Origin of the sequence: Mariniradius saccharolyticus AK6 (assembly GCF_000330725.2) — a bacterium.
In the GTDB taxonomy this organism is placed as follows: domain Bacteria; phylum Bacteroidota; class Bacteroidia; order Cytophagales; family Cyclobacteriaceae; genus Mariniradius; species Mariniradius saccharolyticus.
Map to the genome: position 1 here is coordinate 57,672 of NZ_AMZY02000019.1, position 57,671 is coordinate 115,342.

53 protein-coding genes, 1 tRNA gene and 1 riboswitch (2 of these 55 cut by a window edge) are annotated in these 57,671 nt (G+C 47.0%); of the genes, 20 read left to right on the forward strand and 34 right to left on the reverse strand.

Annotated elements, in window-relative coordinates; genetic code table 11:
• A protein-coding gene (locus C943_RS17870) for a WD40/YVTN/BNR-like repeat-containing protein (protein WP_008630670.1) crosses the window boundary here: on the reverse strand, positions 1-365 show its start. The gene continues 2,719 nt to the left of window position 1, outside the view; 365 of the gene's 3,084 nt are visible here — the first part of the coding sequence; the start codon lies at positions 363-365; the stop codon falls past the left edge of the window.
• A 14-nt stretch (positions 366-379) separates the two neighbouring features.
• Entirely contained in the window at positions 380-1,123 is a 744-nt protein-coding gene (locus C943_RS17875; RefSeq protein ID WP_008630671.1) for a LolA-like protein, read from the reverse strand.
• A gap of 360 nt (positions 1,124-1,483) precedes the next feature.
• Between C943_RS17875 and C943_RS17880 the strand changes: the two genes are divergently transcribed.
• On the forward strand, positions 1,484-1,933 hold the full coding sequence (locus C943_RS17880) for a hypothetical protein (RefSeq protein ID WP_008630672.1): 450 nt from the start codon (positions 1,484-1,486) through the stop codon (positions 1,931-1,933).
• 57 nt (positions 1,934-1,990) lie between these two features.
• Here C943_RS17880 and dapA read toward each other — a convergent pair whose 3' ends face one another.
• The 3 genes from dapA to ligA are packed head-to-tail and all read right to left on the reverse strand — an operon-like array spanning position 1,991 to position 5,792.
• Positions 1,991-2,845, reverse strand: coding sequence for a 4-hydroxy-tetrahydrodipicolinate synthase (gene dapA, locus C943_RS17885; RefSeq protein WP_008630674.1), 855 nt, complete (start codon positions 2,843-2,845; stop codon positions 1,991-1,993).
• Positions 2,839-3,339 (reverse strand): DUF6913 domain-containing protein, encoded by a 501-nt coding sequence (locus tag C943_RS17890; protein ID WP_008630676.1) that lies wholly within the window; start codon positions 3,337-3,339, stop codon positions 2,839-2,841. Before C943_RS17890 ends, dapA begins: the two co-directional genes overlap by 7 nt.
• Before the next feature lie 2 nt (positions 3,340-3,341).
• On the reverse strand, positions 3,342-5,792 hold the full coding sequence (gene ligA / locus C943_RS17895; protein ID WP_008630679.1) for an NAD-dependent DNA ligase LigA: 2,451 nt from the start codon (positions 5,790-5,792) through the stop codon (positions 3,342-3,344).
• 157 nt (positions 5,793-5,949) lie between these two features.
• Between ligA and C943_RS17905 the strand changes: the two genes are divergently transcribed.
• Together C943_RS17905 and metG are read left to right on the forward strand one after the other, a co-directional pair.
• Entirely contained in the window at positions 5,950-6,582 is a 633-nt protein-coding gene (locus C943_RS17905; RefSeq protein ID WP_040481232.1) for a TetR/AcrR family transcriptional regulator, read from the forward strand.
• 46 nt (positions 6,583-6,628) lie between these two features.
• Entirely contained in the window at positions 6,629-8,689 is a 2,061-nt protein-coding gene (gene metG / locus C943_RS17910; protein ID WP_008630683.1) for a methionine--tRNA ligase, read from the forward strand.
• 68 nt (positions 8,690-8,757) lie between these two features.
• On the opposite strand, the gene C943_RS17915 is transcribed toward metG, so the two are convergent.
• A complete protein-coding gene (locus tag C943_RS17915; protein WP_008630684.1) occupies positions 8,758-9,681 on the reverse strand; it encodes a peptidase associated/transthyretin-like domain-containing protein in 924 nt (307 codons plus the stop codon).
• A 344-nt stretch (positions 9,682-10,025) separates the two neighbouring features.
• On the opposite strand from C943_RS17915, the gene C943_RS17920 reads away from it, so the two are divergent.
• The 7 genes from C943_RS17920 (at position 10,026) to C943_RS17950 (ending at position 16,440) form a co-directional block, all read left to right on the forward strand.
• Positions 10,026-11,456, forward strand: coding sequence for a circularly permuted type 2 ATP-grasp protein (locus tag C943_RS17920; RefSeq protein WP_008630686.1), 1,431 nt, complete (start codon positions 10,026-10,028; stop codon positions 11,454-11,456).
• 182 nt (positions 11,457-11,638) lie between these two features.
• Positions 11,639-12,619: an alpha-E domain-containing protein gene (locus C943_RS17925; protein WP_008630687.1), complete on the forward strand. Its 981-nt coding sequence runs from the start codon at positions 11,639-11,641 to the stop codon at positions 12,617-12,619.
• Positions 12,616-13,356, forward strand: coding sequence for a proteasome-type protease (locus tag C943_RS17930; RefSeq protein ID WP_008630688.1), 741 nt, complete (start codon positions 12,616-12,618; stop codon positions 13,354-13,356). Before C943_RS17925 ends, C943_RS17930 begins: the two co-directional genes overlap by 4 nt.
• Positions 13,353-14,192, forward strand: coding sequence for a transglutaminase family protein (locus C943_RS17935; protein ID WP_008630689.1), 840 nt, complete (start codon positions 13,353-13,355; stop codon positions 14,190-14,192). Before C943_RS17930 ends, C943_RS17935 begins: the two co-directional genes overlap by 4 nt.
• A 97-nt stretch (positions 14,193-14,289) precedes the next feature.
• Positions 14,290-15,558 (forward strand): metallophosphoesterase, encoded by a 1,269-nt coding sequence (locus tag C943_RS17940; RefSeq protein ID WP_008630690.1) that lies wholly within the window; start codon positions 14,290-14,292, stop codon positions 15,556-15,558.
• 167 nt (positions 15,559-15,725) lie between these two features.
• On the forward strand, positions 15,726-16,061 hold the full coding sequence (locus tag C943_RS21575) for a DUF4174 domain-containing protein (RefSeq protein WP_008630691.1): 336 nt from the start codon (positions 15,726-15,728) through the stop codon (positions 16,059-16,061).
• Positions 16,062-16,197: 136 nt separating this feature from the next.
• Entirely contained in the window at positions 16,198-16,440 is a 243-nt protein-coding gene (locus C943_RS17950; RefSeq protein WP_008630692.1) for a hypothetical protein, read from the forward strand.
• On the opposite strand, the gene C943_RS17955 is transcribed toward C943_RS17950, so the two are convergent.
• Positions 16,437-16,853 (reverse strand): CBS domain-containing protein, encoded by a 417-nt coding sequence (locus C943_RS17955; RefSeq protein WP_040481300.1) that lies wholly within the window; start codon positions 16,851-16,853, stop codon positions 16,437-16,439. The genes C943_RS17950 and C943_RS17955 overlap by 4 nt on opposite strands.
• Before the next feature lie 285 nt (positions 16,854-17,138).
• Between C943_RS17955 and C943_RS17960 the strand changes: the two genes are divergently transcribed.
• From C943_RS17960 to C943_RS17970, 3 genes are all read left to right on the forward strand, one after another.
• Positions 17,139-17,213 (forward strand) — tRNA-Pro (locus C943_RS17960).
• Positions 17,214-17,454: 241 nt separating this feature from the next.
• A complete protein-coding gene (locus tag C943_RS17965; protein ID WP_008630702.1) occupies positions 17,455-17,850 on the forward strand; it encodes a PAS domain-containing protein in 396 nt (131 codons plus the stop codon).
• Positions 17,847-18,683: an MBL fold metallo-hydrolase gene (locus C943_RS17970; protein ID WP_008630704.1), complete on the forward strand. Its 837-nt coding sequence runs from the start codon at positions 17,847-17,849 to the stop codon at positions 18,681-18,683. The genes C943_RS17965 and C943_RS17970 overlap by 4 nt, the downstream gene beginning before the upstream one ends.
• A gap of 133 nt (positions 18,684-18,816) precedes the next feature.
• On the opposite strand, the gene C943_RS17975 is transcribed toward C943_RS17970, so the two are convergent.
• The 15 genes from C943_RS17975 to C943_RS18045 form a co-directional block, all read right to left on the reverse strand.
• On the reverse strand, positions 18,817-19,992 hold the full coding sequence (locus tag C943_RS17975) for a TolC family protein (RefSeq protein WP_040481237.1): 1,176 nt from the start codon (positions 19,990-19,992) through the stop codon (positions 18,817-18,819).
• Positions 19,989-23,078 carry an efflux RND transporter permease subunit gene (locus C943_RS17980; RefSeq protein WP_008630714.1) on the reverse strand — a complete coding sequence of 1,030 codons (3,090 nt, stop codon included), beginning with the start codon at positions 23,076-23,078 and terminating at the stop codon, positions 19,989-19,991. Before C943_RS17980 ends, C943_RS17975 begins: the two co-directional genes overlap by 4 nt.
• 35 nt (positions 23,079-23,113) lie before the next feature.
• Positions 23,114-24,634, reverse strand: coding sequence for an efflux RND transporter periplasmic adaptor subunit (locus C943_RS17985; protein ID WP_040481240.1), 1,521 nt, complete (start codon positions 24,632-24,634; stop codon positions 23,114-23,116).
• Positions 24,635-24,847: 213 nt separating this feature from the next.
• Positions 24,848-25,249: a hypothetical protein gene (locus C943_RS17990; RefSeq protein ID WP_040481242.1), complete on the reverse strand. Its 402-nt coding sequence runs from the start codon at positions 25,247-25,249 to the stop codon at positions 24,848-24,850.
• A 90-nt stretch (positions 25,250-25,339) separates the two neighbouring features.
• Positions 25,340-25,765 (reverse strand): DUF1801 domain-containing protein, encoded by a 426-nt coding sequence (locus C943_RS17995; protein WP_008630733.1) that lies wholly within the window; start codon positions 25,763-25,765, stop codon positions 25,340-25,342.
• Positions 25,766-25,767: 2 nt separating this feature from the next.
• Positions 25,768-26,334: a YdeI/OmpD-associated family protein gene (locus C943_RS18000; RefSeq protein WP_040481302.1), complete on the reverse strand. Its 567-nt coding sequence runs from the start codon at positions 26,332-26,334 to the stop codon at positions 25,768-25,770.
• Positions 26,335-26,580: 246 nt separating this feature from the next.
• Entirely contained in the window at positions 26,581-27,216 is a 636-nt protein-coding gene (locus tag C943_RS18005) for a hypothetical protein (RefSeq protein ID WP_040481243.1), read from the reverse strand.
• Positions 27,217-27,229: 13 nt separating this feature from the next.
• Positions 27,230-28,477 (reverse strand): serpin family protein, encoded by a 1,248-nt coding sequence (locus C943_RS18010; protein ID WP_008630738.1) that lies wholly within the window; start codon positions 28,475-28,477, stop codon positions 27,230-27,232.
• A 73-nt stretch (positions 28,478-28,550) separates the two neighbouring features.
• On the reverse strand, positions 28,551-29,720 hold the full coding sequence (locus tag C943_RS18015) for a trans-sulfuration enzyme family protein (protein WP_008630741.1): 1,170 nt from the start codon (positions 29,718-29,720) through the stop codon (positions 28,551-28,553).
• Between the two features lie 183 nt (positions 29,721-29,903).
• Positions 29,904-30,006: riboswitch (SAM riboswitch) on the reverse strand.
• A gap of 347 nt (positions 30,007-30,353) precedes the next feature.
• Entirely contained in the window at positions 30,354-30,914 is a 561-nt protein-coding gene (gene pth / locus C943_RS18020) for an aminoacyl-tRNA hydrolase (protein ID WP_008630750.1), read from the reverse strand.
• An 84-nt stretch (positions 30,915-30,998) separates the two neighbouring features.
• Complete coding sequence (locus C943_RS18025; protein ID WP_008630752.1) at positions 30,999-31,568, reverse strand: 50S ribosomal protein L25/general stress protein Ctc; 570 nt, start codon at positions 31,566-31,568, stop codon at positions 30,999-31,001.
• Between the two features lie 36 nt (positions 31,569-31,604).
• Positions 31,605-32,531 (reverse strand): ribose-phosphate pyrophosphokinase, encoded by a 927-nt coding sequence (locus C943_RS18030; protein ID WP_008630754.1) that lies wholly within the window; start codon positions 32,529-32,531, stop codon positions 31,605-31,607.
• 104 nt (positions 32,532-32,635) lie between these two features.
• Positions 32,636-33,352: a 2-phosphosulfolactate phosphatase gene (locus tag C943_RS18035; RefSeq protein ID WP_008630756.1), complete on the reverse strand. Its 717-nt coding sequence runs from the start codon at positions 33,350-33,352 to the stop codon at positions 32,636-32,638.
• A gap of 32 nt (positions 33,353-33,384) precedes the next feature.
• A complete protein-coding gene (gcvT, locus tag C943_RS18040; protein WP_008630758.1) occupies positions 33,385-34,479 on the reverse strand; it encodes a glycine cleavage system aminomethyltransferase GcvT in 1,095 nt (364 codons plus the stop codon).
• A gap of 95 nt (positions 34,480-34,574) precedes the next feature.
• A complete protein-coding gene (locus C943_RS18045; RefSeq protein ID WP_008630760.1) occupies positions 34,575-34,901 on the reverse strand; it encodes a HesB/IscA family protein in 327 nt (108 codons plus the stop codon).
• 91 nt (positions 34,902-34,992) lie between these two features.
• On the opposite strand from C943_RS18045, the gene mce reads away from it, so the two are divergent.
• The 5 genes from mce (at position 34,993) to thiL (ending at position 39,859) form a co-directional block, all read left to right on the forward strand.
• The gene (gene mce / locus C943_RS18050) at positions 34,993-35,397 is read left to right on the forward strand and encodes a methylmalonyl-CoA epimerase (RefSeq protein WP_008630761.1); all 405 of its coding nucleotides are present in this window, start codon (positions 34,993-34,995) and stop codon (positions 35,395-35,397) included.
• A gap of 111 nt (positions 35,398-35,508) precedes the next feature.
• Positions 35,509-35,931 carry a hypothetical protein gene (locus C943_RS18055; protein ID WP_040481245.1) on the forward strand — a complete coding sequence of 141 codons (423 nt, stop codon included), beginning with the start codon at positions 35,509-35,511 and terminating at the stop codon, positions 35,929-35,931.
• A gap of 331 nt (positions 35,932-36,262) precedes the next feature.
• The gene (locus C943_RS18060; protein ID WP_040481247.1) at positions 36,263-36,715 is read left to right on the forward strand and encodes a hypothetical protein; all 453 of its coding nucleotides are present in this window, start codon (positions 36,263-36,265) and stop codon (positions 36,713-36,715) included.
• Between the two features lie 335 nt (positions 36,716-37,050).
• On the forward strand, positions 37,051-38,448 hold the full coding sequence (locus C943_RS21580; RefSeq protein ID WP_281166958.1) for an OmpH/Skp family outer membrane protein: 1,398 nt from the start codon (positions 37,051-37,053) through the stop codon (positions 38,446-38,448).
• Positions 38,449-38,830: 382 nt separating this feature from the next.
• A complete protein-coding gene (gene thiL, locus C943_RS18070; RefSeq protein ID WP_040481249.1) occupies positions 38,831-39,859 on the forward strand; it encodes a thiamine-phosphate kinase in 1,029 nt (342 codons plus the stop codon).
• 28 nt (positions 39,860-39,887) lie between these two features.
• Here thiL and C943_RS18075 read toward each other — a convergent pair whose 3' ends face one another.
• The 12 genes from C943_RS18075 to rlmD form a co-directional block, all read right to left on the reverse strand.
• Positions 39,888-40,967, reverse strand: coding sequence for a bile acid:sodium symporter family protein (locus C943_RS18075; RefSeq protein ID WP_008630767.1), 1,080 nt, complete (start codon positions 40,965-40,967; stop codon positions 39,888-39,890).
• 98 nt (positions 40,968-41,065) lie between these two features.
• Complete coding sequence (locus C943_RS18080) at positions 41,066-42,550, reverse strand: mandelate racemase/muconate lactonizing enzyme family protein (protein ID WP_008630770.1); 1,485 nt, start codon at positions 42,548-42,550, stop codon at positions 41,066-41,068.
• A gap of 57 nt (positions 42,551-42,607) precedes the next feature.
• Positions 42,608-43,543 (reverse strand): RraA family protein, encoded by a 936-nt coding sequence (locus C943_RS18085; RefSeq protein ID WP_008630773.1) that lies wholly within the window; start codon positions 43,541-43,543, stop codon positions 42,608-42,610.
• 71 nt (positions 43,544-43,614) lie between these two features.
• Positions 43,615-44,895: a mandelate racemase/muconate lactonizing enzyme family protein gene (locus C943_RS18090; RefSeq protein ID WP_008630776.1), complete on the reverse strand. Its 1,281-nt coding sequence runs from the start codon at positions 44,893-44,895 to the stop codon at positions 43,615-43,617.
• A 45-nt stretch (positions 44,896-44,940) separates the two neighbouring features.
• Complete coding sequence (locus C943_RS18095; protein ID WP_008630777.1) at positions 44,941-46,227, reverse strand: mandelate racemase/muconate lactonizing enzyme family protein; 1,287 nt, start codon at positions 46,225-46,227, stop codon at positions 44,941-44,943.
• 29 nt (positions 46,228-46,256) lie between these two features.
• Complete coding sequence (locus C943_RS18100; RefSeq protein WP_211208899.1) at positions 46,257-47,189, reverse strand: RraA family protein; 933 nt, start codon at positions 47,187-47,189, stop codon at positions 46,257-46,259.
• A gap of 93 nt (positions 47,190-47,282) precedes the next feature.
• Positions 47,283-48,803 carry a SusD/RagB family nutrient-binding outer membrane lipoprotein gene (locus tag C943_RS18105; protein WP_008630781.1) on the reverse strand — a complete coding sequence of 507 codons (1,521 nt, stop codon included), beginning with the start codon at positions 48,801-48,803 and terminating at the stop codon, positions 47,283-47,285.
• Between the two features lie 11 nt (positions 48,804-48,814).
• Positions 48,815-52,276 (reverse strand): SusC/RagA family TonB-linked outer membrane protein, encoded by a 3,462-nt coding sequence (locus tag C943_RS18110; protein WP_008630784.1) that lies wholly within the window; start codon positions 52,274-52,276, stop codon positions 48,815-48,817.
• 110 nt (positions 52,277-52,386) lie between these two features.
• On the reverse strand, positions 52,387-53,445 hold the full coding sequence (locus C943_RS18115) for a FecR family protein (protein WP_008630786.1): 1,059 nt from the start codon (positions 53,443-53,445) through the stop codon (positions 52,387-52,389).
• Between the two features lie 117 nt (positions 53,446-53,562).
• Positions 53,563-54,165, reverse strand: coding sequence for an RNA polymerase sigma factor (locus C943_RS18125; protein WP_008630787.1), 603 nt, complete (start codon positions 54,163-54,165; stop codon positions 53,563-53,565).
• 238 nt (positions 54,166-54,403) lie between these two features.
• Positions 54,404-54,781 (reverse strand): hypothetical protein, encoded by a 378-nt coding sequence (locus C943_RS18130; RefSeq protein ID WP_008630788.1) that lies wholly within the window; start codon positions 54,779-54,781, stop codon positions 54,404-54,406.
• Positions 54,778-56,184, reverse strand: a complete 1,407-nt coding sequence (rlmD, locus tag C943_RS18135; protein ID WP_040481259.1) for a 23S rRNA (uracil(1939)-C(5))-methyltransferase RlmD — start codon at positions 56,182-56,184, stop codon at positions 54,778-54,780. Before rlmD ends, C943_RS18130 begins: the two co-directional genes overlap by 4 nt.
• Positions 56,185-56,417: 233 nt before the next feature.
• On the opposite strand from rlmD, the gene C943_RS18140 reads away from it, so the two are divergent.
• Together C943_RS18140 and C943_RS18145 are read left to right on the forward strand one after the other, a co-directional pair.
• A complete protein-coding gene (locus C943_RS18140) occupies positions 56,418-57,230 on the forward strand; it encodes an SDR family oxidoreductase (protein WP_008630790.1) in 813 nt (270 codons plus the stop codon).
• Between the two features lie 9 nt (positions 57,231-57,239).
• Positions 57,240-57,671: the 5' portion of an AAA domain-containing protein gene (locus C943_RS18145; RefSeq protein ID WP_008630791.1), read on the forward strand. 3,510 nt of this gene lie beyond the right edge of the window; the window shows 432 of its 3,942 coding nt (coding positions 1-432); it begins with the start codon at positions 57,240-57,242; its stop codon lies beyond the right edge, outside the window.

Here is a 57,671-nt window from a genome sequence, read left to right on the forward strand (position 1 = left end):
ACGGAGTTGCGAACCCAGGTTTCTCCCGTTCCGACCCAGATGGTATTGTCGGGATCGTTGGGGTCGAGTTCAACCGCGCCGATTGACTGATTGTATTTGTCAAAAATGGGTTTGAAGGATGCACCCCCGTTTACTGATTTCCAAAGGCCTCCGCCTGCAGTTCCGGCATAGATGACTTTCCCGTCGCTTGGGTGTCCTGTCAAGTCAGTGATGCGGCCGCTCATTACGGCTGGACCGATTTGTCTGGCGGAAAGGGAACCGAAGAGTTCGTCGCCTTTCAGCGTGACAATATCCTGTCCCGTAGAGAAAAAGCTGATCTGCAACAGGCCCAGCAACAGGCCTGCGATTCTCGATGTTCGCTTCATATGTTAGGTTTTATTTAGTCCTTGAATTTGAAAGCAGCGTCGTCAACGCTAGGATTCAAGATCACTTTTGTGATATTGATTGCTTGGCTTTGGGGAGTTCCTTTCGCCTTCTCTGTAATGGAAAATGCGAAATACAAGCCATCGACTTCCTGGTAGTCGCTGAACATCGTTTGGCTGGTAACACCCTTAGCAGGGCCATACTTCACTTCTTGTTCAACCATGATGGGCACGAAGTTTTCGGTATCAAAAAAATAAAACACCAGGTTTTCCACTTCCTTGCCATCTACCATAAGTGGTTTTTTGGTCAGTTTTACCTTAAAGGTCTCGGTGCCGTCTACGGTTTCTTTTCCTATAAGCTCGGCCTTGAAGCCTTTCTCTTTATAGTTCAGAAATGGGTCTGGAAAATCACCGAGGTTTCGCTTCATGTTTTCGGTGGTCTCGCTGTCACTCTTCTCGGGCTTCATCGTCATGAAGTTCATGCCCCAAGCTTCGTTACCGTCGAAAGCCTGCTGCGTAATCTCCTGTCCCTGGAGGGAGAATTTCATGTACATCTTACCTTCTTTGGTTTGCACCATTTCGATGGGGAGGTCCATACCCTGTACGGCCACTTTACCTTCCATCTTGACGCCGCTGAGTTTCGCCCAATTGGCGGCGCCACCAGTGTTTTCCAAGTAATTGTTGATGATTTCATCTACCGTCTGGGCATTTGCTCCAAAGACAAACATTACGAATCCAAGAATAAACAATGTCTTTTTCATAGCTGATAAGTTTTTTTTAAATATCCCTAAAGGTATTTAAAAATTGTTGGCTTGTTTGGTCAAATAAAGAATTTCGAGTTTGAAAGCGGATTTTGTCCGTTTGTCTTTTGAAAAGGAATGACGGCCGCAGTATTCAAGCGGCAAGCTAACAAGGAAGTATCAGTGTATTTGGATTGTAAACACACATACAAACTGGGCATGTAGGAAGGTTTGATTCTTAATAACCCTTGCAGCTACAAAGGGAATCATAAGCTAAAACTGGCCTGGTGTTTGTTAAAGAGGGTAAAATCTAATCCGTTTGGATTTTGGCTTTATATTTTATCTTTGACCCGAAATTATTTAAACAAAACCTTAGTAGAAATGAAAAAATTCTTATTGGTGCCGTTTGTTTTTGCGGCAATGTTGTTTTGGAATACTGTTAGTGCGCAAGAAGTTGGTTTGAGGTTTGGGGACGTATTAGGCAATAACGTTGCGATTGACGGGGTTTTTGGTCTCGGTCAATTCAGCAGGATCCACGCTGACTTGTCTTTTGGAGACCGTGGCGTAGGTATCGAAGCGCTTTGGAACCCTTTGTATCGACCACTCGGTGACGAAGCTTTGCATTGGTATGTAGGTGTAGGTCCATCCCTATTGCTTGGCGATCCATTTATATTAGGGGTAAGCGGCGAGATCGGATTGGAATACAAGTTTAATTCCGTGCCGATCGTGTTGGGCTTGGACTGGAGGCCTAGGGTCGATATCGTCGAAGTGACTGACTTCAACGCAGGCGGATTTGGCTTTAACGTCCGTTACGTCTTTGGCTCGAATTGAGCAGTTCCCAAAACATTGAAACAAAAATCCCCAGCTGGTTAGAAGCTGGGGATTTTTTTATAACATCTTTTTCTGGATTCTTTTTTTGAGGTCTTCTGACGCGGGCAACAACGGAAGTCTGACCATATCGCCGCATAGACCCATCAGATTCAGCAGCGCCTTTACGCCTACAGGATTGGCCTCTTCGTACATGAGCGGATTGATGTCCAATATCTTGGAGGCTGCGGCTTCAGCTTCGTCCAAAGGACCATGGCTGATAGTCTTGAATAGCGTGGGGTAGGCATTGGCCAAGACGGAAATCACGCCCGCACCGCCCATCACCCGCATCGCCGGCGTGAGGATATCATCTCCTGAAATCAACAGAAACCCCTCGGGCATCTTGGATGCGATGCGCATGCACTGTGACATGTCACTACTGGCTTCCTTCATCCCGATGATATTGGGGTGTTCGGAAAGCGCTATCGTCGTCTGCCAAGTCATATTGCTCATGGTTCGCCCCGGCACATTGTAGAGAATTACCGGGACTGGACTATGGTCTGCAATCTTTTGGTAGTGTGCAATGATGCCTGCTTGGGATGGTTTGTTATAATAAGGGCTGACCGATAGGATTGCGGTCACCTTTGAAAGGTCTGTCGCCGCAATCTCGTCCAGGATGCCTTGGGTATTGTTGCCGCCGATACCGTAGACGATGGGAAGCCTGCCATGATTGTATTCCAATGCTGCCTTGAGAACCTGTTTTTTCTCTTCTTTGGTCAGTGTGGCGCTCTCGCCAGTCGTACCTGCTACGACCAAATAATCAACTGCTCCCTCCGTCACGTGGTCGATAAGCCTTTTGAAAGCAGGGAAATCGATCTGTCCATTTTGGTCAAAAGGTGTAATCAGTGCGACGCCTGTTCCGTGTAATTTCAGCATGTGGTTTTTATTTTTCCGAAGTACTTCAACAATTTTTCCAAGTTGGCCCGCAGGTCTTCCCCTTCTTTCTTGATCATCAAATCGAGGTAAGGGCCGTTTTCCTCCGAAAGGAAACCCATTTTGAAGCCGCTTGGGTTAAGGAGCAGCAAATAACGTAAATAGGGATTCAGGTTTAAAGACGGAACCAAAATAAAATCCAATTTTTCTTCCAACAGCGAATTGAAATAGTCAGACGGCAAACCCCAAATTGAGAATTTCTGGGGCGAGATGGACTCCACAGCATCGTGTGTATCGGCATAATATCCCCCTTCGATCCGAATCTGAAATCCCCACTTGTCCCGGATGAGCTTCTTGGCTTCTTCGAACTCCTCCTGGGTGGCTGCAAAAATCCCTGCGGTTTTAGGCTTTTGGGGCATGCCGATATCCCGTAAGCGTGGTTTTCGGAGTGCCTTTGTGAGCTGGTAAGCGATCAGCTTGTCCTTGATCCAATTCATGCTTATCCGTTGACGATTTTGAGAAACTCGGCTTCGGAGATCATTTTGATCCCCAGTTTTTCAGCTTTTTCTTTTTTGCTCGGTCCCATCTCCTCGCCCTCGATGATGAAATCCAGGGATTTGGAAACCGAACCCACGTAGGTTCCGCCATGTGACTCCACAAAGTCGATGATTTCGTCCCGCTTGAAATGGGTGAATCTTCCCGAGGCCAATATCTTCAATCCTGCCAGTTTGTTGCTTGCAAGCGAAACGGATTGTTCGGAAACCGAGAAATTGAGGCCCGCATCCTTGAGCTTTTCGATCAGTTGGAGGTTCTCCTTATCCTTGAAATACTCGTGCAGGCTATGGACGAGCGTTTCGCCGACACCGTTGATTTCCAGCAGTTGCTCCGTAGAAGCTTCCCGAAGTGCGTCGATATTTTTGAAATGCCTGGCCAAGAGTTGGGCTGTGTTTTCGCCAATATTTCTGATGCCTAGGGCAAAAAGGACTTTCTCAAAAGGTTGGTTTTTGGAGGCTTCGATCCCTTCCAACATATTGCCGATGACGCCTTCCTGGAAACTGTTGCCTTTCAGTTTTTTGATCCTTTCCTCCTGTCCATCTCCGAGCTTTACGTCCAGTTTGAGTAGGGTACCGTGTACTGTGTTTTGGTGGTAAGCTGCCTCTATGAGCTGACCGGTTGATGCCTTATTTCCGACCAAAAGACCCAAAACCACCGCCACCGGGACATAATCTTCCATCGGGGGCAGTGAAGAAACCAGCAGCGCATTCTCCAACAGTTGGACCATGCCCACATTTTGGGCTACTTTTTTCTTGCTGTTGCGGATATATCCCTGGAAAAGTTGCAGGACCTGCATCATGGGTTTTTCGATCTGTTCGGCGCAGAATTTTTCGATCGCCGAAAGTGAAATCAACTCTGTCAGCGCAAAAAGCGCCTTGGGAAGTCCAATGTACAGAATGCCGTCATCGGTTTTTTGGTACTGGTCCTGACCCATTTCGAGCCCCAGCAATTGATGTTGCTTTTCTTTCAAGCCGTAAAAATCCGCTGGGCTTTTGACGAATCCCTCGTCGATCAAAGTCCGTAAACGTTCCGTCCCGAGCGAATCGATGTCCATGGCCCGCTGGTGGACAAAGTGCTCCATCCTGCCAAGCAGCTGTGGCGGACAGGCTTTTGTATTGGGGCAAAAGTGCTTGGCCTCGCCTTCCTTCCGCACCAAATGGGTCCCGCATTCGGGACAATGGTCGATGTAGGTGATTGACTTGGCTCCAGGTTGACGTTTCTCCAAAACCACGCCCGTGATTTTTGGGATGATCTCGCCGCCTTTTTCGACGTGGACAAGGTCACCCTCGTGGAGGTCGAGGCGGATGATTTCGTTGGCATTGTGAAGGGAAGCCCGCTTCACCGTCGTTCCGGCGAGATGGACGGGTGCCAAGTTTGCGACAGGTGTGATTGCCCCTGTTCGCCCGACTTGGTAGGAAATTGACAAAAGGCGGGTCTGCGCACTTTCGGCTTGATATTTATAGGCAATGGCCCAACGGGGGATTTTGGCGGTGAATCCCAATTCTTCCCTTTGGTCGTAGTCGTTGATTTTGAGGACGACACCATCCGTATCGAGGGGTAAAGTGAACCTTTTTTCCCGCCAAGAGTCGATAAATCCCAGTGCTTCCTGAATGTTGTTGGCTTTGAAATGGGTAGGGGAGACGTTGAATCCCCAGGATTCGATCAGCGCGATGGCTTCATCGTGCTTGCTGACCCCAATGTCCTCACCTAGCAATTGGTAGAAATAGCAGTTCAACCGGCGCTTGGCAACCACGCCGCTGTCCTGCATTTTTAGCGTGCCGGAAGCTGCGTTGCGCGGATTGGCGAGTGGCGGTTCGCCGAGGATTTCACGTTCATTGTTGATTTTTTCAAACTCCTTGAGTGGAAGAAAAACCTCGCCACGCACTTCAAATTTATCTGGGACATTTTTTCCCTGCACCACCAAAGGAATATTGCGGATCGTCTTTACGTTTTCCGTCACCACGTCGCCGCGGGTTCCATCCCCACGTGTCACAGCACGCACCAAACGCCCGTTTTCGTAAACCAAACTGATCGCGACGCCATCGAATTTCAACTCGCAGAAATACGCATAATCCCGGTGACCGAGACCTTTGGCTACCCTTTCGTCAAACGCGACCAATTCCTCCGGGGAATATGTATTGCCCAAGGATAGCATCTTGTATTCGTGCTCGGCTGTTTCGAATTCCTTGGTGATCGTGCCTCCGACCCTTTGGCTTGGGCTGTCTGGATACAGGAATTGTGGGAATTCCTTTTCCAAGCGTATGAGTTCCTCAAGTAGCCTATCGAATTCAAAATCCGATATCTCTATCCTATCTTCCTGGTAGTAAAGGTGGTTGTGGTGGTTGATTTCTTTGCTCAGGGCCTCTATGCGGGCCTTGGCTTCGGCAGGGTTCATGGACATGGAATTGGCTATCGTCTATTTCGTCGCTTATCTTTCAAAATTAGAATTTGTCCAGGCAAACACAAAGGAATATTATTCTGTGGGACCTCTTGGAAAGGCCGGGGAACTGAATTCTCACAGATTGGCTATATTTGCGCGACTGCAGTAGAAGATGAGCAAAAAAAACAATATCGAACAACGAATCCTGGAAGTTGCCTACCGGTTTTTCATCCAGCATGGCTATAAAAACACCACCATGGATGACATTGCCACGGAGTTGGCGATGAGCAAAAAGACGCTTTACAAATACTTCCCAGGCAAACTGGAGCTTTTGGGAGCAGCATTCGATATGCTCAGAACCAAGCTTGCCATCAAAGTAAGTGCCTTGTTGGAGAATCCCCACATACCCTATACTGCCAAGTTCAAATCCCTTCTCACCACCGTAGCCGCGGATATCTCCAGTATCAATCCTAAAATCCTGGACGAATTGCGTGATCATGCCCCGGAAATCTGGACAGAACTGCTGACTTACATTCGTGAGTCCGGCTATCTGCGTTTTCAGAAGCTCATTCAGGAAGGTATTGCCAAAGGCTTTGTCAAACCCAACATCAATGTTTCTTTCGTGGTATTTATCTATACCTCTGCCATCCAAAACCTCATCGACCACAAGTTTTTGAGTCAATTCCCAGAAGAAATGCGGGTCGGCTTCAACCTCAGCCCGGCCGAAATCTACGACCAAGCGATCCAAGTCATCTACACCGGAATTCTTACCGATGATGCGAGAAAAGAGCTCCTTACGATGTGAGTGTCTGCTTTGAGTCATAGCCAATCTATTCCCTATCTTTGCCCCCATGAATCCCAAGAATTTTAAGAGATATACTGTTACTGCTGCCTTGCCTTATGCTAATGGGCCGCTTCACATTGGCCATTTGGCGGGATGCTATATTCCTTCCGATATCTATGTCCGCTACCTGAGATCCCGCGAACGGGATGTGGCCTACGTGTGTGGGTCGGACGAACATGGTGTTGCCATTACCATCAAAGCCAGAAAGGAGGGAATCAGCCCTCAGGAAGTGGTCGATAGGTACCATGAAATGATGAAAAGGAGCTTTGCCGAATTCGGTATCAGCTTTGACCATTATTCAAGAACATCCGCCAAAATCCATCATGAGACTGCGTCCGGTTTTTTCGAAGACTTGTACCAAAAAGGTGAGTTTCTCGAGCAGACCACCCAGCAGTACTATGACGAAGAGGCGGGACAGTTTCTAGCCGACCGCTATATCGAAGGCACCTGTCCGAAATGTGGGCATGAACACGCCTATGGTGATCAATGTGAAAAATGCGGGTCTTCCCTCAGCCCGACCGATTTGATCAATCCCAAATCAAAGCTTTCGGGAAGTACCCCCGTCTTGAAGGATACCAAGCATTGGTTTTTGGATCTGGCGCGGTATACCGATTTTCTCAAGAACTGGATTTTGGTGGACCACGAAAAAGATTGGAAAACCAACGTCCTCGGCCAATGCCGCTCCTGGCTTGAGGCGGGCGAAGGCTTGCAGGCCAGGTCGATGACCCGTGATATGGATTGGGGAATCCCCGTGCCGGTTGAAGGAGCCGAAGGCAAAGTTCTATACGTGTGGTTCGATGCGCCGATAGGCTACATTTCGTCCACCAAGGAATGGGCAGCCGAAAAGGGGATCGATTGGGAACCGTATTGGAAAGATGAGGGTACCAAGCTGGTGCATTTCATCGGCAAGGACAATATCGTGTTCCATTGCATCATTTTCCCGGCGATCCTCAAGACCCACGGCGGCTATGTTCTACCTGACAACGTACCTGCAAATGAATTTCTGAACCTGGAAGGGGACAAGATTTCAACCTCCAGAAGCTGGGCCGTGTGGCTGCATGAATATTTGGAGGCATTTCCAGGAAAACAAGATGTCCTCCGGTATGTGTTGACTGCAAATGCGCCCGAGACCAAGGACAATGATTTCACATGGAAGGACTACCAATTGCGCAACAACTCCGAACTGGTCGCCATCTTCGGCAATTTTGTCAATCGTGCGGTGGTACTTACCCATAAGTTTTACAATGGATTGGTTCCCGCTTTGGGTGATTTGAGCGATATCGATCGGGATGCATTGGCAGCTTTGCTGGAGTTTCCCGAAAAAATCGCTGCTTCTATCGAGCGGTACCGCTTCCGTGAGGCATTGTCGTATGTGATGGATTTTGCCCGTACAGGCAACAAATACCTGGCAGATACGGAGCCCTGGAAAAGCATCAAGGACAATCCTGAAAGAACCGCCACGGTTTTGAATATTGCTTTGAATATTGCTGCAAACCTCGCGATCGTTGCGGAACCTTTTCTGCCACATACGGCTGCGAAAATGTACAAGATGTTTGGACTGAGCGGCTTGAACTGGGGAGATGCAGGCAAGCATGGTCTTTTGAAAACAGGGAAAACAATACAGCCGGCGGAGTTGCTTTTTGACAAAGTCGAAGATGAAACCGTTGCCGCCCAAGTCAACAAATTGATGGAAACCAAGAAACAAAACGAAATGGCTGTCGCCCCGGTGACGCCGATGAAGGACATCATCACTTACGATGATTTTGCCAAACTCGATATGCGCGTGGTCAAGGTACTTGCGGCCGAACCAATGCCCAAGTCCAAGAAACTCCTCAAACTCAGCGTCGACACGGGCCTGGGAACACGCACCGTGCTAAGCGGCGTCGCGGAGCATTTCAAGCCCGAGGACCTTATCGGGAAGCAGGTTGTGATGCTGATCAACCTCGCTCCGCGGAAGATCATGGGAATTGATTCGGAGGGCATGATCCTGATGGCGGAGGACAAAGACGGAAGCCTCAGGCTACTGCTACCGGGTAGCGAGACAGCCAACGGATCGACGATATCCTAAAAAGACCAAAACCACCCGAGCGGGTGGTTTTTTTGTTTGAGATTGATTTCATTTGAACGCCAGGACTTTCAGCGCATATAAGGAAACTCCATGGGTTTCTTTTTGAATGCATTTCTGAGGAAAAGGTAACTTAGACCAATTGAAGCCATGTTGTAAGTATCTATTCTTTCATAGTCTATCTTAAAAGCCAGATGGTCCCTCACCAGAAAACCCTGCAAAAAGACATTGTACGTGAAATAATCCCCCCAATAGCCGATCATTAATCCGTAATGGAATCCATGTCGGTAATTTGCGTCCTGCCATCCAAGGCCTAGTCCGTAATTGGATTCACCTGCAAGTCGTTGAAAGCCAGTCATCACTACCAAAAGGCCTGGAAAACCATTCTTTGAAGGATCAAAGGTCAAATTCAGGTTAGCCTCTGTAAACTCAAAATCATTCTCGACGTAATGAAATTTTCTCGTCTCAATTGATGCAACTTGGAAAAAACGAAACAGGTAAGTCCAGCCTAGTTTTACCCCATATCCATAATCTTGATTGAAGTCGGTATTCCCTGTTAATTTTATTAGCAATCGATCATCGAAGTCTTCAAAATGATAAAGCGGGAATTCATCAAATCCATTACCAAGTGAAAACCCAAAGACATTGTTGGCAAGATCATAGGAAGTTCCAACGCTGAGTCTTTTTGAATACCAGTCATACCATCCAAGGTACACGTTCAAAGTTGTGTCTTTGGTAACAATAACATGCTCGGATTTTAGTCCCAGAGCATGAAATAAAACAACCGCGGAATCCTTCTTGAGCAAAAAATCAAAGTATCCTTCTATGTCGGTTGTATCCCGGTTCCCCACGTTCCATTCCTGAATGATTACCCCCGGCAGGAACTCATTGTCTTCTTTTACAAACACCCGCCCCTTGACCCTGATTTGGGAGTAAGATGCGTGACAGATCAGCACAGTCAGGAATAGTAAAAAAATAACGGTTTTGCTTGGCATAGAGGCTGTTGACCTTTAATGGAATTTGATTAAAGTTAGTTGTTTGATTCGAATTTGAAAAAATGAGAAGGTTGCCTTTAGATCTAAATTTGTTTAAATGTTTAGGACTGTGTGTATGTGTGCGATAGCCAGTCGCTTCGTGTGGTTTCTTTCTGGCTGTAACAACCTAAATTCGAATTCACTTCTTTATCAACCTGTCAATGAATATCGATTTATTTTGCCAATAATTTAGAATAATAAATTTCTTATTGAGGAATAGGCAAAATATGGAATTGATTTTTGTTTGCTTTTCAAAAACAGCTATATTCAAATCGTTCCTTTTCAAAATCATTTTCGGATCGTAGATGGATACCAAAAATTACCACGTCGGAGATAATTTCGATGAGATGTTTACAAAAGAAGGTCAGGTGAGACCCCATTATGCGGATTTTCTCAAACTTTTGGGGAAAACAAGTGCAAAACGGATGTCACACCTACAGCACTCCGCCAACAAGACCCAAGTGGCCATGGGGATGACTTTCAATGTCTACCATGACAACCAAGGGATCGAGAAAATCCTGCATTTGGATATCGTCCCTAGGATAATTCCCAATGCCGAATGGAAGAAGCTGGAGGCCGGTCTCAAACAACGCATCTATGCCTTGAACCTGTTTATCCAGGATATCTACAATGATCAGAAAGCACTGAAGGATAAGATTGTCCCGGTAGACTTGGTCTTGGGATCCAAGGATTTTCTGAAGCCCTGTATTGGCATGACGCCCCCAAAGGGCATTTGGTGCCATATCACAGGCACCGATTTGGTCAGGAACAATGATGGGAACTATTATATCCTGGAGGATAACCTCCGCTGTCCCTCGGGCGTGTCCTACATGCTTGAAAGCCGCGAGATCATCAAACGTGCCTATCCCGACCTGTTCAACCAGCTTGGTGTAATGCCGGTCTCCGATTATCCGGTCAAGCTGCTCAAGATGCTTCAGTACATTTCCAATAAGGAGAAGCCCGTAGTTGGCGTATTGACTCCGGGAATCTACAATTCGGCCTATTTTGAGCATTCTTATTTGGCCTTGCAAATGGGCGTAGAGTTGGTTTCGGGCGTGGACCTGTTGGTGAAGGACAAGAAAGTCTATATGCAGACCACCAAAGGTCTCGAGCAAATCGATGTGTTGTACCGTAGGATCGACGATACATTCCTGGATCCTTTGACCTTTAACCCTATTTCGATGCTGGGTGTACCTGGGATTTTTCAAGCCTACAAAGCTGGAAACATCGCGATCGCCAATGCGCCGGGGACTGGCGTGGCGGATGACAAGGCCGTATATGCCTACGTGCCCAGGCTTATCAAATACTATTTGGGAGAGGACCCGATTCTGGAAAATGTACCCACTTACCTCTGTCGGGAAGAAAAGGACCGGCAATATGTACTGGATCACATTGAAGATTTGGTGGTAAAGGAAACCAATGCCGCAGGTGGTTACGGAATGTTGATCGGTCCGAAATCCACCAAAGAGGAACATGCCAAATTCCGCAACCTGATCAAATCCAATCCTACGAATTACATTGCCCAGCCGACGCTTTCGCTTTCGACCGTGCCCACTTTGACCGAAAATGAAGGGTTACAAGGGAGACACGTGGACCTTAGACCTTATATTCTGTATGGAGAAGATATTGAGGTAATTCCGGGCGCACTGACGAGAGTGGCTTTAAAAAAAGGCTCCCTCGTCGTGAATAGCTCACAGGGTGGAGGCAGCAAAGATACTTGGGTACTTTATGGATAAAAAGGTGGTACCAAGTACCAAGTACGATGTACCAAGCTTTTCGACCCAAAATGATCCAATTTAAGTTTTAAGATTTTACCATTTTACGAATAACTCAATAACCAATAACCCATAAATCAACTCCAACTACCATGGTCTATCGACTATGGACTATTGACTAATGACCACTTTAATCAACACATATGCTGAGTAGGGTAGCGAATTCGATGTATTGGCTGGGCCGATACCTGGAGCGGGCGGAGAATTACGCTCGATTTATTGATGTCAATTTCAATTTGATGTTGGACCTCCCGCCTGATTTGAAAGCCCAATGGGAACCTTTGATCTATATCACCGGCGACGAGCATTTGTACAAGCAGAAGTACACCGGATTTGATCGTAAGGATGTGGTGCACTTTTTGGCATTTGACAAGGACAATCCCAATTCTATTCTTTCCTCGATCTCCTTTGCAAGGGAAAATGCCAGAGTGATACGCGAAAATCTCACCAAGGAAACCTGGGAAAACCTGAACGAGCTATATCATTTTGTGCAGAGAAGGTCCGAAAAGAAGGATTGGATCAAGGATGACCCTAGGGCGTTTTTCGAAAGTGTGAAAAACCAAGTCCTTTTGCTCTATGGACTGGCGGAAAGTACCGTCGCGAGAACGGAAGGTTGGTACTTCAGGCAGCTTGGGATGAACTTGGAGCGTGCCGACAAGACCAGCCGGATCGTGGACGTCAAATACCATATCTTACTTCCGGCGCCTACTTTGGTGGGGACGCCTTTGGATTTTTTGCATTGGACGGCCCTGCTGAAGTCTGTCACGGCCTTCAACACGTACCGGAGACTGTATGGAAACATCGAACCGGCCAAGGTCGTGGAGTTTCTTCTGTTGAACAAATACTTTCCGAGGTCCGCCTTCTATTGCATCCGTGAAGCGGAATCTTGCCTTCACAAGATATCCGGATCCTCAGACAGTGGCTACCAGAATACAGCGGAGAAAGCTGTTGGGGAATTGCGTTCGAGACTTGAGTTTACTGATGTGGAAGAAATCATCCAAGTAGGCCTGCATGAGTACATTGACAAGCTACAGGTCAAAATAAATCAGATATCAGACAAGGTCAACACCAACTTCTTCCAAATTAAGGATAACTTTATCACCCAAAATTCACTTCAAGAATGACGTTTTGTATAGGAATAAAAACCAATGCTGGTCTTGTTGGACTTTCAGATACCCGGATTACTTCGGGTACTGAAACCACCACGTCCAAGAAAGTCTTTACCGTAAATCGGGAAAAACACTCCTTTTTCATCATGACTTCTGGTCTGAGATCTGTAAGGGACAAAGCGATCACTTACTTCACCGAGGTAATCGAAGAACAGGACCACAATTTCAACAAACTGTACAAGGCCGTCAATGAATTCGGAAACCAGGTCAAGAGAGTCGCCAAGGAAGACAAGGAGTATTTGGAAGAGGCAGGTTTTTCATTTAATCTGTTTTCCATCATCGGTGGTCAACTGGAGGACGATAAGGAAACAAAACTCTATCTGCTTTATCCCCAAGGCAATTGGATTGAAATCAGAAAAGGAACACCTTTTGTCATTATCGGCAATTCCGGTGCGGGTAACCCCGTGATGCGCAGATCCATGAGTTTTGAAGACTCTCTGGATTATGCCTTGAAATGTGCTTTTTTGGCTTTTGACGCGACGCGGATTTCAGCTAATGACGTAGATTATCCGATAGACACGGTCGTTTTGGAAAATGACAACTACCACATTGTCGAGAAGCGATTTGAACAAAAGCAGCTTGAACATATCTCAGCTTTTTGGAACAATAGGCTTAAAGAAGCTATCAGGGAACTTCCGACGGAGATTTTGGAGGAAGCGTTTCATGATTTGCCATTCCTCACCAAGTCATGAAGCTGCGGATTGAGCACCTGACCCAGTATAAGTATGAGCAGAAAGTAAAGCTCAACCTGCACGAAGTGTACATGATTCCCCTGCAGCGGTTTTATTTCAAGGTATTGCAGTCAGAAATAGAAGTAAGTCCCACTCCATCGGGATGGTACGAGCGGGTCAATTTTGAGAATAACCCCTACTATCAAACCTGGTTTGTAGACGAGACCAACGAATTGGAGATTCGCGCGTCATTTGAAATCCAACTTTTGGATTTCAATCCCTTTGGATTTATCATTCATCCCGACGCGGAATACCCTTTTTCCAAATATTCCTATCCACAGCACCTCGAGCAGGCTATTTCGATTTACAAGATTCCCCATGGTTTTTCCCAATTGGAGCAATATGCGCTCTCGGTGATGGAGAACTCGGGTTCAATGGTGGAATTTTTGGTGAATTTGGTCGCATCGGTCCATGCCAATTGGAACCACGTACACCGCAAGGATCCGGGTATTTTGCCGGTCATGATGACATTTGACCGCAGGGAAGGCTCATGCAGGGACCTTTCATTCATGCTAATGTCCATGCTTCGTGAGTTGGGCTTGGCTTGCAGGTTCGTCAGTGGATATGCCTTCAATCCTGAATTGGTGGATGGACATGAGCTGCATGCTTGGGTGGAGGTTTTTTTACCCGGAGCATCTTGGATTGGATTGGATCCCAGTTTGGGGCTTTTCACCGACAATCAATACATCCCCCTTGCAGCAAGTTATAACCCAAAATACGCATCACCGATCATCGGCACTTATGGTGGTAACTCCAAGTCCCACCTGCACGCTGAGGTTGATATAAAAGTGTTCTGAGTTTTGCTTAGCCTGATAACCTTTTCGGAGTTGAACAATTTTTTGCCAAAAGGTGTATAAGGGAGGAAAGCTAAACCACATGAATATTTCGGGCCCTATGTTTTTTCTCCTCGTGATCATCACCCTCACTACCATCTTGCACTGGTATGTGTTCCAAGCGGTCAAGACAATCACCTACACTTTTCAATCAGATTGGTGGAGAAATGTCCTCCAGTGGGCGTATTGGATCATTGCTTTGGGTATTTCGGCATATTTGGTGATCAAGACTTACCAATTGATGGGGAAAGGCGAGTTTGCATCGTCCGCCCAATCGGTTTCCAACGTGATGCTGACGCTTATTGTGACACAATTGGTCTGTGTGGTTTTTCTGCTTGGCGAGGATATTTTTAGAAATTTTCAGGCTTTTGGGACTTTCGTATTCAATGGTTTTCGAGATTTCTCATTTCCCTCCCGGACAACATGGGTGAGTGGAGTTGCCTTGGTTGCGGCTGCATTGCCTTTGTTCAGCTTCGTGTATGGAATCAAATATGGCAAGTACAATTTCCAGGTCCATCGGGAAGTACTGTATTTTGAAGATTTGCCTGACGCCTTTGATGGATTTACGATCACGCAGATTTCCGATATCCATTCGGGCAGTCTGAAGGACAAGAATGCCGTGGCCAAAGGGGTTGAAAAAGTGCTTGAACAAGGATCAGACCTGTTTGTTTTTACGGGTGATTTGGTCAATCACCGAGCAGATGAGATCGATCCCTTAAAGCCGATTTTCTCCCAAATCAAGGCTCCCTATGGGCAGTTTTCCATTTTGGGCAACCATGATTATGGGGATTATGTCTCTTGGCCTTCTAAGGAAGCCAAGGTGGAAAACTTCCAGAAAATAAAGGAGAAACATGCTGAGCTCGGTTTTAGACTACTTTTGGACGAAAATGTCATCATAGAGAAGGAAGGTCAAAAGCTGGTTTTGGCAGGCGTAGAGAATTGGGGCGTAGGATTCAAGGAAAAAGGTGATCTTCAAAAAGCAATTTCCGGAACAAATCCAAATGACTTCAAGATTCTGCTTTCCCATGACCCCTCGCATTGGGATGCGCAGGTCAAAAACAATTCGAATCCTATCCATCTGACGCTTTCGGGACATACCCACGGGATGCAGTTTGGAATCGAAACTTCGCTGGTACGCTGGAGTCCGGTTCAATACCGCTATCCCAATTGGGCAGGATTGGCGGAGGAAGCCGGTAAATACCTGTATGTCAATCGAGGATTTGGATTTCACGCCTTTGCAGGCCGTGTGGGAATTTGGCCCGAAATCACGGTAATTGAGCTCAGAAAAGGCAAGGAGCCAAAGGTGAATTATGCCTTGAATCGAGATTGAGTATCTCCATCGATTTAGTGGTTATTTTGTAAAAGGGATTTGAAAAGAATCCTTGCAATTGAAAAACAATTATCCGGGTTTGGGGTATTGATTCTATGAAATTGCTACTCCTCTGCACGATTTATTTATTTGTGGTTCAAACGACGGAATTGAAATCAATTCAGAATTTGCAATGGAAGAACCGGGTGGTGGTATATTTTCCTGAAAAGGGGAAATCGCTTGAAGCCAAAGGTTTGGAAGAGGAAATGGCAGAACTGAAACTAGTTTGGTTCAACTTGGACAATGATCTCAAAACCAATTACCCTAAACCCATTCATCCAGACTTTGTCCACAGCCTAAAGGGTAAATTTGACGATGTTTCTCCCGGGAGTTGGGTATTGTTAGGTCTTGACGGCGGAATCAAACTATCGGGCAGGGGTGATCCTGACTGGAAGCTTATTTTTTCAACGATCAATTCTATGCCGATGAGGCGTGCCGAGACAAAACGAGAAATATATTTTTAGTGATTAAATGACCTTTTTGTCTAAAAATTAGATTTCGTTTAAAAAAAAGTAGGCAAACTTTTAAAAATACCTTGATCAGGGTATTTTTTATGATGTTGGGATTAATTAGTTTTGAATCGCTTAAAAATCTAATTACATGAAGTTCTTTTACCTTTCGTCAGAGAGTACGGCCACCGGAGAGTTTGAGATTCATGAGAGAAATTGCCCAAAAATACCCTCACTTGCGGAGAGAAGTTATCTTGGGCCGTTTGTGACCTCAGCGGAAGCTTTGAAACAGGCAAGGAGATTCAAGCCAAAAGCTGTACTCTGTTCACATTGCCATGAGCTGATTCATATTGCACCTATTGAAGCCACCAACGTAGAGGATAACAATTCCTAATATTGGTCCAGCATGTAGCGGATAACATCCGTAGTAGTCACAATTCCCCTCAACTCCTCATTCTCCACAACCGGTAAGGCGTGAAATTCCTCCGAGGCAAAAATCTCCGCGACTGATTTGATGGTATCATCCTGTTGAACGACGCGCGGTTTCGAAGTCATGACCTGCGGTATGCTCAGAATTTCCAACACAGCCTCATCAGCACCTTCCTGATTTTCAAACAAGGCACCAAACGTAAGCCGATTGATATCCGTCCTGCTAATAATTCCACTGATTTTTTTACCGTTGAGTACGGGCAAATGCCTGATTTTATGTTTTCTAAACAGTTCTAAAACTGTGGATAGTTTTTGGTTTTCCTGTACGGAAAAGACCTCCTTGGTCATGATTTCCTTGACAGGTTCTCGTTTTTTCATGGCATCGGTTCTTTTGGATTCATATGTCGAAGCTACGTGCAAAGCCAGCAATATTTCCTGACCAAAATCATTCAGTGGGTTGATTTTTGGTAGGGAGCTCGGAATTTCAAGGCCCCAATCCTGTTTTTGTCTTGATTCAATTGCCAATTTTTTGGTTTTGGGATTTTCATTTCCTTCGGAAAATACTAATTTCGAACCCGAATTAGGGGTGTGGCGCATCCGCGATGGCTATCGGGACGGTTAGCGTAAACGTCGGGTCAAAGAGTAAAATATTAACATAAATTTCGGGGTGTGGCGCAGTCCGGTTAGCGTACACGTCTGGGGGGCGTGTGGTCGCAGGTTCAAATCCTGTCACCCCGACTTTTGAAAGCAGCTAGACATAGCTGCTTTTTTTGATTTGCTACTTGTCGGGAAAATAGAGCTGATTTTTTGGTGACGAGACAGATACGAAGTCGGGCAGGTTATCCCGGATTTTATTATGCTAACGTCATATGCCTTGCTCAAGAACTCTTTATAGAGTTAGTCTGGAATCAATCCTTTTCCAAAAGAAGATTATTCAAAAATGTTTCTCTAAATTTATGTAAGTCAACCACAACCCAACATGGCCTCCTACGACATCGAGATCATCCTCAATCGGCAGTTAGCTGATTGTTTGTCGATTCCAGTTTTTATTACAGACACGGTTGGCAATTTGATTTTTTACAATGAGCCTGCAGAAAAAATTCTCGGAACCTCATTCGAAAGCACGGGGGAAATGCCAGTGTCCGAATGGGGTACGATATTCAAGCCCTTGGATGAAAAAGGGCGACCTTTGCCACCTGAACACCTTCCCTTGGTGAAGACAATCCATGATCAACTTCCTCATCATAAAGTGTTTTGGATAGAGAGCCTTCAAGGTGAGGCTGAGAAGATTTCTGTGACTTCATACCCAGTGATTGGAAGGACAGGAGCATTCTTGGGTGCGGTAGCCATTTTTTGGGAAAACAAAGACTCATGAAAGTCAGTATCAACGGAACGCGCGGATCTATTCCCACCACCGACCCAAAATCAAGTCGCTATGGTGGTAATACTTCCTGCGTCACAGTAGAAGAAGATGGACATATGTTGATTCTTGACGGCGGCACGGGAATCCAAAAAGTGCATCCGCCGTTGGGTATTTCTGGTCGGATTGATATTTTACTGACGCACCTTCATCTTGACCATATCCAGGGTCTGGGTTTTTTCAAGCCTTTGTTTGAACCCGATATCGAGGTGCATCTCTGGGCACCATTTACCTCGACTGATACCTTGCATGCGCGTCTAAGTAGGTATCTTTCGCCGCCGCTATTCCCGGTGTTACTACGTGATCTGCCATGTGAGTTGACGCTACATGAGATTTCCAACAGCCAGTTTTCGATCGGCCCATTTCTGATCGATTCAAGATATGTGATCCACACAGGGCCTACAGTCGGGTATAAGGTAACAGGAAAAAATGCGTCCGTGGCCTATATACCCGACCACGAGCCCGCATTAGGCCAGAGTGGAATAATACATGACCCTAAATGGATATCGGGTTTTGAATTGGCTGATCAGGTCGATCTTCTGCTGCACGATGGAAATTATACTGCCGAGGAATACCCAAAAAAGAAAGGTTGGGGCCACTCCAGCATGGAAGATGCGCTGGAATTTTCCAAATTGGCAAATGTGAAGCGGCTGATACTCACCCATCACGACCCTGGGCGCACAGATGATCGGTTGGACGAACTGCACACCGTTCTGGCCAAAAAATTTCATCATTCATTACCCTTTGAGTTTGCAAAAGAAGGCAGGGAGATTAGTTTGGGAGGCTGATGCAAATTGAACCAGCAAGTTTCAGCTTAATGACCGTCTTTTCTTGGTGTAGGTGGATATTCCAGCCAGTCCATTCCTATTTATCAATATCTGTTTGGCCCGTTTAAATGCCATTCCTTTTGGGAGCTTACTTCTAAAGTCGGTGCCGTAGTATCTCAGCCAATAGAATGTGGTATTCGTGCTCCGTCTTTAGGTAATTGGTAAAGGCCGAATAGAAATAATTGCTTTCCAAGAAGTACTCGATCGTGGAAATATGGCCCACAGAAAGCGCCTTGTTGAGGTACTCAATGTCATTGAGGGCCGAGAGGACGGACTGGTATTCTTCCAGTGTCATTCCTAGCTTCTCTAATTTTTCGTATTGCTGACGAAGCGTGAAGTAGCGCTCATTCTTGTAATCCTGTAGCAAGAGACTCGAAAAGGTCTTTTCCTGTTGGCTTTGCCTCACTTGGTATTTATTTTCCCACAGGGGGATCGTGGTACCGATGTGGAAGCCTTGAAAGCTCTGCCCCAAAATCGCCTGCTGCCGATAACCGGCCTCCAATTTGGGCAATGCAAGGGATTTGGTCAACTCTACCTGTTTTTCTGCGGAGCTATTTCCGAGAATGTAAAATTGCATCATCGGATCCATGGCTTGGATCTCAGCAAATAGATCCTCCAGGCTACCCAAAACTTCCGCGGTTGCATATTCTTTTTGGATGAAAGGCATTGGGATTCCTCCGTTTAATCCCTCAAGTTTTTCCTCAAGCTGACGGATTAGCGCCTGGTTCATCTGGTATTCCTTGTTGATCTCGATCAATTGGAGTCGGGCTTTGTTCACATCGAGGATATTGCCATCACCAGTTTGTAGTTTCTTCTCAAAATCCGCCAATAAGCGTTCGGTCATTGCTTTCCGTTCCTGGATTCGGGGGTCGAGTTTTTTTGCAAAAATCAACCCAAGGCAGGTGGTTTTGGCTTCCAGCAGGACAGACTGTCGGGTGGATAGGTACTCAAATTCATATTGGGCATCCAATTGGCCCGCCAATTTCCTTCGGATGCCGTAGGATGTTGGAAAGTCAAATGCCTGATTCACCAGCAAATCCTGTTGGTTACCGGCTGTCTCCGGAAAACCCTTCATGTAGTCATATTCCACATTGGGGTTGTAAAGGGGCTGCGAGGATCGGAAGGCCATTTTTTTGGCCTCCAGGTTTTGTTGCGCGGCGATAAGGGTCTTATTGTTCTCGTCCACTGACGCCAACACAGATTCAATGTCTTGAGCGTGTGCGCTAGAACAAATGGCTAAAGCGGTCAAAAGGAAGCATATCTTTTTCATGATGATTTCTTGTCTGAGTGTGCGATCAAATACACCATCGGCACGATGATGATATTGAGTAGGGTAGAAGTGGTAAGACCTCCTAGGATGACTTTTGCCATCGGGCTTTGGATTTCGTTGCCAGGTAGGTCGCTCGCCAATGCCAGGGGAATCAATGCCAAAGCCGTGGTTATCGCCGTCATCAGGATCGGACTGAGTCGGTCTTTGGAACCGGTAACTACTGTTTGATACAATCCGAGTCCTTCTTCACGCAAGGTCTCATACCGCGAAACCTGTAAAATCCCATTTCTGGTGGCAATGCCAAACAAAGTGATGAATCCAATAATGGCCGGGATACTCAAGATTCCATTTGTGAAATAAATCGAAAGAATCCCGCCAATCAGCGCCAAAGGCAAATTGAGTAGAATGATGACGGCGATGTTGAGTCTTTTGAATTCCTGAAATAGAATCAAGAAAATCACCAAAACGGCGAATATCGACGTGACTAATAGGGTCGTACTCGCTGCCTCCTCTGCTTCAAACTGTCCACCCAATTCGATATGGTAGCCCTCGGGAAGTTTGATTTTTTCCTCGATCGTATCGCGGATGTCGTCCACTGCTGATTTTTGATCCCGACCGGTGACGTTTGCGGATACGACCGTTTTCCTTTGGACATTTTCTCGGTTGATTGTATTTGGGCCGCTGCGGCTGACTACATCGGATACGTAGTAGAGCGGGATTTTTTCCCCGTCACCGGTATCGATTAATGACTCAGAAATGTTCTCCAAGGAATTTCTATAAGCTGGATCAAAACGTACGACAAGGTCAAAAGACCGAGCTCCTTCGTAGATTTCAGAGACTTTTTCTCCAGCGATCCCGACATCAACGACACGGTTGAACTGGCCTATGCTGATGCCATGTTGGCTGAGGAGTTCACGGTTGGCTTTGATTTGGATTTGGGGTATTTCGATCTGCGGCTCTACATGCAAATCCACCAAGCCCGGGACCTGCTGGATTTCTGCTTTGATTTGGTTGGAAATGGTATAGAGGCGATTGAGGTCTGAGCCAAATATCTTGATGGCGATATTGGCGCGTGTACCCGAAAGCATGTGGTCGATCCGGTGCGAAATTGGCTGCCCAATGATGACATTGGCTTCGCTGATTTTACCGAGTTTTTCACGGACTTCCGCCATAAATTCATCCCTTTCCCTTTCCTCTAGGTGATAGGGCACTTCGATTTCTGAGGAATTTACACCTTGGGCATGTTCGTCCAACTCGGCACGGCCTGTTCGCCGGGTTGTGGAAAAGATTTCGGGAATACTCAGCAAAGCATTTTCCACACGTGTACCGATACGATTGCTTTCTTCGAGGGAAAGACCAGGTTTTGCAATTACCGTGATTGTCAAGGATCCCTCGTTGAATTCAGGTAAGAAACTTCTTCCCAATTGGGAAAAGGCCGCAAGGGCCAAGAAAAAGGCAATCAAGGCAGCTCCGATAAAATATTGCTTGTAACCAAGTGACCATTCCAGAAACCGTCCATAAAAGTCTTGGAGGTGTCGGACCAGCCAACTCTCTTTTTCTTGGTTTTGGAGCCTTTTTTCACCCGAAAGCATGTAGGAACAGAGCACGGGGGTAAGCGTGATCGCTATCACCAAGGAAGCAAAAAGCGAAACAACAAAAGCGATTCCCAAGGGCATCAGCAGCCTTCCTTCCATGCCCGAAAGGAAAAACAAGGGCATAAACGCCACAATGATGATGAAAGTCGCATTGATGATGGAATGCCTGATTTCAAATGAAGCATCCAAAATGACAGACAGTTTGTCCCGTTGTTCCAAGAGTGGCTTTTGGGCGTTTTCCTTGAGCCTCTTAAAGACGTTTTCGACGTCAATAATAGCATCGTCCACCAAGTCTCCTATGGCGATGGCCATCCCTCCAAGACTCATGGTATTGATGGTGAAGCCAAGCCACTTCAGTGTGAGTATCGCCACCAACAGGGAAATAGGAATCGCAAGAAGCGAAATGGCGGTCGCCCGCCAGTTCATCAGAAATAGAAACAAAACAATGACCACGAATGCGCTTCCTTCCCAAAGCACTTTTTGGATATTGCTGATGGAATTGTTGATGAAGTCAGCCTGCCTGAATACCCTCGTGTTGATGTGTATATCTGGCGGTAGGGTTTTCTTCACATCCTCCAAAGCAAGGTCTATTTTCTGGGTCAATTGCAGGGTATTGACTTCAGGCTGCTTGGAGATCGAAAGGACCACGGCGGATTGGCCATTGTTGGAGGCGTCACCGATTTTGGGGGCCGCACCTATCTGGACCGTGGCTACGTCTTCTATGCGGATCACATGTCCGTCCGTTTTTTTGATAATGGCGCGGCCGATTTCTTCGACGCTATTGGTTCTTCCGATCCCTTTGATCGTGTATTCGTTGCCATAGTTGTACAGAAATCCACCGGCCGAATTGCCGTTTGCTTCGGTGCCCGCTTTGACGAGTTCATCCAAGCTGACCTTGTAGTACAGCATCTTTTGTGGGTCAGCAAGGATTTGGTATTGCTTGTATTCGCCTCCGTAGACGATTACTTGGGCCACGCCTCCAGTCGACAGCAGTCTTGGACGAATGACCCAATCGGCGATTGTCCGCAAGTCCATGTTGGAGGTACTGTCTGCAGTCATGCTGACAAACATGATTTCTCCCATGATGGATGATTGGGGAGCCATGACGGGGGTGCCCACGCCCAAAGGAAGCCTGTCAACTACCGTTGCCATTTTTTCATTCACTGTCTGTCGGGCACGGAATGGATCCGTATCCCATTCAAACTCGACCCAAACCACAGAGAATCCAGTCGTGGAAGCACTTCTGACCCGACGCACATTGGCTGCACCGTTGACGGCCGTTTCAAGCGGAAAAGAAACAAGACGCTCGACTTCCTCGGGCGCCATCCCATGCGCTTCGGTTAAAATGACAACTGTCGGCGCAGTCAAGTCCGGAAGTACGTCTACATCCATATTGAAAGCGACATAGGTGCCGAATAGCGACAACAGCGCAAAACCCACCAAGACGATGAGGCGGTTATTTAGGGAAAATTTTAAGATATTGTTCAGCATGTGATTTCTGTTTGGAGTGAAAAAACCTTATGAAATCAATGCGAATGGCCATGTTCGGGAAGTTCGCCCGAGGCACTGGCCAATTTGATGGCGTAGGCACCCTTGCTTACGACACGCTCTCCGGCCTTCAATCCTCTCCGAATCGCGACCATTTGTCCATCTGTTCCGCCTAGGATAACTTCGCGCTTTTCGAAGGTTTCGCCGCCCGTTTGGACAAACACAAAAAACAAACCCTGCTCTTCCATCAATGCTTCAAGCGGAATCACCAAGGATTTCTCTTTGGCCTCGGTTTTGAGAAAAACTTCCACCACAATGCCGGGTATGATTTGGCCGACGTTGTCGATTTCGAAGGTGATCGGTACAAATGGGGAAGCAGCCGAAGTGGTTTTTCCAAAGGAAACGACCCTTCCGTTCATGCTTTTTGTACTAAACACCTCAGGATGCCCGGCCATTTTGAAATTGGCGCCAGAGATTTCCGGGAGTTTCTGGAAGTATTTTTGGGAAACCTGTGCCTGAAGCAGCAGCTTTTTATTTTTTGAAATATGTGCCAATGGCGTACCTGCCTGGACAAATTGTCCCTCGGATACGAGGATGTTTTTCAGAAATCCGGTACTTGGCGACACGATGCTTTGACCCGCTTCAGAATAATTTTTCGCCATGACTCTGAAGTTGTTTTGCGCATGCTCAAAAGCAGTTTTTGCGCTCATATAGTCCTTTTCCGAAATAATCTTGTCGGGAAGTAATGCTTGAGCCCGATCAAACTCCGCCTTGGCTTCCTCATAGGTAGCTTTAGCCTCCAAGTACATCACTTCCGGATTGGATTGGGTAAGGTCGGAGGCAGCGATGGTAAACAGCTTGTCCCCGGCGGAGATTGCCGATCCGATGATGGTTTTGTTTCCTGAAAATAAGACCGTTCCACTCGACTTGGCAGTGAGCACTGTTTCGTCGCCAGGCGCAGAGAGGATTGTTCCCGTGGTTTTGATGATTTCCTGAAATGGGACTTCAGCCGCTGGGACGGACAGGAACTCCGTCCCCCATGATTGGTCCTTCAGGTAGGTGATTTCAGTTCCTGAAGCCGATTCCTTTTTGCGCAGCTCGGCAGTTGCCCTGCTGGAAAAGACTTCGACCTGTCCAAGTTCAAAAGTTTCTTTTCCCATCTCTCCTTCAAAATGAATTTCCAACATACCATTTCCAGCAACTTGAGGTTGGATATCTACATGAAATATTCCCGGTTCGGAGGGCTTGTCTGCTTTTCCCTCAATTTTTTTTCCATCGATTGAAAGAATTGCTCGAACGCTGCCGGATTCGGCTGGTAGGAACCGGGTTCCTATTAGGGAGACGTGGATGTGAAGGGTGTTTTCTTGATTTTGTATCAGGGGTTGAAAGTCGACGAATAACTCCGCGTTGGTGGAATAGGCTGTGAGCGATATCGATTCTGTATCCAAGGCGACTTCGTGTGAATGATCATGCCCGTCATCGTGGCTATGCTCATTGGGGGATTGGCAGGAGGCCAGGCCACACAAAATGCCGATCAAATAAAAGAGTGGATTTTTCATTTTTGTATGTTTTTTTTGGTTCCACAAGTGCCTTCGATTCCCCCCCCCCGGGGCCTTCGGAGTGGTTCATTTCCACAATCGGCCCATAAGGGAATTTTTAAATCGAAAACCGCGATGCAGCTTTTGGAACTTGATCTGAAATCAAATGTCGGTGTGTAATTAAATCCCGCCTACACTGGAAGGCATAGCAACACTGTCCTGAGTGTGGAATTTTTAACCCATCGCAGGAGGCGCACGGAGGCCCCGAATATCGGGTTTGATTGAAAAATGAATATCGGGTGGTGGAAGTGCCCAATCTTGGCTTTGTATGGCCACAAAATCGTAAAACAAGGTTTGGTGGAAAAAAGCCACAGAAGCTTTTTTTTCTGACTTCTTCTCCACCATTACATCTACTTCCAAATGGTCGAAATAGACCATTCCGGCGTGGTTGTGTGCGACGGTCGAGAAAATGCTACCCAAAAGACCTTCATGGGCATGAAGGTGGTCACGGGTATGTTTGACTGTCGTGCCGGAATCCTCCCCAATATGTCCATGGTGGCAATGTGGGATGAGGTTGTGCCCCATCATGAGCGCCACGGATATGGTCAAGAAGAACAGGGAGATGCGTCGTTTCATTTTTGGAAAAGAAATTTACTCAAAATCCAAGCGCATCAAAATATTGATATCTAATTTAAAAAAGGTCTTGTTAAAGGTCGGTCAGGAAAATTAAGGTTGGGGGTAAAGGGCGAGGGTTTCTTTGATACTTGCTTTGACCATCTGTCCGATAATTTCAGGATCGGCATCGGCCAGTTTATTGATGTATACGCAGGATTTTGCCGCTTTGTGTTTCCCAAGTTTGGAGAGCAGGTCCGCATGTTGGCCATGGACATCACAGGACATATAAAGGCTGATGGACCCTTTTCTTGGAGAAAATCCCGCCAAAGGTGCATCACCTGCATGCCCTGAGGCATATTTGTAATGATAGCTTCCGAATCCAATGATGGATGGTCCCCACATTTTTGGGGGGAAGCCGCTGGCTTTCTCGAAGATTTTCAACAGTTCCCTGCTGTCGGCTTGCTGCTGTGCGGAAGGCAAAGCAGCGATAAACTCTTCCACGGATGCGGAGGTTTCTTTTGTCTTGTTTTCAGCCATGATTATTTAGGTTTGTATTTGTCATTGAGTCCGATTCCTGCCGTGATCATTGGGGTGATTTTCTCCAATCTACTCATTTGGGTTTCCCTCCTTTTGGCTTCAGCAATATAGACTGCATATTCTTTTCTTTTGGAAAGGCTTAGATTTACGAAGGCCTCCTGCAAATCTTGATTTTCCGCTAAGGCTTTGTCGAGGATTTCTGGTAGATCGAGTTCGGTGGTCTTTTCCGTCACCCACCTCTTGCCAGCCTTTTCATTTTCGATTGTCTCACGTAGATAGGATAGGACTCGATCTCGATTGATATCTTCCTTGGATGCAAAGCGCCACTGCCGCATGGCTTTGGTCTTTTCTTCTTGGGCATTGTTGAGCACTCCCAAGGGATCTGACAAAAATACGCCTTGGTAAAACCACAGTCCGACATAGGATTTGAAGGGTGCTATTCCTACAAGATTGGTCCCTTTGTAGGTGTAGACTTCAATGCCCCACTTGATGGTCTTTTCCAATTCGGTTTGGGCCAAAATGGATCTCAACAGTTCAAGTTCTTCCTTCCAATTGTCTTCCTTTATCATAGGTGGTCCTTGGTTTGGATTCCCCAATTTACCCAAAAATAGGATTTCACGGCTGTGTTTTTTATTTACAAAATTGTCCAACACCAAAACCATTGGCGTAGTAGGTCCTGCAGGGATCTTTTTATGACTTTTACGATCTTGTCGGAAGCCGCTTCGCTTTCTTTTTCATCAGCCTCGATCAGGGTCTCATAGATTACCCGGCTGATTTAAGGAAAAATCATGAATATTATCAATAAGAAAAAAACTCTAACGCCACCTCGTGATTGGCACAATAAAGTCAGCCTCAGCCCAACGGACATTCAGGTCTTTTTGTGCCTTTATGGCTATTTCCAGAGGCTCAAAGCCGGTTTTCACCTCTTTGACCACAAATCTTTGAGTCGAATAAGTTGATGCCTCCCAATCCAATCCGTTGTCGGATGCCCATTCCAAGATTGCAGGTATATCTCCTTCGTTGTTAGGATGGATCGAAATTCCGTTGACCAATGTCCATGGGAATTGGCCACTTATTCCATTTCTATCAGCCTTAAAACTCGGAGTAGCCGCGTTAATGGATTCATCCTGATTCAGGATTTCCAATGACTGATATAGAACATCACATTCTTTGGACGTTAGCCAAAAAGGAACGCTATTTGAGAAATTTCCAACAGGGAACAATTTTTCGTCTAAGAACTCATACCGATCAAAAAGAGATCGGATTTGGGTTTCCAAATTCTCCGAATCCAAAAACTCCACCCATAACACACCTGTGACAGGTGTCAGTGACGTCGGTTCCCCAGATATCGCATACAAATAGCTAACCTCACAGGTTGGCTCAGGTAGTTCTCTTTCATTGGAACAAGAAGCTAGGATCAAGAATGGCAAAAGAAACAGGATTCTGATCATACTTCCGGCGAAACTAATTTATCGAAGGATTCCCCAATTTGCCCATAAAAAGAATAGCACCGCTGTGTTTTTCTTGGATAAAGAAGATGAAGGGCTTGTCCAATACCAGCACCTGGGGTACCGGTGGTCCCGCGGACGTTTTCTCGACAACCTCCACGACGGTGGCCGCAGCGGCTTCGCTGCCTTTTTCATCGACTTCGATCATTGCATCATGGATGACCCGGCTGATCTTCAGTTCATCCGTGGGATTGGAAAACAGCTTGGTGAAGTTTTCCCTGCTAAAGGAGAAAGGCTTTACCAAACCCATTTCTATGAGATCGTCCTTCATGTTGTCCATCTTCTGCCTAAGCTTGAATTTTGGCATTTTCAGGATCAGATTCGTCTCGGTGCTGTTTCTGCGCCATGATTGGATGTTTTCCCAGTTTACGAGCTGGGCGATCTCATTGATATTGCCTTGAGGATGGTAGAGGACTCCCATGCTGTATTGGCCGGTGCTGTAGGGGATTTCTATGTATTGGAAGCCATTGGCAAAAGCCACCTTAAACGTGGAAGCTTTTCCAAGATCCATCATGTCTACTTGGATGCTTTGGCCGGGGGCAGGGAAAAATGGCTCATTCTTGGTGTTTTTTGCTTCAAATTGGTATTTCCAGTCTGCCTTGAAATAGATGGCGTTCACCAGGTACATGACCGCATTTTCAGGAATTCTGTCCAACATATCCTGAATTAGGTTGTTGGTTTGCTTTTCGATCCAATCGTTGATGATGTTGACAGACTGTGGATCCAGCATGTCCAATCCCGCGATCTCTGCATCATAATAATCCTGTGCTGTCTGTTTGAAGGGAACCTGCACTTGGTATTCTTTTTTGTACCAAATGGCATTGGCAATAGCCAATTTGACTTTCGGATCTACTTGCAGTAAAAATTTGCGAAGATCTCTGCTGCCAGCGTTTGCTTGATCGAGGCTGATGTTTCCATAGCGCAGTACATCGACAAATTCCTCCAGCACATCGCCCTCATTGCCGTTCATGGTCATGGAAAGTGCCTGATGGATGCTATAGGGGCTGAAGAATTGGTTGGTTTTCGCCGGGTCGTAAAGCTGCTGGAAAAGATCCAAGGCAAACTTGCCGCTTGCATCGGACATTTCGACTTCTGCAGCCGAGAGGGTACGGAGATTTGGTTCAATGGGCTTCAGGTCCTCGGAAGGCTGGCAAGCCGCCAAGATGACAAACAAAGCCGCAATCAGAATTTGGTAGGTTTTCATAGGTATTGTATTTACATTCTTATGACGGCTTACTCGTTGGAAACGCTACACCATGCACTGAAAGTAGTGATCATTATTTCGATAAATCCAATGCCCTTTCCAGATCTTGGATAATGTCGTCCACATGCTCAAGGCCTACCGAGAGGCGCACCAAGCCGTCCGAAATCCCGACCTGTTGCCGCTCATCCACGGTAAGTTTGCTGTGTGTGGTGGAAGCCGGATGCGTCACAATGCTGCGGCTGTCGCCAAGATTGGGCGTAATGGAAATCATCTGAAGGGAATCGATAAACCTTTGGGCACGTTGGATACCTCCTTTTAGGGAAAGCGTAATGATGCCTCCTCCTTGCTTCATTTGTTTTTTGGCCAGGTTAAACTGTGGATGCGAAGGCAGGAAAGGGTATTTCACAAAATCCAAATGTTTGTTTCCCCCGAAGTATTCGGCAACCCGGAGTGCATTGCTGCAATGCCGATCCATGCGGACAGCCAGGGTTTCCATGCTTTTGGCGAGCATCCAGGCATTGAAAGGGGAGAGGGCCGGGCCGGTATGTCTGGCAAAGAACTCCACTTCCTTGATCAGTTCTTTTTTCCCCAAAATCAATCCGCCCAAGACACGTCCCTGTCCATCGATGTACTTGGTAGCTGAATGTGTCACGATATGTGCGCCCCAGCTGGCGGGTTGCTGCAGATAAGGCGTGGCGAAGCAATTGTCGACCACCAAGATCAAGCCATGTGTGTCGGCGAATTTTCCTGCCCATTCAAGGTCGATAATCTCCAAACCGGGATTGGAAGGGGTTTCGATAAAGAGCATCTTGGTGTTGGGCTTCAGGAGGCTTTCCCAGTTTTGGATATCCGAAATGTCCCCATAAGTGGAGGTAATGCCCCATTTTGGAAACACGCGCGTCAATAGCTGGTGGGTAGATCCAAATAGCGATCTGGATGCCAAGACATGGTCGCCTTGCTGCAGGAGCGCGGCAATGCTTCCAAACATCGCGGCCATCCCTGATGCTGTAGCAATTCCGGCTTCGGTCCCTTCTGCGGCACAGACTTTTTGGATCAAGTCGGAAGTGTTGGGATTGGCGTAGCGGGAATAGATATTTCCCTCGATCTCCTCCGAAAACATTTGCCGGGCTTCCTCAGCTGACTCGAAAGTGAAGCTTGAGGTAAGGTAAATCGGGGCGGAATGTTCCCTTTGGTTGGATTTGGAAGTGGAAAGCCGTATGGCGTCAGTTTCGAAATGGGACATAGGTTTGGAGTGGGGAGTAATTATTGGTTGGGGGTAAATAGACAATAGTCCATAGACGATAGTCCATGTTTGGTGGGTTTTGGATTGGAAAGTCTTTGGGTAATCCTCAGGAAAAAGGCCTCAAGCCTAAAAAAATCTAGTGATCGAAGTCGGCTAAGAACAGAAAGCTTTGTCATAATCTCCAATTTATAGTTCCCAAATGGGCAGGTTTTGGCACCTTTTCATAGTTTTTGAATGGTTGCCAGAGGGTCATCGAGCCTGTTCTCTCGCCTCTTCTTTATAAATCAGTTTCCTGAAGTGCTGCAAAGTAATGCATCAGGGCTTGGAATTGCAAGGATGTGGGGAATTGATTTTTGATGGGAGAAACGAGATGCGAGAGACGAGAAGCAAGAAGCAAGAGGCAAGAACCAAGAAGCAAGAGAAAGAAACGTAATTCGGATTTAAGGTCGGGTATCGAGAGTTCAATCCCTGGAGTTTGATTTGGGAAATCTTGGGTGAATTTTTTGGATACGGACCCTTGACCCCAATCCCTTCCCTGGAATATTGTCTATCCACACACCAACCCAAAACCATGGTCTATGGACTATTTACCCCAATAACCAATAACCAATAACTGTCAACTACCAAGTCCCCTCACTCATTGAACTGCGTCATGGTCATATGGATGCCGATGGTGCAAAAGCTCAGGCACATATCGATGGCTTTGTCCATGAAAATCGGGAGTTCTTCAAATTCCTTCGCGGTAAATCGTCCCAGAACATACTCAACCTGCCGTCCTTTAGGGAAATCATCCCCAATCCCAAACCGCAAGCGTGGATAATCCTGGCCACCGAGCAGTTCTTCAATATTCTTCAGGCCATTGTGCCCGGCGGGTGAACCTTTGGCACGCATGCGCAGCTTTCCAAAAGGCAGTGCGACATCGTCCACAATCACCATGATGTTTTCCTTGGGAATTCCCAATTCCTTCATCCAATAATTAACCGCCTTCCCGCTGAGGTTCATGTACGTAGTGGGTTTGATCAAGTGAATCTGCCGGCCCTTGTGTTTGAATTCGGCGGTAAAGGCAAGGCGGTTGCTTTTCCACGCGGCGCCTTCCCGGTCTGCCAAGCGGTCCAGGGTGAGGAAGCCGATATTGTGCCGCGTCAGTTCGTATTCGGGGCCAATATTGCCAAGACCGACGATGAGGTATTTCATGGTGTAAGTTTCTGGTAAGGTGTGCAAAAATAAAGATTCCTGCCTTTTTGGGGCAGGAATCTAATTTTGGATTGGAAGAAGTTACTATTCTTTCTTGCCTCTCAATGCTCTTGGAATACCGATAGTCGCGATGGTCACGTTTGGACTTGTAAGGATTTCAAAGCCCTCAGCCTTTACATCACTTACTCTCACTGATTTGCCCAAGTCCAAATTTGAAATATCAGCTTGGATCTTATCGGGAAGGTTTGCTGCCAAACCTTTCACAGCCAGTCTTCTAGTTTTAAACTCCAGCTTTCCACCTTTCTGGACACCTGGTGCGGTACCTACGATTTCGACGGGGATTTCAAATTTGATTGGTTTATCGGGGCTGAAAGCAAGGAAATCCGCATGAAGCATCATTTCGCTTACTGGATGGAATTGGGTGTCTTTCAACACTGCCTTCATCTTTTCACCCTCGATATTGAGGTCTACGATGTGTACATCCGGTGTGTAAACGAGGTCTTTGAACAAAATTGCTGGAGTGTAGAAGTGGATTTGCTCTTTGATGGCCGGGCCATAGACTACGCAAGGCACGTTTCCTTCTTCACGGATTTGGTTCAAGTCCCCTTTTTCGAGATTTGCTCTTTTAAACCCTATAATCTCTACTGATTTCATAAAATTTGATTTAAGTGTATATAATTGATTGAAATTCTAAATGAACAAGGCACTGATGGAAGTATTTCCTGTCACTGCGTGGATTGCTTTTGCGAAAAGGTCCGCTACTGAAAGTACCCTGATTTTGGAGGAAGTCTGTCTCATTGGGATTGTGTCTGTGACGACAAGCTCCTTTAAGACTGAATTCTCTATATTCTCGTAGGCTTTTCCGGAGAGTACACCATGAGTGGCAATCGCTCTAACAGAGATTGCGCCTTTTTCCATCAGGATTTGGGCTGCTTTGCAAAGTGTCCCCGCCGTGTCGACCAAGTCATCGATCAAGATGACATCTTTGCCTTCCACGTCCCCGATTACCTGCATTGACGCTACCTCGTTGGCCCTTTTTCTGTGCTTGTCACAGACGACCATTTCTACTTCGAAATGCTTGGCGTAGGCCCTTGCCCGCGCGACTCCGCCCACATCCGGTGCAGCGAAAATCATGTTGTCAAGGTTGAGCCTTTCCAAATAGGGCACAAAAATAGCTGATCCGTTCAAATGATCCAAAGGTATGTCGAAAAATCCCTGGATTTGTCCCGCATGGAGGTCACAGGTCATGATCCTGTCAGCCCCTGCCGAAGTAAGCATATTGGCAATCAACTTGGCCGCAATGGATACCCGCGGTCTGTCCTTTCTGTCTTGCCGCGCATATCCATAATACGGGATTACGGCACATACCTTATAGGCACTGGCCCTTTTGGCCGCATCGATCATCAGGCAAAGTTCGAGGAGATTGTCCGCGGTCGGGTTGGTGGATTGGATCAAAAAGACCGTACATCCCCTGACAGATTCATTGAAGCTTGGGGAAAGTTCGCCGTCGCTGAACTTGGACATCGTCAGGTCTCCAAGTCTTTTTCCATAATATTTGGCGATTTTCTCAGCAAGCTGAAGGCTATTGGTACCGGAAAAGAGTTTGACCTCTGACATATTTTGATGGCTGGTTTTCGGTTGCGAAGTATTTGTTTTGCGCTTGCAGCAAAGGTAGATAAAATTGATTGGTTTCAGTATTCGGCCAAATCGATTAAGGAATTTTATTTGGTTTTTTCGGCAATCAGTTCATCACCCTTTAGGATACCGATCAGATCGTACTGATTCAGCTGCAAACAAAAATCTATATCCGCTTCAATATTATGATTCTGAAGTCTTTTTGCGTGCGACGCCTGACCCAAGAATAGGTTGAGGCGATGCGCATTGTCTTGATAAAGGTTTTTCATCGCGAAAACCGTGTCACAATCGGTGTCAAACTGCGGGAAAAGCAAGGCCGCCAAAGCACCTGCATACAGGGAATCCTCCAAGTTGAACTTTCCCTTCCATCCTGCGCAGAGGATCAAGACATCCTCCGGAAGCCCGATCAAAAAATCAGCAGTCGCCCTCAGGTTGACGAATGCGCCGATAATCACCCTAGCTGCTTCGGCCTTCGTTTTCTCAATGGCAAGGGTGCCATTGGTGGTGGTCATAGCGATTTTCTTGCCCGCATAGGCACCATCCAAATAGGCAATCGGGGAATTCCCCAATTCAAAACCATCCGCGGTCAGCCCGTTGCGTTCGCCGGCGATCACGTAGCCCTCGGCGGCTTTGGCACGGCAGCTTTCCAAATCCATAAAGGGGGTGATCGAGGCCACGCCATTGGCCAAGGCGGCCATCATGGTCGAAGTGGCCCGGAAAATATCCACGATCACCACGTTTTTGCCTGATACTTCATACAAATGCAGCAGTTCAGGACTGACGCAGATTTCTACTTTTTTCATAGGAGAATGGAAATGGTCTTGGCTTCGGATGCTCACTTCTTGTAAAGTGGAAGTTTTTCGACCTTCGCGACCAGGTTTTTGTTCCGGACGGTAATCGCGATTTCGGTTCCTGGTTGGGCATATTCTGACCGGACGTAGCCAAGGCCTACGCCGACTCCCATGGTTGGGGAAATGGTGCCGGAAGTCACCTCACCGATGGCTTCACCCGCCGCATTGACGATAGGGTAGTGGGCACGTGGAATCCCTTTTTCCTGAAGGATAAAGCCCACCAGCTTTTTGGAAACACCCGCTTCTTTTTGTTTTTTCAGGTTTTCCGAGTTGATAAAATCCTTGGTAAACTTGGTGATCCAACCCAATCCGGCTTCCAAGGGCGACGTTTCGTCGTTGATATCGTTGCCGTAAAGGCAATAGCCCATCTCCAAGCGCAGGGTATCTCTTGCACCGAGGCCGATTGGCTTGATGCCATGGGACTTTCCTGCTTCAAAAATGGCTTTCCATACGCTTTCCGCATCCTCGTTTCTGACATAGATTTCAAAACCTCCCGCGCCGGTGTAGCCCGTGCCAGAGATGATCACATTTTTGGCCCCGGCAAAGTCGCCCACGGTGAAGTGGTAAAACTTGATTGCCGACAGATCCACCGCGGTCAGGGATTGCACCGCCTCGGCGGCTTTGGGCCCTTGTATCGCAAAAAGCGAGATTTCATCGGAGATGTTTTTCATGTCGGCACCCATGGTGTTGTGTTGCTTCACCCAGTTCCAGTCCTTTTCGATATTGGAAGCATTGACCACAAGCATGTATTTTTCATCTTCCAATTTGTAAACAATCAGGTCATCGACGATACCGCCTCGGTCGTTGGGAAAGCAGGAGTACTGCGCCTGTCCGATGACCAACTTGGACGCGTCGTTGGAAGTGACCTTTTGGATCAGGTCCAAGGCTTTTGGGCCGCTGATGATAAATTCCCCCATATGGGATACGTCAAAAACCCCAACCCCTTCGCGCACGGTTTGGTGCTCTTCGATGTCAGAACTGTACCTGACGGGCATATTGAATCCGGCAAATGGAACCATTTTGGCTCCCAAACTGACATGGAGGTCGTTGAGGGGGATGTTTTTGATGTTTTCTGTCATGACGAGGGTTTATTTTCTGGCGGCAAAGGTAACAAAAGGCCGCCAAGGTACTAACAAAAAAGCCGGCTGTTGGGCCGGCGATTAGATGGATTTTTTTAGACCGAGAAACTTTCCCCGCATCCGCAAGTGCGCGAGGCGTTGGGGTTGATGAATTGGAAGCCCTTGCCGTTGAGGCCATCGGAAAACTCCAAAACAGTCCCCGCCAGGTACAGCAGGCTTTTTCTGTCGACGATGATTTTGATGCCCTTGTCCTCAAACACGTGGTCCGTCTCCACTACTTTCGCATCGAATCCAAGGTCATACATCAGGCCCGAACAGCCGCCACCTTTGACAGAAACCCGGATGTTTTCGTCCGAGCTGCGTCCTTCCTCCTGCCTGAGCGTCAAAATCTGGTCTTTGGCTTTTTCTGAAACTGTGATCATATGGAAGTGAGTTTTATGCTTAATTTGGCAAGCAATGAGTGAACATGCTTGTTTTTGAAATGATTCAATACAAAGGTAAAAAATTATCAGGATGAGAAAAATCGAGCATTTGGGTATCGCCGTCCGTGACCTCAAAGCAGCCAACGAGTTGTTTGCAAAACTGCTCGGAAAGGCACATTACAAGGAGGAAGGCGTGGAAAGAGAGGGCGTGAGGACCAGTTTTTTCCAAGTCGGGGAGACCAAGGTCGAATTGTTGGAAGCGACGCGGCCGGACAGCCCGATCGCGAAGTTTCTCGACAAGCGGGGCGAGGGCATCCACCACATCGCCTTTGACGTCGCCGATATCTATGCGGAGATGGAGCGGCTGAAAGGCGAGGGCTTCGAAATCCTGCATGAGACCCCCAAAAAGGGCGCCGACAACAAACTGATCGTATTTCTCCATCCCCGCAGCACCAACGGCGTCTTGGTGGAACTTTGCCAGGAGATTGGAGGGTAGGGGTAGTTGGGATTAACTTACGGCAGCCGTAACACGCATTCGGAATGAAATCATGATGAAAAGTGGCGGTTGTAAAATCTTGTTGAAAATTCTATCTAGAAGGAAAACAATATGATGATTGAAAAAGTACTCATCTCCTTTTTGTTTTTGGTGACCAATTTTACCGTGTATTCCTTAATGCAAGTCAGAGCCAAAAACTCATACAGATTGTTGTTTCTAGGATCTGTAATGATTGCCTTTTTTTTAATTCTGATCCAGACTGATGTTGTAGTTTTTCAAACCATGCCGATAAGCACTTTCAACGGATTGTTGTTTTTCTCACTTGCGTTGCCAATTTTCCGGGCACTTTCAAAAGTCCAATTACTCATTTTTGGGAAGAAAATTGATGAATCCTTTAAACCAGGTTATTCCAAAGTAAAACCTGCAATGGAATTTATGTTCTTCAAATTGATTTTTGCAATGGTTTTCGTTTATCAACTTTATGTTGTTTGGGATGAAGCGGCTTCATTTAGGAAGTCTTTAGAATTGCCGTAATTTGGCCCAGTCTGAGTGAAAACTGACGAATGCGCTAGGCGTATTCCGTTCGATATCTATACTAAAATCTTCTCCACCTGTGATTAGATTGGTGTGGCGGCTGGGCGTATCCCGATGCCAGTCGACGATGCAATTTCGCCTTTCTATTTCTATGAATTTGTAATTCACCTGCCCTTCAACTATACTCCGTTGTGGTATTTGGAAATCATTGCCAATTGCAAATAAGAAAGGATATCAGGGTGGGATTACATCCGCGAATATCCTGATCCAACCAGCAAACACGGCAGGTTTATTCAAAACCTAGCAGCGGATTTATCCGGTTTGAAACGGCATGAGAAAAGTTATAGCGATTTATCAGATTTTTTCCGGCGTGGTGGGGGCGTTGATGGCTGTTGGATCAATCATTGATCTCTTTCAAGGTTTTAACCTAAAGGCTTTTTCTTTTCTAGCTGTGATGCTATCAATTTCGATTTTTTTGGTTTATTGCGGCCTGAGATTGTTCTTATTTCAATCAAGTCAAATTTTTAAATTAAACTTTTTGAGTCAGGCAATCCAAATCGTTTCATTTTCCGTAGGAGGATTCCATTTTATGTTTTTTTTCGGGCTACCTGTATATTGTAGTTTGGAATCATCGGAAGGAGTTGAGTTGAAGTTTGGTGCTGGACTCTCTAAGTTTGCAATTTCAACAGGGGCAGACCCCGATTTTTTTTCCATATCTATCAATTTGGTCGCTGTCGTACTAGCCTTATGGTTTTGGGAGAAATGGAAGCAAGAGGAGGTTTGAATCAGATTCGTCACCTTAGCGTGGAATGGCGTAGGCGTTACGCTTTGTTCGTGAATACGCATTTCTATCACAATGAATTTGTAATTCATTTTGCAGGAAATTATCTTTCAATTAGGGATTCGCTGATTGGACGCCGGCAGTTTTAATTGATCGAAAGCGCAAATGGTAAGCATCAATTACCAATGGTTTTCGGTTCTTTCCAGGCGCCACCCCCGGTCTTTCTTAGCCTTTGGTAGCGTTTTCCTCCCTATGTTGAACACAAATATATAGCTATGCGAAAATTTAATTCCTTAGGAATCCTCAGTTTCATTTTGCTTTGCTGCTACCAGCCCGCGATGGCACAGCGATCAGCTTTTTTGAATTTTGGAAATTTAATTGCAGCCATGCCAGAGACCAAAATGGCCGATGCAGAGCTGGAAGCCTACCGAAAACAATTGGTGGCAACGGGGGAAAAAATGATGGTAGAGATTAATGAAGCCTACCACACATTGTTGAATGATGTTCAAGCTGGGATAATACCTCCGAATCAACAACAGCAAAGACAGGAAGAACTGCAACAACAACAACAGCAGCAAATATCCAATTATGAAAAGGAAATAAGTCAAAAGGTTGAGCTTAAGCGGGAGGAATTGTTGAAACCTATTCAAGAAAGGATTGAAAATGCAGTTCGTGACGTTGCGAGGGAAAAACGTGTCGCGTGCGTTTTTGACACTTCGGTGTTTAACGCAGTATTGTATGCAGATAAATCTTTTGATATGGAGCCATTGGTACGTGCCCGTTTGGGATTGCCTGGTTCTGGGGGCAATTCTCTGATTGACGGTACTGCTTCAATCGTTTTTGTCAATTCAACAGAAATATTGTCCAGGCTGCCTCTAATAAAGCAAGCTGATAGTCAATTGCAAACGTTCCAGACACAGCTTCAACAAAAAGGGGAAAGTATGGCGGCAGAGTTGGAACAGGAATACTTGAGTTTTCTTCAAAGGGTCGAACGGGGAGAGTTGAGCTCCGAACAACAGTATTTGGAAAAAGCAAAAATCGAGGCAAAGCAATCCAGACTAGGGGAGTTTGAGCAGGACAGGGTTAAGCAAATTGCGGACAAGCGCACGGAATTGCTGCAGCCCATATATAACCAGGTCAATGCAGCGATAGCTGCCGCAGCAAAAAAGACAAACATCCAGATGGTTTTTGAAAGATCGATATTGCTTTATTTTGACGAAAGTGTGGATTTGTCTGATTTGGTCGGCGAGCAGCTTGGTTTACCCGCCTCCCGTGTGGGCACTTTTCGCGGAGGTGCAAGCGCTTATGGCGCTGTCAATCCAACAGCGATTTTGGCCAGTATGCCCGATGTGGAGCAGGCCGATTTCCAAATTAATGTATTGGTTAAGGAGTTACAAAAACGGGGGCAAGACATGGTGGACCAGTTTCAACAGGATTACCGCGCCGTCATGCAGAAGGTAGAACGGGGCGAGTTGAGTCCCGCCAAACAGGAGGAGGAATCTGCTCGGTTGGATGCAAAACAATCGGAAATCATAAGTTTTGAGCAGCAAATGACAAATCAACTACAGGATGCCCGCAATAAATTGTATGAGCCTATATTCAAGCGGGTCAATGAGGCGGTGGCCAACGTCGCAAAGGAACAGAATCTGTCAATGGTTTTCGAAATGGGAGCACTTTTATATAGCGACCCAGCATTGGATATTTCTGCCTTGGTGAAAAGAAAACTTGGGATCTGAGTATGCAAATTGTTCAAGCCACAGAGAAATCCGAACATTGCAAATCTACAATCAATGTGTAATTAGATGCTTTCGGTGTTCGTATAAACAAATGGAAACTCAGGCAACCAACTCAGAATTCAGCTACCCAAGTAGATGCCTGGTAGACGTTTCGTTCACTTTTCGACAAAAACCTGGAAATCGAAGCATTTCTCGAAGATTGTCTATCGCTATTTATTTTCTAGTTGCTGGGTTTTGCAATGCTTTCTCGGGAAAGATAATTGCCCAAGATGGAGTCAACTTTGACGACAAGCCCTTTTGATTTCCACCCATTCAGATCCAGTGCCTCGTTTGGGAATTAGGCGTATCTTTGCGGTTCAATTTACTTGAAATCGAAAACCCAATGTCAAAGGACAGAACTGAAATAAGCGATATCGGCGAGTTTGGCCTGATTGATTTGTTGAACCAAAAGATTTCCATTAAGAATCCGTCCACTCTCAAAGGTATCGGAGACGACGCCGCTGTCATCGATGCGGGCGAGCATGTGAAGGTCCTGACGACAGACTTGCTCTTGGAAGGGGTGCATTTCGACCTGTCCTATGCGCCACTGCAGCATGTTGGATTCAAGGCCGTCGCTGTAAACGTATCGGATATCGCCGCGATGAATGCGATCCCAAAGCAAATCACGGTCAGCATCGCTTTGTCCAATCGGTTTTCGGTAGAGGCTGTCGAGGCTTTGTACAGCGGTATCAACGCCGCCGCCACACACTATGGCATCGACGTGGTAGGGGGGGATACCACCGCGTCCAGGTCGGGATTATTGATTTCGATCACGGCCATCGGGGAAGCCAAAAAGGAAGATATTGCTTATCGCTCGGGTGCAAAACTCAACGATATCATCTGTGTCACGGGAGATTTGGGAGGTGCGCTCGTGGGTCTTCAAATCCTCGAAAGGGAGAAGCAGGTTTATCTGGCCAATCCGGATATGAAACCCGAACTCGAGAAGTACAACTACGTGACCGCCCGCCAACTCAAACCCGATGCGCGGATGGATATCATCCACGAATTCAGGGATTTGGGTGTTGTGCCCACAAGTATGATTGATGTTTCAGATGGCTTGGCTTCGGAGCTTTTCCACATCGCGAAGGCATCCTCAGCGGGCATCACCATCTACGAGGACAAGCTTCCCATCGATAAGCAAACCTATGAGACGGCGGTAGAATTGGGCCTGGACCCCATTACCTGCGCGCTCAACGGGGGCGAGGATTACGAGTTGTTGTTCACTATCGACCAAAAGGACTTCGCAAAACTCGAAAAGCATCCCGATATCCACTTCATCGGCTATATCTCAAAACCCGAGGAGGGGAAAGTAATGGTTACCAAAAGCGGCACAGTGGTCAATCTCAAAGCACAGGGTTGGAAGCATTTTTAGAGATGGAGTAAGCAATCGTCAAGCAATGCTAATCCTTCGGCGGCTTGCGGTGCCAGTAGGATGCCAAGATGGATCCAGTGATATTCATAAACGGCCCAAAAACCGCTGAAGCCAAACCCACGGTTGCGATCTTGCCCATTTCCTTGGCGATTCCTGATGCCAATCCGGCGTTTTGCATACCGACTTCCAAAGCGATTGTTCTACAGTCACGCTCGTCCATCCGGAGCAGTTTGGCAGCCCAGTAGCCCAAGGTATAGCCTGCGAGGTTATGGAAAACCACCAGCAAAATCAGGATCGGTCCGATATTCAACAGGCTTTCCCTTCCAGCTGCCGTGATAATGGTAATGATCAATGCGATCCCGATCATGGACAGTAATGGCATGGCTGCATCGAGCCATTTGACTTTTCCACTGAGAAACTTATTGAATAAAAGACCTCCGCCAATTGGGATGATCACGATTTTGATGATATCCCAAACCATTTTCATGACATCCACTTCCACAAATTCCCCAGCCAAAAAGCCCATCAGCGCAGGTGTGAAAAAGGGCGCCAGGATCGTAGTGAATGCCGTGATGGTGATCGAAAGCGCCAGGTTGGCTTTTGCCAAGTAGCTCATTACGTTGGATGCCATCCCGCTCGGAGAACATCCGATGAGGATGATGCCCGCGGCGATTTCGGGTGGAAAGCCACTGAGTTTGGCCAAAGTGTATCCGATAAAAGGCATAATGGTAAACTGGAGCATGATCCCGATGATGACTCCTTTTGGCATTTTGACCACGCCGGCAAAATCACCTAGACTCATGGACGTCCCCATTCCAAACATGATGATCTGGAGGAGCGGCACAATGAGACCGCTGAGTTTGTAGTCTCCCACTTGTACGAAAACATCGGGATAAAACATGGCGGCAGTCACGCAGGCAAAGATCATTACGGTGTAGGTAAAGCCTTTCAACTTTTCGTGACCACGGAACATAATGCCAATTGCTATCAAAAAAAGGATCCAAAATGGACCCGAATCACTCACACTCTGAAACAGGCTCACGCCAAGGGAAATCAATAGGAAAATGGCCGCAAGAATAGTGGCACTTTTGATTACTGAATTTTTCAAGGATGCACAGTTTTATTTGGTAAACAATTCTAACAAAAATATCCGAAAACCGGGATTGCTCCCGGCTTTCGGAACCCACTATAACCCAATCAATCTGCTTAACTCCAAGTCCTGTCCCAGGAACGTCTCTCATCCCACTCTGTCGTTGGAGCAAAGTAGGTAGAGTCTGATTTGTGAAGGTGCTGCTTCACGACTTCATCATTCAATTCAATTCCAAGTCCAGGGGCCGTTAGGGGTACATTCGCATACCCTTGTTCGATCATTTTGCCTCCCCAAGTGGTCTTGACGAGGTCTTCCCACCAGGTGAGGTCCACGGAATGGTGTTCCAGGGAAAGGAAATTTTGTGTTGCCGCTGCGCAGTGCACGTTGGCCATGAAGGATACAGGCGTACCTGCCTGGTGCATGGCCATGGCTATTCCAAATTCTTCCGCGTAATCTCCGATCCGCTTTGTTTCCAGAAGACCACCGGAGCTTGCCAAGTCCGGATGGATGATATCCACTGCATGGTTGTGGATGATATCTTTGAAGTTTTCTAAAAGATAGATATCCTCTCCGGTCGTTGTCGGTGTCTCTAGTGCTTCGGTAATCGTCTTGTGTTGTTGCCAATATTGCCATGGCACCATATCCTCCAGCCATGCCAATCTGTACTTGTCCAGTGCTTTTCCTAGGCGGATACAGTTATTCATGTCGATGTGACCATAATGATCTGTGGAAATCGGAATATCATAGCCCACCATATTTCTAATGGCATCCACTCTTTTTGCCATTTCCTCGATGCCTTTTTCTGTAATCTGAACGCCAGTAAAGGGGTGCTTGGTGTTGGAGTAGGACATGTAGCCTCCCTGATAGGCATTCGACCCTTGTTTCATAATTTCAGGGTTCACGATGCAGCCAGGAATGTCGATGATATCGCGGATGGAGACATCCATTTTCAACCAAGTATAGCCTTGTGTTTTAGTTCGGTAGAGGATACGTTCTTTTTGTTCTTCCGGATTTTTGCCTTCGGGGGTGTCGGCGTATAGCCTCACCTTGTCGCGATATCTACCTCCCAGTAGTTGCCAAGCTGGTACGTTGTAGGCCTTTCCGCAGAGGTCCCAAAGCGCCATTTCCACGCCGCACACGCCACCTGCCTGTCTTCCTTGTCCTCCAAACTGCTTGATGATCTTGAAGATTCTCTCCACGTTGCATGGGTTTTCTCCCAGAATTCTGCTTTTCAGCATCAGGGCATACCTAGGATCTGCACCATCGCGAACCTCCCCAAGTCCATAAATGCCTTGGTTTGTGTCGATTCGGATGATAGCGGTCCTTCCCAAAACGGTTGTGACACAGTATCTTAAATCTGTGATTTTCAGGTCGCTGGGTGCCGAGAATTTATTCACCTTTGAGGTGGTTTCGGCCATGGTATCTTCCATGCCAAGCCCCATCAGCGCAGAAATGCTCAGCCCGCCCAGGGCAGTCTTTTTGAGGAAATCCCTTCTATCCGACCGTGTACTTGGACTCTCTGTCTCCTGTTTTCTTTGGAGTGCATAGTTCTTTTCAGTTTCCTTGGTTTCTGCAATGATGTTTTGAAGAACACTTTTCATAGTTGTTATCGTTAAGTTGAGTTTATTGAATTGAATTTATTTCCGCTCGGAATGGGGCTACCACGTCCTCTCCTTGAGGAATTTATCGAGTTCTTCCCGACTCATTGGCAGATCCTGTTTTTTATTTACCCAGTCGAGGAAATCCTTCACAATATCCTCGCTCCATTTGCTGTCGATCTGTCCCGCGCTGTATTTGCCTTCCTTGAGCCTTTGGATTCCAAATTGGTCGCGTAGCATGATAAACTCAGCGTTGATTACACAGTCAGCCAGCAAATGGGCGGGGATGAAGATCACACCAAACCTGTTTGCCAACACAGCATCACCGGGAAGAACCGTCGCCCGCCCAACCCGGATGGGATAATTGATCGTCGTGAGCATCATTTGCTGGATGAAAGATGGATCGTGCCCCTTGATCCAGCCATTGAAACCATCGATGGCGCTGAGGCCTTGCATATCCCGGACCGAACCGTAGAATATGACGCCACGCTTGGATTTGGCATAAATGGCATTGCCCAAGTTGTCTCCAATCAAGGTGCCATCGACGATTTTGCCATAGCCATCGGCGACATAGATATCACCTTCGACAAGTTTGTCAATAGGCCAGGAGTTGGTGCCGCCAGCCTGTACGCGTCCTTCGTTTTTGCCGATTTCCTTGACCAGCGTATTGAGATCATCCCGTAGAGGCATATACTGCGCGGTCAACGCACGGCCAGTCATGACCCGGTCGTCGTGGATGATAATCCAATCGTTTTCAAATTGGTTGTGGTATCCTTTTCCCCGCAAAAAGCCCCAAGCTTCCTCCATAGAGACTTTTTCAAGGCGTTTGAGCAAGTTGTCTGGGACTTTTGGCCGGCCGTCGGGAAATCGCTCCCCGGTCCATTGGGAAGTCAGCATTTTGACTTGGTCAGGAGTTGGGCTTATTTGTTGGGCATGTCCTGTGGAAAACATCCAAAGGAATAGCGCCGCTGCCAACATGTAGGTGTGTTTTTTCATATCGGTTATTTTAGGTTAGTTTAAATTGAGTTTGGTACGTACATCGAATAGATGATTGATCAATTCGGAGTTTATTCGAAAAAAGGAATATCCTTTACCGCCCATTTTCTCATGCCCTCTTCATTGATTTCGACGCCAATTCCAGGTTTTTCCGAAAGCGTAATGAAGCTCTTTTCGGTCCTTGGGCCATCGTACGTGACAATGTCCTGCCAAAGTGGGTCCGTGTCCATGTAGATCTGCCATTCCATAATCTGGAAGTTTGGAACGGAGGCGCATACATGGCATGCGGCCATCGCACCGAGAAAGGAGGCGACCATGTGTGGCGAGAATGGGACGTAGTATAGATTCGCGAGGTTGGCGATTCTCTGGGCTTCGCCAAGACCACCGGCCTTTTGGATATCAGGCATGATGATGTCCACAGCCGATTCTGACAGCAGCCGGGTAAATCCGTAAGCCAGATAGATATTTTCTCCGGTGCAGATAGGCGTGCTGGTTTGGGAGGTGATGGATTTGTACACTTCTGGATTGTCTGCCGGAATGGGTTCCTCCAGCCACATTAGATTCAGGTCCTCGTACATTTTTGCCATCTTCAGGCCTGTAACCGCATCGTATCGGCCGTGCATGTCTACGCAGATGTCAATATTTGGACCTACAGCTTCGCGGACTGCCGCAATCGCGTTGTACATCCGATCAATCTCCATGGGGTTTGCCGTCCAGTTGAAGCGGTCGTACTTATTGGGGTCGCGTCCATCGTCCACGTCAAACTTGACAGCATTATAGCCTTTGGAAACCGCATTCTTCGCTGCTGCGGCATAATCTGCTGGGGTTGGATTTGTGGAAGTGTACAAGGCAGTATCGCAGTAAACGCGGATTTTGTCGCGGAATTTCCCCCCTAAAAGCTGATAAACCGGAACGCCAAAAACCTTTCCAGTAATGTCCCAAAGAGCGGTCTCAATAGCCGTCAAAACAGCGACAAAAACACCGGACTGTGCCCCGCCGAAGAAAGCACCTTTCCGAAGCTGTTCGGCAAGGCGATTGGGATTGAGTGGGCTTTGGCCTTTGATAAAATTACCGAGCCTCTGGACCAGAAAGTATGTGCCGTGGATCGCATCCACTGCTTCCCCACAACCCCAAACGTCTTGGTTGGTATATATTTTGACATATAGCGCGCCACGCACATATCCGCATTTGACATCCGTGATTTTCAGGTCCGATGGGTTGGAGTAGGGGTTTTGCCTGTCTACCGCGGCTTGTAGGCCCTGCCCCAAATTGCTGAAGAGTGCGGTGCCTGCGAGACCGGCGGCCAATCCTTTTTGGAAGAAGGACCTTCTGCTGTTTTTGCTTTTTTCCATGTTTAGAATTTTTACTTAATCAAATCTTTAACTCGATCCATTTCATCAAAAGAATGGAACGTTCGCTACGGCGTATTTTTTGATCGCTTCTTCATTTGGAGTCACGCCGACGCCCGGCCGGTCCGTGAGATGGATGTAGCCGTCTTTGATCAACGGTGCTTCCAAAATGAGTTCGTCCCACTGCTTCCATTTGCTGAACCAGTGCCATTCCAAGCAAAGGAAGTTGGAGATTGCAGCGCAGCAATGGCAAGCCGCCATCGCCCCAAATGGCGAAGCGACCATATGGGGAGCCACGGGGACATAGTAGAGATTTGCAAGGTTTGCAATCCGCTGACCTTCGCCGATGCCGCCACATTTGTGAAGGTCTGGCATGACGATATCCGCCGCCTTTTTCTCCAGGATTTTCCTGAAGTCATGTGCCAAATATTGGTTCTCGCCCGTGCAAATCGGAGTAGTCGTCTGGCTTGTGATTTCCCTCAGACTATCGAGATTCTCCGCCGGCACTGGTTCTTCGAGAAACATCAGTTTGAACTGTTCCATCTCTTTGGCAATCTGGATTCCAGAGGGCAAGTCATACCTGCCGTGTGCGTCAAGGCACAAATCCATATTCATACCGATCGCTTCCCTGACGGCAGTGATCTGCTTGACCATCCTGTCGATCTCTCCATTGGAAGCTGTGCGATTGAATTCGTCCTGTTTTGCAGGATCTTCCGCCCAATCGATGTCAAATTTCACTGCTGAAAATCCAGCTTTCTTTACTTCCAAAGCACCTGCTGCCATATCTTCTGGACTTTCCGATGCACTTGCGCCATCGCAATACAGCCTGATTTTGTCCCGGAACTTTCCGCCCATAAGGCGGTAAACAGGCAGGTTCATGGCTTTCCCTGCCAAGTCCCAAAGTGCGATTTCGATTCCTGTGAGAACAGCGACGTACATGCCGCCTTGGGCACCGCTGAAGTGCCCCCGTCTCAGGATTTGTTCTACAATCTTGTTGATTTCCAAGGGGTTTTGTCCGATGAGGAATTGGGTCATGTTGTCCCATCCTTCTGTACCCGTAGCCACGCCCCAAGTACCCCTAACGGCATCCATTGCCTCACCGTAGCCGGTTATTCCTTGGTTGGTCGTCAGTTTGACAAACATATGGGTGCCGTGACCTTTCATAAACGCAGTCTTGACACCCGTTATCTTTAGATCCGACGGGTTTGAATATTTCGGCCCACGATCTACCGCAGCGATCAATTCATTTCCGAAACCAGGAACCAAACCCGCGGTCGCAATGCCAGCCAAGAGGCTTTTCTGAAAAAAGGAACGTCTGTTTTTGTCGGTTTTCATGATGAGGTAGGTTTATCGTCCAGGCTTTTTTACCAGGTCCTTTTTTTCAGGATTTCTTGGATTTGTTCTCTTGGGACCGGAAGCTCGTCGATATGGTCATTCAGCCATTTGGAAAAATCCCGCTCGATTTCTTCGGACCACCGTGTGTCGATCTGTCCTGCCGTGTAGACACCGGCACGAAGCCGTTCGTGACCAAACATGTCCCTCAGTCGAACGATTTCGGAAGTGATCACGACCTGTTCGGCCAAATGGGCAGGAATGAATGTCACAGCTCCATCTCGACCCAAAACCACGTCACCTGCCATTACGGTTACCTGTCGAATTCTCGTAGGCTTGTTGATGCCGATGAGCATTGTGTTCAGATCGCCGGGCTGGTTGTGGTGGGAGGGGTGGTAGGAGTTGAAATAGGAAGTGAAGCCACCTATTTCTCTCAATCCGGCGATGTCACGAATCGCGCCGTCGTAGACGATGCCATTGCCGGACTTGGCATAAATGGCATTTCCGACATTGTCGCCGATGGTGGGACCGCCATTATGGATACCAAATTGATCCACGACATAGACGTCACCTTTGACGAGGAGGTCAACTGGCCAGGAGTTTTGGCCTTTTTTGCCTTCCGCTTTGCCTCGAGCATCGATGGCGTCATGGATATCAGGTCTTCCTGGCATGAATGTGGCCGTCACGGCCCGTCCGATGAGGATACTATCCGGATTGATGGTCTGCCACCCGTCGGCATATTGATATTTGTAACCTGCGTTTTTCATCACTGCCCAGGCTTCGTCGTGCGTCACCAAACGCATCCTTTTGAGGATATCGTCCGGGACTTTTGGACGGCCATCGTCAAATCTTTCGCCTTTCCAAAGTGGCGTAAGAAAGAGCATTTCTTCCTTGGAGATTTGCTGGGCGCTGACAAAAGATGGTACCAAAAGGGAAATAACTACCACCACTATGAAATTTTTCATTGTTTTCATAGATGCAAAAGGGATGTAAGTGAATTTTTTGATTTGGTAAAAAGCGGGCTCAGGTCATGTCCTGAACCCGCTTTTTGGAGAGGCTTATTTGTTCCACCAGACTTTGGTCCCGAGGTCATCTGGACCTTGCGTTGAAATTGCTGCCTGTACATTTTCCGAGTTCACCGAAATCTCGGAATTTGGATAAGTAAGACGGTTGATAAAGAGCACTTCACGTCCCGGGAACGGATTGGGATCAAGAGTTGGGAATCCAGTCCTTCTGAAGTTGGCAAATGCTTCCGGGCCATTCATGAATGAGGAAATCCAGTATTGCTCGTGAATCTGACGGATAGCGGTCGCGGCGTTGAACGGATTTGCGGCAAGATAGGCGTCAATGCTAGATACCGGAATGGACATGGCGGGATCATAAGATGCCATTTGAAGCATGTGCGCCCGTACGCCTTGATTGAAATATTCCTCAACAGTTCCCGTGGTGATCCAACCCAGTTGTCGTGCTTCAGCAAGCAACAATAGCGTCTGTGATGCAGTCACGATGAAGTTTGGAGAGGTTAATTTCACCATTCTTCTCCTATCCACTTGGCTGAAGTCATAAAAACTAGCCAAGCCTAGGTCCGCAGCAGCCTGTACAGCACCGGTGTTATCGTTACCCATAGGCATGCCGATTTGGAGTGCCGGATCGTAGGTTTGCCTGTCTACAGTTTGGGTAGGTCCAGAAGTAGCGCCCACGTATCTCACTGCAATGGCACTTAGCCTCGGATCGTTGGTATTCTTGAGGAAATTGACAAAAGGCTCAGTCAAATAAAAGTTGGCAGCTTCTGTTGCGTTGAGCGTGTTTCCGATTGGGTTGGTGTAGTTGGCATCATGCCTGATGGTGGCATTGTCGATGTTTAAAGTGATGACACCGCCGGCAAATGCCTTCGTGACTGCTTGTTGGGCTAGGGTCGGATTGGCTTTGCTTATTCTCATTCCAGCCCTGAGTAAAAGGGAGTAACCAAGTTTTCTCCATTTTTCTACGTCACCACCATACAATACGTCGGCAGTTTCTCTTCGTCCAGAGGCATTCAAAGCGGCAGATGCTTCATCCAGTTCCTTGATAATATCAGCATAAATGAGGTCCTGCGCATCATATTTTGGAAAGAATATCTGTTGGCTAAAGCCTACACCTGCTTCTGAATAGGGGATGGAGCCGTATGTGTCAGTCAATACCATAAATGCATACGCCTGAATGATCCTGGTCATCTGAACCAGGTTATTCCTGGTGGGGTCAGCTTTGAGCCTCACCAAAGCATCTTTGGTGTTTTTGATGACGTTCCGGTAGTACTGCTGCCAGTTGGACTGGGTGGATGCCCTATTGTCCTGATTGAAGTTTGCACCGGTGAGTACACCGGAGTTGGGGGAAATGACGTGTTGTACCGCCCCGACTTCATATACAAGAATACCGAAGGAGGAAGGCGCAGCAGAAATTATTGCCTGATTGACCTGGAACATCGGATCAATCGCCGTTGCGTTTACCTTGTTGGTATTGAGGTCATCGAAATTTTGATCGCATGAGGTGCTAAATCCTAGAACCAGCACTATCAACAAATATTTGAATATCGATTTCATGATTTTCCTATTTAGAATTTAACATTGAGGTTGAAACCTATCCCTCTTGTGGTTGGCAAGCCTGTTGCTTCCATACCGACAAGGTTGTCTGAGGTAAATCCAAAAGACTCAGGATCAATGTTGTCCACCCATTTTTTCAACATCAAGACATTGTTGGCCACTAGGTTCAACCTGACGGCAGAAATTGGCCAATTTTCAGGAATGAACTTTGTGAAGTCATATCCCGCAGTCACCTGTCTCAATTTCCAGAATCCTGCATCATAAACTATCGGCTCGACAAGGCCCTGTGACCTTACGATTTCCCAATAGGGCTGAACAGGCGCAACGACTGTATTGGGTTCACCCGCTTGATTGACACCTTCGCCAACGACGCCACCTTCACGGCCTTCCAAGGTCATTTTGTGCAATCCATGTCTCACGGCATTGAAGTTGGTGCCGGAAATCATTACACCTCCAAGTCTGAAATCAATGAGGAATGAAAAGCTGAATTGCTTGTAGTTGAACGAGTTTGTGAAACCACCGATCCATCTTGGTAGGGCGCTTCCAAATTCAACCATGTCAAGCGTTCTCAAAGGAAGTCCATTGGCCCCAAAAATCACGCGACCTTGGTCGTCTCTTCTGTAACCAAATCCAGTCACCTGGCCCATTTCTTTACCTACGACCTGTCTGAGTTCGCCGTTGAAGACGTGGTTACCTACGGTGATTCTTTCACCCGGAGTGTCTGTCAGCAGGCTAAGTACCAGGGTTTTATTATATGCGACGTTGAAGGAGGATTCCCATGTGAAATCACCTTTCTCGATCGGCACACCGGTGATCAATGCTTCCACACCTCTGTTGCGGCTACTTCCGCTGTTGATAGAGGTATTGATAAAGCCTGATGCATCGGAGATTTGCGCACTTACAATTTGGTCGTTGGTGATCTTATTGTAGGCTGCCAAGTCTACCGCCAATCGGCCTTGAAAGAGCTTCGCGTCAATACCTATTTCCGATTCTGCCACCCTCATTGGTCTGAGGTTCGGGTTAGGAAGGGTACTTCCGATTGGTTGTCCCACTGGCTGGCCGTTGAAAAGGTTGGCATTGATACCATAGAAGAGCACGTTGGAATATGGAGCGACATCTGAATCGCTACCTACTTCTGCATATGCCAACCTAAGCTTTCCGAAATTGAACCAAGAGTTGGTTCCGGTATTTTCTGTGAACACCCAGCTCGCTGACACGGATGGGTAAAGGATACTTCTGTTTTCAGGAGAAAGAGTGGAGAACCAGTCATTTCTAACAGTACCGTTGACAAACAGGTATTTTTTGTAGGATACTTCAGCAAAAGCGAAAAGAGAATTTACGCCCCGTTCGACGAAGTCATAAATCGGGTCTTTGGCGCGTCCGTTTTGTACGGTGTAGAGGTCTCTAATCACGAAATCGGTCACCTGTGTGCTTTGAAGTTCGGACGTCCTTTTCATGTAGTTGCCACCAACGTTTGCATCTACCGCCCAGTCTCCAAATTCTTTGTTGGCAGACAAAATGACGTCAGCATTCACTTCCCTGAACGTTCTTGCTTCTTGGGTCATAAGACCGTTGACAAATCCGGCGGGGGCTGGAGCACGGGAAGCCTGACCTGTTGGGAAGTTGTTCACCTTTTGTGTCCTTGACCAGTAGTCTTGGCCGACGCGTCCCTGAATGGAAAGCCAATCTGTGAAGCGGTAGATTGCGGTTAGGTTTCCAAATACCCTGTCACGCTTGATCTCGTTGAACTGACGGGCTAAGGTAAAATAGGGGTTGGTTCGGTTCCGGAACCTTGAGTAGACTGCTTCGTTGCCGTTTGCGTCAAAAGCATTGTCCCGCAACACGTCAAACGGCATGGAATTGGCCATGTTGTAGATCGCGGTGGGAATAGAGTTGTCCTGATCCGCTACGTTTGGCGGATTGTTGTTTCTCTCGATTGAATAGTTAATATTTCCACTAAATGTTAATTTTTTATGGAAGTCATGAGTGAACCCGAAGTTAAAGGTCTTTCTATTGTAGGTATTGTTTGGTACGATACCCTTGCTGTTAAGGTCGGCGAAAGAAAAACTCATGCCGCCCTTATCGTTGCTGGTTTGGAGCATGATTGTGTTGGTCGTGTTTTGACCATTTCTGAAAAAAGTACTGATTCTGTCTCTAACCGGAACATAAGGTACTGTTACTCCGTCAAACAACACCTGTGTCATTCCAGGTTGGAACTTTTCTCCAAAAGACCACTGTCCAGATGTAGGGTTGGGCGTGGTAGGTCTCACGCCATTTTCACCTTGTCCGTATTCGTATTGGTAATCGGTAAAGTCCAGCGGCTGCTCGATTGTGTGGTTGATATTATAGGTGACTCCGATTCCCTTTGCAGTTCCTTTGTTTTTGGTGTTGATCATGATGACACCGTCTTTTGCCCTCGAGCCATAGAGGGCAGATGCTGCGGCACCTTTCAGCACGGTCATGCTTTCAATGTCATCTGGGTTGATACTGCTGAGACCATCGCCACCGTCGGACGTGACACCACCGCCGCCTCTTTGGCCAAATGAATTATCAGCTCCGAGGTTGCCTGGTCTAGAACCAAAGTTGGTATTGTCGATCGGAATACCGTTGACAACGATCAGTGGGTTATTCTGGCCTCCTATAGAAGACTGCCCCCTAATACGTACTTTGGAAGTTCCCGCAGGACCTGTTCCGAGTGAAGTGATATTTACCCCGGCTACTTTACCTTGCAAGGCATTGATGAAGTTTGGAGTCCGGTTGATGGTGACATCATCAGAGCCCACATTGGTAGCTGAGTAACCGATGCTTCTAGAAGACTTTTGGATACCCAAAGCGGCGATAACCACTTCCTCAAGCGCTCTGGTTTCTTCCTGCATCACGACGTCAACCACCGTTCTGTTTCCGATCGCCACATTTTGGGATGCGAAACCTATGTAGGAAAACACCAAGGTCGAGCCCTCAGGAACTTTGATTTTGTACTTACCATCGATGTCGGTCACGGTCCCAAGCGTGGTGCCAAGGACGGAAATCGCTACACCAGGCAAAGTCTCACCTGCCGCGTTTTTCACAGTTCCGCTGACTTCAACATCCGCGCGATCGACACTGATATCGATCTTCTTTTCACCCATATCAGGCGAAAGCGCCTTGACGCTAATTACGTTGTTTACTTGTTTGAAATGCAGGCTTTTTTTGCTTGCAATGTCCAAAAGGACATCCGCTACCGATCCACTTGTAGTGGAAAGTGCGAGGTTTGCATTGTCCCTGATGGATTTTTCGGTGTAAAAAAAGCTGTAATCTGTCTTTTCCTCGATGGCATTAAGGATCGTCTCCAGTTTTCCTTCTTTGATGTTGAGTTCGATGTAGACTTCATCAATGCTCTTTATCTGGACCAAATCGCCGTGTGCAAAGGTTGCACCGCATACAATCGTCATCAGCAGGGTTCCTAGTAAGGAGCCTCGCAGGACCATTTTCATTTTTTTTGGTAATGTTTGTAACATGTTCAGATTGGGTTATTGTCAAACTATTAGTGTTCGAAGCCGGCCTGACCGTGGGCTGGTAGGTCGCTTTGTTGTGGTTTGTTCCGTTAGGAAGGTTTCTCTTGATGTTTCATAGGCTTGTTTGGATTAAAGTCCAGCATTACATTTTTCGCATTTATTTCATAAGTAAAGTCAACGGAATAGCTCAATGCCTCGAGGACGTTGCTCAGGTACTCGTTGGGGCCAAATGTCCCCGAACACCGATAAGTGGGCAGATTTGTCCTTGTAGGTACATCAAACTGGATTCCGTACCATCGCTCAAGTTCTGTCAAGACTTCGTTGAAAGGGACTTTTTCGAAGTGCAGAATGCCGTCCTGCCAGCTAAGGGCTCCTTTCAAATCAACTTTTGATTTCAAGATTTCGGAGGTTTTTGGATCGAATCGAACGCCCTCCCCTGGGTCCATTACGATTGCGGGTGTCAATGGCAGATTGTCCTCGACTTTTACTTTTCCTGTAGCTAGGGTCACCTGTACCGGTGCTTCGGCACCATAGGCTTTGATGTTGAAGCTTGTGCCTAGCGCGGTCGTAGTCAGGTCGTGGCTGACCACTGAAAAAGGATGTGCAGCATCTTTCACCACTTCAAAGAATGCTTCGCCTTCCAATTCAATCACCCTGTTGGTGCTGAAATCCTGTCCGTATTTGATCCTGCTGTCGGCGTTCAAGGTTACCCGCGAGCCATCAGGTAACACGACGAGTTTCCTTTGTCCGGGCGCTGTCTCCTTTATGGAAGGGGCAATTGGTTCGACATGAGCAATCGGGGGTTCTGATGGAGTCGGGTTTAACGAGAAAAATGCAAATCCAAAGGCAGTAAGCAGGACAAGAGATGCCGCTACTCCAAACCACACTATGAATAGTTTTTGCTTTTGGGGATGAAGAGTTGGATTGATCGTATCTGGATCAACAAAACCACGGGTTTTGTTTAGGTTCTTTCTTTTTGGAGTTTGTATGTCGACTACTTGATTTTCTTCCTTCCAAACTTCTTCGATCATGGAACCCATTTGAGCCTCACCCTCGGCAGAGTTGATCCAATCCATCATGAATTTGGCATCTTCTCTGGAAAGTTTCCTTTCAAAAAACTTTCTTATATCCCTTTGGCTGTATTTCATGGATTCCTGTTTCTATTATATAGCCACAGGTGGTTTGAATTACTTAGATCAGGATCAAAAAAAAATCGATTTTTTTTCTAATGATGGCGTTTCAAGGGGTATTTATTGCTTAATGCATTAGAAAATTTGGAAGAAGGTCACTATTACAATAGACTTGATTGTGAGGATATGTTCGCTGAGGAGCTTTTCCTTTAACCGTTTGGTTGCGGCATAAATATGGCTTTCCACCGTTCGTTTCGAAATCCCCAACCGGCTGGCGATGTCAACTGCACGCATATCCTCTGCGGTTTTCATCATAAAAACCTCTTTCTGGGCTTTGGGAAGTTTTTGGATTAAGGAAAACGAGAACTGCTCCATTTCGGAAAATTCCAGTTCATTCTCCGTTTCGCGCGTCTCCTCCTGGAACATTTTGAGCGAATATTTTTCGTAGGCTACTTTCCGCGCTTTTGCCTGTGCTTTTTTGATCATCATAGATTTGAGGATCGTAAGCAGGTAGGCATTGAAAGACAAATCAGCTTTGAGTTGGGCGCGGTTTTTCCAAATCACCAAAAAAACCTCTTGCTGCAATTCCTCGGCATCCTCTTGGGCAAGGCCCATTTTCTTTGCTGTATTGAGGATTTTAGGGGCAAAAAAATCAAATAACAAGCTGAATGACCTTTCGCATCCTTCGCTGAGTTGCAGCACGAGAGTAGAGATGTCTGATGGCTTGATTGGATTCATTGTATAGGTTTGATTTTGTGATTTCGTGAACCAAAACCAATGTTGGCAAAGAGCCGATACATTGAAATTTTCTTTGGCCGCAAAAGCAAACCTTAATATATGCATCTTTTATTCAGATTGCAATCGTTTGCAATCGATTATATTTTTCTCTTTTTGTAAGTGAATCAATATGGCTTACCAGCGGAAAAGAAAAAAGGTGGACTCCTGATCCACCTTGGTATTGATGAAGTTTAAATTTTTAATCCTCAGGATAGGGAATGTACACGAAACTGGTAAAAACCCCATCCATTACAAATAGGCAACAAAACTCATCTGGGTTTTTGTAGGCCTTTTGGAAATCCTCTAAAAGCTCATCCGCGATGAGCTTCCGCTGTACAAACTCATCCACGTAGGTGATGTAATAGTTCCAATCGAGGTTTTTGTCCTCTTTTCCCAAAAGCAATTGCCCTATGGGCTGGATTTCTTTTGAAATCGGGAAGATTGGGAAATCGGAAAATTTCCTGCTGCGTACTTGGTAGGAAGCTTCCTTCAGTATATCGGAAATCTTCACAAAATCCTTGGTAATGGTACCGAGGTACTTCCCGCTCAGTTCGGGATCGTTGAAATCTGAAATCATGGTTTGAGTCTTAGGCGTACAACGTTTTCGACATGATAGGTCTGTGGAAACATGTCCACGGGCTGTATTTTTTCCACTTGGTATTTTTCTGCGAGCAAGGCAATATCCCGGGCCTGGGTCGCCGGGTTGCAGCTTACGTACACGATGACCGGGGCAGCAAGTTGGAGTAGCATCTTGACGACGTCTTCGTGCATGCCGGCCCTTGGCGGATCGGTAATGACCACATGGGGTTTGGGGTGCTTGGAAGCGAATGCGGGTGTCAGGATATCCTTCATATCGCCCGCATAGAAGCGTGTATTATAAATATTGTTGATGTTGGAATTGAGCTTGGCGTCTTCGATGGCCGCTTCGACGTATTCGATGCCGATGACCTCTTTCGCTTGCTTGGCGACGAAGTTTGCAATCGTGCCCGTTCCTGTGTAAAGGTCGTACACAACTTCCTCGCCTGTCAGGCCCGCATATTCCCTTGCCACTTTGTACAGTTCATAAGCTTGCAGCGAGTTGGTCTGGTAAAAAGACTTAGGCCCGATCCTGAATTTCAGTCCTTCCATTTCTTCTTCGATGTAATCCTTCCCGGCATAGGTGACGATCTCTTGGTCGTGGAACGTCTCGTTTTTTTTGAGATTGATGATATAAAGGAGTGAGGTGAGGCTTGGGAATTTTTCATGCAGAAATGCCATCACCTTCTCGATGCCCTCCGGATCATCCTCCCCAAACTGCACAATCACCATGCTTTCCCCCGTGCTGGTCGTGCGGATAATCAGGTTGCGCAAAAGGCCGACTTGGTTTCGCAAGTCATAAAAGCTCAAGCCTTCATTTAGGGCAAACTCCTTGAGGCTGTTTCTTACTTCATTTGACGGTTCGCTTTGCAGATAGCAGTGCTCGATGTCGATGATTTTGTCAAACATCTTGGGGATGTGAAAGCCAAGGGCATTCCTTTCAAACTCCTTTCCCGAGTTGATTTCCTCTCGCGTAAGCCATCGGCTATTGGAGAAAGTGAAGTCGAGCTTGTTGCGGTAGTATTGGGTTTGTGCCGAGCCGATGATGGGATTTACTTCGGGTATGGGCACTTTTCCGATCCTAGTAAACTGGTCCACGACCTGCTGGCGCTTGTAGTCCATTTGGAGATCGTAGTGGATGTGCTGCCATTTGCAGCCGCCACAGATGCCGAAGTGACCGCAAAATGGCTCTACACGGTCTTTGGAATATTCATGGAAATGAATCGCCTCGCCTTCCATAAAGGAGCTTTTGCCACGGTTGATGCGCACATCCACGAGGTCGCCAGGAGCCGCGTTTTGTACAAAGACCACCTTGCCTTCGTGATGGGCCACGCATTTTCCTTCCGCCGCTATCCGCTCGATCCTCAGGTTGTGGATCACCTTGTTTTTCATCTTTCTCGACATGGCCGCAAAAATAGGTAAAAAGGGGGAATGGGGATGCCTATTTGGGAGGTAAGGTGTAGGTTTTGAATGATGCAGATGGTCGTGAATATTTTTCCCACCTAAAAATGAAGATGTCTGACTCCCACAATCAAATCGACGATCATTTGGCTTTTACCATTATGAGGCGTAAATCCTCAAATTTTCACCCTTTCTTTCCCCCTCAACTTCTATCTTTACCTGCAAACTTGCATTTCATGAAATTCAAAAATAAAGTCGTCCTTATCACCGGCGCCACTTCGGGCATCGGGGAAGCCTGCGCTTTTGCCTTTGGCAAAGAGGGTGCGAAGATCCTCATTACCGGCCGTAACCAAGCCAAATTGGATGATTCGCTCCTCAAACTCCAACAAGCAGGGATCGACGCGGTCGGCATTTTGGCGGACGCAGGTTCGGAGGAAGACAACAAGAGAATGGCCGAAGCGGCAATCAAGCATTTTGGAAAAATCGATATCCTGATCAACAATGCGGGTATTTCCATGCGGGCCCTCTTTGAGGACCTGGATTTGGATGTGTTTCGCAAGGTCATGGACACCAACTTCTGGGGAACGGTTTATGCAACCAAATTCTGCCTTCCCGAGATCATCAAAAACAAGGGCTCCATTATCGGCATTTCCTCCATTAATGGCTATCGCGGTACGCCCGCCCGAACAGCTTACACAGCAAGCAAATACGCCATGAACGGTTTCTTCGAATCCCTCCGCACCGAGGTGATGAAGCGTGGGGTGCACCTCTTGGTGGTCGCACCGGGATTTACAGCTTCGAATATCCGCAACAGCGCCCTCACCGCCGACGGGTCGGTCCAGGGAGAATCCCCGCGCGATGAGCAGAAAATGATGACTTCCGAGGAAGTGGCCGACGCGATAGTCACGGCAACCCTCAAGCGCAAACGTGACCTGGTTCTTACCCGACAAGGCAAACTCGCCGTTTTCCTCAACAAATGGATGCCAGGAATCATGGATGGCATCGCGTACAACCACATGGCCAAGGAAAAGGATTCGCCTTTCAAGTAACCTGCAACAATGCTCAAAGATACCCTTCAGCTTTACCTCAATCGTTTGGTGGATCTTTCCAGCCGCAACAGGTCCCTTTACCTGCCGCGATTGGTTCCCAGTCAAATGATCGACCTGAAGGATTTTGATTTTCTCAACCAGCATCCCGCCTATCAATACATCGAATCCTTGATCGGGCGCAAAAAGGAAATCCAGCTCTTGCCTTTTTCCGACCCGAGGGACAAAAATGTCAATACCCTTTCCCAACGACTCAAACGTTTGTCGCACTTGGCCCAAATGGCAGAGGCCGAAACGGGCGAGAGAAGCCTTTACATAGCATGGCCATTTATCGAGGGCAAAACGTTGGAGGGCCAAGTAATCCGCTGCCCACTGATGTTCTTTCCGGTAAGCTTGGCATTGGAGGGGAATCATTGGATTCTGAAAAAAGACCTTGGCGATGCG

What these genes read in the sequence shown, in the direction of transcription:
- gcvT (WP_008630758.1), bottom strand. Translation starts at nt 34,479, where the DNA reads ATGACAGAAAACATCAAAAACATCCCCCTCAACGACCTCCATGTCAGT.
- C943_RS17930 (WP_008630688.1), top strand. Translation starts at nt 12,616, where the DNA reads ATGACGTTTTGTATAGGAATAAAAACCAATGCTGGTCTTGTTGGACTT.
- C943_RS18110 (WP_008630784.1), bottom strand. Translation starts at nt 52,276, where the DNA reads ATGAAAATGGTCCTGCGAGGCTCCTTACTAGGAACCCTGCTGATGACG.
- C943_RS18100 (WP_211208899.1), bottom strand. Translation starts at nt 47,189, where the DNA reads ATGAAAAATTTCATAGTGGTGGTAGTTATTTCCCTTTTGGTACCATCT.
- thiL (WP_040481249.1), top strand. Translation starts at nt 38,831, where the DNA reads ATGTCAAAGGACAGAACTGAAATAAGCGATATCGGCGAGTTTGGCCTG.
- C943_RS17965 (WP_008630702.1), top strand. Translation starts at nt 17,455, where the DNA reads ATGGCCTCCTACGACATCGAGATCATCCTCAATCGGCAGTTAGCTGAT.
- C943_RS17995 (WP_008630733.1), bottom strand. Translation starts at nt 25,765, where the DNA reads ATGGCTGAAAACAAGACAAAAGAAACCTCCGCATCCGTGGAAGAGTTT.
- C943_RS17990 (WP_040481242.1), bottom strand. Translation starts at nt 25,249, where the DNA reads ATGAAACGACGCATCTCCCTGTTCTTCTTGACCATATCCGTGGCGCTC.
- C943_RS18045 (WP_008630760.1), bottom strand. Translation starts at nt 34,901, where the DNA reads ATGATCACAGTTTCAGAAAAAGCCAAAGACCAGATTTTGACGCTCAGG.
- C943_RS17985 (WP_040481240.1), bottom strand. Translation starts at nt 24,634, where the DNA reads ATGAAAAATCCACTCTTTTATTTGATCGGCATTTTGTGTGGCCTGGCC.
- C943_RS17950 (WP_008630692.1), top strand. Translation starts at nt 16,198, where the DNA reads ATGAAGTTCTTTTACCTTTCGTCAGAGAGTACGGCCACCGGAGAGTTT.
- C943_RS18090 (WP_008630776.1), bottom strand. Translation starts at nt 44,895, where the DNA reads ATGGAAAAAAGCAAAAACAGCAGAAGGTCCTTCTTCCAAAAAGGATTG.
- C943_RS18085 (WP_008630773.1), bottom strand. Translation starts at nt 43,543, where the DNA reads ATGAAAAAACACACCTACATGTTGGCAGCGGCGCTATTCCTTTGGATG.
- C943_RS17925 (WP_008630687.1), top strand. Translation starts at nt 11,639, where the DNA reads ATGCTGAGTAGGGTAGCGAATTCGATGTATTGGCTGGGCCGATACCTG.
- pth (WP_008630750.1), bottom strand. Translation starts at nt 30,914, where the DNA reads ATGAAATACCTCATCGTCGGTCTTGGCAATATTGGCCCCGAATACGAA.
- C943_RS18015 (WP_008630741.1), bottom strand. Translation starts at nt 29,720, where the DNA reads ATGTCCCATTTCGAAACTGACGCCATACGGCTTTCCACTTCCAAATCC.
- C943_RS17880 (WP_008630672.1), top strand. Translation starts at nt 1,484, where the DNA reads ATGAAAAAATTCTTATTGGTGCCGTTTGTTTTTGCGGCAATGTTGTTT.
- C943_RS17940 (WP_008630690.1), top strand. Translation starts at nt 14,290, where the DNA reads ATGTTTTTTCTCCTCGTGATCATCACCCTCACTACCATCTTGCACTGG.
- C943_RS17935 (WP_008630689.1), top strand. Translation starts at nt 13,353, where the DNA reads ATGAAGCTGCGGATTGAGCACCTGACCCAGTATAAGTATGAGCAGAAA.
- C943_RS18115 (WP_008630786.1), bottom strand. Translation starts at nt 53,445, where the DNA reads ATGAAATACAGCCAAAGGGATATAAGAAAGTTTTTTGAAAGGAAACTT.
- C943_RS18095 (WP_008630777.1), bottom strand. Translation starts at nt 46,227, where the DNA reads ATGAAAACCGACAAAAACAGACGTTCCTTTTTTCAGAAAAGCCTCTTG.
- C943_RS17980 (WP_008630714.1), bottom strand. Translation starts at nt 23,078, where the DNA reads ATGCTGAACAATATCTTAAAATTTTCCCTAAATAACCGCCTCATCGTC.
- rlmD (WP_040481259.1), bottom strand. Translation starts at nt 56,184, where the DNA reads ATGTCGAGAAAGATGAAAAACAAGGTGATCCACAACCTGAGGATCGAG.
- C943_RS17905 (WP_040481232.1), top strand. Translation starts at nt 5,950, where the DNA reads ATGAGCAAAAAAAACAATATCGAACAACGAATCCTGGAAGTTGCCTAC.
- C943_RS18055 (WP_040481245.1), top strand. Translation starts at nt 35,509, where the DNA reads ATGATGATTGAAAAAGTACTCATCTCCTTTTTGTTTTTGGTGACCAAT.
- C943_RS17955 (WP_040481300.1), bottom strand. Translation starts at nt 16,853, where the DNA reads ATGAAAAAACGAGAACCTGTCAAGGAAATCATGACCAAGGAGGTCTTT.
- C943_RS17890 (WP_008630676.1), bottom strand. Translation starts at nt 3,339, where the DNA reads ATGAATTGGATCAAGGACAAGCTGATCGCTTACCAGCTCACAAAGGCA.
- C943_RS18080 (WP_008630770.1), bottom strand. Translation starts at nt 42,550, where the DNA reads ATGAAAAGTGTTCTTCAAAACATCATTGCAGAAACCAAGGAAACTGAA.
- C943_RS18125 (WP_008630787.1), bottom strand. Translation starts at nt 54,165, where the DNA reads ATGAATCCAATCAAGCCATCAGACATCTCTACTCTCGTGCTGCAACTC.
- C943_RS18010 (WP_008630738.1), bottom strand. Translation starts at nt 28,477, where the DNA reads ATGAAAACCTACCAAATTCTGATTGCGGCTTTGTTTGTCATCTTGGCG.
- C943_RS18005 (WP_040481243.1), bottom strand. Translation starts at nt 27,216, where the DNA reads ATGATCAGAATCCTGTTTCTTTTGCCATTCTTGATCCTAGCTTCTTGT.
- C943_RS18035 (WP_008630756.1), bottom strand. Translation starts at nt 33,352, where the DNA reads ATGAAAAAAGTAGAAATCTGCGTCAGTCCTGAACTGCTGCATTTGTAT.
- dapA (WP_008630674.1), bottom strand. Translation starts at nt 2,845, where the DNA reads ATGCTGAAATTACACGGAACAGGCGTCGCACTGATTACACCTTTTGAC.
- C943_RS21580 (WP_281166958.1), top strand. Translation starts at nt 37,051, where the DNA reads ATGGCACAGCGATCAGCTTTTTTGAATTTTGGAAATTTAATTGCAGCC.
- C943_RS18060 (WP_040481247.1), top strand. Translation starts at nt 36,263, where the DNA reads ATGAGAAAAGTTATAGCGATTTATCAGATTTTTTCCGGCGTGGTGGGG.
- C943_RS17915 (WP_008630684.1), bottom strand. Translation starts at nt 9,681, where the DNA reads ATGCCAAGCAAAACCGTTATTTTTTTACTATTCCTGACTGTGCTGATC.
- metG (WP_008630683.1), top strand. Translation starts at nt 6,629, where the DNA reads ATGAATCCCAAGAATTTTAAGAGATATACTGTTACTGCTGCCTTGCCT.
- mce (WP_008630761.1), top strand. Translation starts at nt 34,993, where the DNA reads ATGAGAAAAATCGAGCATTTGGGTATCGCCGTCCGTGACCTCAAAGCA.
- C943_RS18030 (WP_008630754.1), bottom strand. Translation starts at nt 32,531, where the DNA reads ATGTCAGAGGTCAAACTCTTTTCCGGTACCAATAGCCTTCAGCTTGCT.
- C943_RS18140 (WP_008630790.1), top strand. Translation starts at nt 56,418, where the DNA reads ATGAAATTCAAAAATAAAGTCGTCCTTATCACCGGCGCCACTTCGGGC.
- C943_RS18025 (WP_008630752.1), bottom strand. Translation starts at nt 31,568, where the DNA reads ATGAAATCAGTAGAGATTATAGGGTTTAAAAGAGCAAATCTCGAAAAA.
- C943_RS17975 (WP_040481237.1), bottom strand. Translation starts at nt 19,992, where the DNA reads ATGAAAAAGATATGCTTCCTTTTGACCGCTTTAGCCATTTGTTCTAGC.
- C943_RS17970 (WP_008630704.1), top strand. Translation starts at nt 17,847, where the DNA reads ATGAAAGTCAGTATCAACGGAACGCGCGGATCTATTCCCACCACCGAC.
- C943_RS17875 (WP_008630671.1), bottom strand. Translation starts at nt 1,123, where the DNA reads ATGAAAAAGACATTGTTTATTCTTGGATTCGTAATGTTTGTCTTTGGA.
- C943_RS18105 (WP_008630781.1), bottom strand. Translation starts at nt 48,803, where the DNA reads ATGAAATCGATATTCAAATATTTGTTGATAGTGCTGGTTCTAGGATTT.
- C943_RS18130 (WP_008630788.1), bottom strand. Translation starts at nt 54,781, where the DNA reads ATGATTTCAGATTTCAACGATCCCGAACTGAGCGGGAAGTACCTCGGT.
- ligA (WP_008630679.1), bottom strand. Translation starts at nt 5,792, where the DNA reads ATGAACCCTGCCGAAGCCAAGGCCCGCATAGAGGCCCTGAGCAAAGAA.
- C943_RS18000 (WP_040481302.1), bottom strand. Translation starts at nt 26,334, where the DNA reads ATGATAAAGGAAGACAATTGGAAGGAAGAACTTGAACTGTTGAGATCC.
- C943_RS17920 (WP_008630686.1), top strand. Translation starts at nt 10,026, where the DNA reads ATGGATACCAAAAATTACCACGTCGGAGATAATTTCGATGAGATGTTT.